Source organism: Micromonospora psammae, from assembly GCF_036902725.1.
Classification (GTDB): domain Bacteria; phylum Actinomycetota; class Actinomycetes; order Mycobacteriales; family Micromonosporaceae; genus Micromonospora.
In genome coordinates this window covers 1-57671 of the sequence record NZ_JBAKHM010000004.1, presented here as the reverse complement: position 1 = coordinate 57671, position 57671 = coordinate 1, and the positions used below count along the sequence as shown (strand labels likewise).

Below are 57671 nucleotides of genomic sequence, written 5' to 3'. Positions count from 1 at the left end.
GGCCACGGGCGGCGACCCGGTCGTCGCCGTACTGGACGTCGTAGAAGCCGTCCTCGTCGGCCTCCCAGACCTCGATCCGCGCATGCGGCACCGGGTTGCCGTCGGTGTCGGTGACCGTGCCCTCGACCCAGCACGGCTGCCCGGACGCCCCGGCCGCGATGTCACCGCCGAGCTCGATCTTCGGCGAGCCGTCGACGAAGAACGGGCCGAACACCGTCGCCTCGGTGGCGTCGCGGTACGCCTCGTTGTTGACGGTGACGGTCTGCATCGAGGCGCCCAGGACGTCGGAGAGCAGGATGAACTCCTGACGCCGGTCGTCGGTGATGTGACCGACGGCGGTGAGGAACCCGATGGCGCGCTGCCACTCCTGCTCGGTCGGCCGCACCTCCCGCAGGAAGGCGTGCAGGTGCCGGGTGAGCGCCTGCATCAGCTCCCTGACCCGCGGATCCGGCGCGTTGTCGAACGACGCGACCACCCGCTCGACCAGCTGTGACTCACGGTCCTGCTGCTCGGGGCTCATGCCAGCTCCCCTCCGTCCCATGCTCGGTGTAGCAGGTCCGCGAGGTTCTCGCGGGTGACCGGCGTCGGGTTGCTCGGCGGCACGACCGCCAGGACCGCGTCGACTGCGGCCGGGATGTCGGTCTCGCGCAGCCCGTAGTCGCGCAGGGCGCGCGGTGCGTCCACCTGCTCGCGCAGGCGCCGCAACCCGTCCAGGGCGGACGCCGCACCGAAGGCCGCCGCCATCCGCTGCGCGCTGTCGGGGACCGACGGTGCGTTGAACGCGAGGACGTACGGCAGCACCACGGCGTGGGTCTGGGCGTGCGGGAGGTTGTACATCCCGCCGAGCACGTGGCAGATCTTGTGGTGCAGCCCGGAGCCGGCCGAGGCGAACGCCACGGCGGCCAGGTAGGCCCCGTACAGCGTCTGCTCACGCCCCTCGATGCCCTGCGGATCACGCACGACCAGGGGGAGTCCCTGGCGAAGGGCGCGGATGCCCTCCAGCGCGAGCGCCTGGTCGATCGGGTCGACCCGCGGCGCCCACATCGAGTCGACGCAGTGCGCCAGCGCGTTCAATCCGGAGGCCACGCTCAGTGGCACCGGCAGGGACAGCATCAGGCTGGCGTCGTAGACGACGGACCGCGGCAGCACGCGGGGATCGACCCCGGTGGTCTTGCGGCCGCCCTCGGTCAGTCCCCAGACGTTGGTGGCCTCGGAGCCCGCGTACGTGGTCGGGACGGCGACGATGGGCAGCCCGGTGGTCAGCGCCACCGCCTTGGCCAGGCCGGTGGTGGAGCCGCCACCGATGCTCACGATGGCATCGACGTCGTGCTTCTCGGCGGCCGTACGGGCCCGCTCGGCGACCTCGGTGGGCACGTGCATCACCACCTCGGTGTGGCGCACCGCGTTCGGCAGGTCGGCCACCAACGGGTCGGCCAACGCGCTGTCGGCCTCCGCGGCGATCACCATCGGGCGGGCGGCGCCGAGTCGGGCCACCTCGTCGGCGAGGTGACCCGCCGCCTGGTAGGAGGCGAACACCACCCGCTGCGGCAGCGTCTCGTGCGTGAAGCTGACTCTCACGCCGCATCACCCCGGCCGAGGATCGCCGACATCGCCTCGCGCAGCGCCCGCTCCGGATCAGCGGCCAACCGCATCGACCGCCAGCCGATGTGCTTGTCCGGGCGTACCAGGAGCACGCCGTCCTCCTCGACCTCCCGCACCCGCGCCCAGTCGTAGTACAGGTCGGTCACCTCGCGCCCAGGGCCGATCACCACGGCCTCCAGCGGCACACCGAGCTCCTGGCCGACCTTCTCGGCGGCCGCCACCCACGGCTCCCCCGCGATGCCGGTCAACACGGTGAACCGGGTCATCGGCGCCAGGTCGAGCGTGGAGACCTTGTGCCGGGCATCGCCCACCCAGGCGTGCGGCAGCCGGGATCCGGGGACCGTGGAAGGCTCGTAGTACAGCTCCGGGTCCCGGCTCGGTTCCGGCCGGCGGGTGGCGTCGGAGACCACCGCCTCGGACTCGTAGAACTGCCCCAGCTCGACACCGTGGGCGTTGAACTCGTAGTGCTTGAGCTCCATGGCCGACATCAACGCGGCCCGCTTGGCCGCCCCCTCGGGAGTGTTGGCCTTGCGCTCCTCGATCCGCGCGGCCATCTCGGCCTCGTCCTTGGCGTCGAGCAGGCCCAGCGCCTCGAAGAACTGGACGAACTCGCGGCTGGACCTGTTCGCCCGCTGGACAATCTGCCTGGCCACCGGCGCCCGCTCCACCGAGTAGGTCTCCAGCAGCGAAGGCGCGGCCTGCTGACGGAGGACGGCCGCCAGCTTCCAGGCGAGGTTGTAGGAGTCCTGGATCGAGGTGTTCGACCCCAGACCGTTGCTCGGCGGGTGGCGGTGGACCGCGTCCCCGACACAGAACACCCGCCCCGACTGCAGATGGGTCGCGTACATCTCGTTGTTGCCCCACAGCGACGTGCCGGTGATCTCCACCTCGATGTCGGGCAGCCCCAGCAGGTTGCGCACGATCTGGACGGCGGCGGCCTCGTCCACGACCGGTGGGGGTTGGCTGATGTCGTAGCCCCAGACGATGAGCCACTCGTTCCAGGGCCGCACCATCCGCACCAGCCCGGCCCCGATGCCGCCGACGTTCGACCCGGGCTGGATCACCCAGTAGAGCACCGACGGCCGGTGGTCGCAGTATGCCGCGATGTCGGCTTTGAACGTGATGTTCATCGAACCGGCGATGTCCATCGCGCCTTCCATCGGAAGGCCGAGGTCGGCGGCGACCTTGGAGCGGGCGCCGTCGGCCCCGATGAGGTACTTGGCCCGGATCGTGTACACCTGGCCGGTGAGGCGGTCCCGCACCTCGACGCTGACGCCGTCGGCGTCCTGCCGGTGCCCCAGGTACTCGGTGGAGAACCGGGCCTGGGTACCTCGCGTCACGGCGTTGCGCAGCAGGATCGGTTCCAGGTGGGTCTGGGGAATGTCGACCGGCAGGCACGGTGACGCGAGGCGGTAGTCGGCCTGCCGGGCGGGATGCGTACCCCAGGTGAGGATCCGCCCGATCTCCTCGCCGGCGATCGAGGTGCAGAAGACGGTGTCGCCCATCAGCTCGTGCGGAGTGGCGTCGGCGAGCACCTGGTCCTCGATGCCCAGGTCCCGGAAGACCTCCATCGAGCGCTGGTTGGTGATGTGCGCCCGCGGCGTGTTGGCCGTCCACCGGTACTTCGTGATCATGATGTTCGGGATTCCCAGCGTGGACAGGAACAACGCTGCTCCCGCGCCCGCCGGGCCCGAGCCGATGACGACGACGTCGGTCGTCACCGTCGATCCCTGAGGTAGCGGCGTCTCGGCCATCCCGTCGCTGAACACTGCCATCAGATCCCCCACTCCACTGCTCGGCGTGTGGTCCTGGCCACTCGCTCGACAAGTGTGCGGCGGTGCTCCGCCGCCCCAGCAAGGGCTGAAGCCGTAATACGGCGGAAAGACGAAGGTGTGGCGGAATCCGAGAACTAACCGAGCCGGCCCGCGCGGGCCTGCCGACGCAGGTCGGTGGCCCGCATGCCGAAGCGCGCCCGGAACGCCTGCGAGAAGTGGGTGGCCGAACCGAAGCCGCAGCGCGCCGCGACCTCACCGACCGGCAACTGCGGCGAGGACCCGAGCAGCGCGCGGGCGCGTTCCAGCCGCCGCGCCAGCACGAACTGCGGGACAGTGGTGCCGGCGGCGGCGAACGCCCGGGACAGGTGGCGTTCGCTGATGCCGATCCCGGCTGCGACGCGGGCGGCGGTCAGGCGGCTGTCGGTCAGGTGATCCTCGATGAACGTCCGCGCGTTGGCCAGATGCACCGTGCCGAGCTGGGCCGGACGGCTGCCGGCCATGCTCGCGAGCAGGTCGAGGGCGATCCGTTCGTCGACGGGCTCGCCTCCCTCGGGGCGCAGGGCACGGTCGATCAGCCTCGCGAACGTCCGTGCCGGAACGTCACCCTTGGCGAAATCGCGCACCAGCGGGGTGCTGAGCGATGTGAGGCCGGTCAACTCGCGGAAGAGCGGACGCGGCACCTTGATCGCGAGTTCCTCCAGGCCGCGCGAGAAGCCGCGCATGAACGGACGATCGGCATCACAGATGAGGGCCTGCCCCGGGCGCAGGGTGAGCACTCCGTCGTCGTGGTAGAAGAACGCCTCCCCGACGAGGGTCAGATAGACCGCGACCGCGTCCGCCGGATGCTTGCGGATCACCTCGGCCGGACGTTCCACGACGTGCGCGTTACTGCGGACGCGAGCCAGATGCAACTGCTCGAGCTCGAGGTTGAGCTCGGTTGCGTCGAACGGCGCCCCGCCCAACGTGTGACACCGCAGGCCGATCAGCGCGTGCGCGTTGTGGTCCTCCCACAGCGCGATCCGCTGGGCCTCCGGGAGCCCCCCGGTGCTGAAGCTCACCGGCCGCCGGGCCGTCGCCGAACCCGTCGTCACGGTCACCCCCACTGTCTTCGGCCCGATCCTGAAGCCATCCTAGCGCGATGAATGACACATCATTCACTTTGCGGAATGCGCCGCTTACACACATTCCCTAACGCCGATGGATGCGTTGTCGCTTTCTGGGCCAGCACAATCCGCCAGCGGATCTCTCAATTGCAACTGAAGGCCGACGGGCGTTTGCGACCGGTGTCTCTCGCCGACCGCCCGGGTCGGTGGGCGCGGTGGTCGTGCCGTACGGCACTGGTCCCGCGCCCCAGGGTTAGAGCCGGCCGGGTGGGGTAGATCCGCCTTCCACCCGGCCGGCGGGACCATCCTCAGCCCGCCACCTGCGGTGGGGCTGCCGAGATGTCTCGGAGGGTCGATGCCAGCTGGACCAGCGGGAGTGAACGGGCCGGCGATGCCGGACGACGTGGTGGAGTTGCGGGTGCACGGGATCGCCGCCGCAGGTGCCGCCCAGGTGTTGGACCGACCGAACGTGCAGCAGGTCGCGGGGGATGGCAGCGCGGGCTTCTACCGGCCCCAGTCCCGGCCCTGCTGCCCGGACGCCGACGGCGCGGGTGGGGTGACCCTGGAGGCGTACCGGTGGAGTGACCTGCCCTCCGGCACCGCGGTTCGGACCCTCTCGCTGCTGTTCCTGCTGCCGTTCATGCTGCTCAACCTCGCGGTCTGGATGCGCCCGGGGAACCCGGCTTCCGACACGGTGGTCAAATCTCTGTGTCGGGTGCTGGGCCTCACCCTGACCGTGCTGTACGTGCTCGCCGTCGTCGGTGTCACGCTGGACCTGGTCGCCTGGCAGTGCATGTCCTCCCCGGCCTGCATGTCCGGTCGTAACTGGCTGTCCTGGCTGGGTGGACGTCCCACCGGGTTGCGGCTGGCCGTGCTCGCGCTGGTCCCGACCGCCGCCATCGGCCTGATCTGGTGGGTCAGCACGCGCCCGGGACGGTCGTTCACGGCGTTCCGCCCGCCGGAGAGCAGGGTGTCCGGGCATCCGCTCAGCGCGGTCGGCCAGTGGGACGCCGAGCCGCTGGTGGGACGGCTCCGCTCGATCCATGTCGCTGCGGCGTTCGCGACACTGGACGCCAGCCTGCTGTTCGCCCGGGCCGCTCAGGGCGGCTCCGCCACCACCATCGGCTTGGCCGCGGCAGCGGGAGGCGTCCTGGCCACCTGTGTGGCCCTGCTCTGCACCCCCCCGCTGATCGACCGGGCCCCCACGAACCGGCGGCTCGACGACGCCGCCCGCCTGCTGCGGACGATCGCCATCGGTCTCACCGTCGCGGTCTGCGCCCACGTCCTGGCCAGTCCCACGCGTTGGCAGGAAGGGGGTGGCCTGCCCGGCTACGGCTCGACCCTGACCTGGCTGTTCGTCGCTCATGCCGGGCTGCTGGCCGCCCTGGCCGCCGCGCTGCTGTGGCGCCCGAACCGACAGTCGGGTCGCCCGCCGCTACTCGGGCTGGGCGCGCTGATCACCGCGACCGCGGCCGCAAGTATCGCGGTGGCGTTCTCCGCCGAACTCGTCCACCGGGTGGCCGACTACCTGGACCGCACCGCATCAGCCCCAGTCCCACAAGACCTGGTCCCCCGCCCAGCAGCCGCGTACACCTGGGCGATCTACGGCTTCTTCCGGGCGGCGCTGATCACGCTGGTCGTCGCCGGTGTGGTGGTCGTGATCTCCCGACGCGACCGCTCCCGCGCGGCGGCCGCGATCGTCGCACGCGACTTCCCGGACCCGCCGAGGGAGGCCGCGCCCCGGCTGCGGCAGGTGCAGCAGGCGATCGTCCGGGCCCGGTTCAGCGAATGGCTGATACCGCTGGCCGTGGTCTACGCCTGCCTCGCCGGACTCAGCGCGGCAAACGCCGCAGTAGACCTACTGGGGCTGTATCCAGGCGAAACAATCGAGCGGTATGCAGGGGTGCCGGCCGGCCTGGTCGACTTCGGCATCGGGATGGGCAGCTACCTGATCGCGGCGACCATGCTCAGTCTGGTCATCGGCGGAATCTTCGCCTATCGGACCGCCGGGTTCCGGCGCCACGTCGGCGTGCTCTGGGACCTGGCCACCTTCTGGCCTCGCGCCGCCCACCCCTTCGCGCCGCCCTGCTACGCCGAGCGGGCCGTGCCGGAGCTGGCACGACGCATCACCTACCTGGTCGAGAGCGGCAACGCCGTCCTGATCGCCGGGTACAGCCACGGCTCCGTACTGGTCACCGCCACCGTCCTCCAACTGCCGCCCCACGTCAGCGGCCGGGTCGCCCTACTCACCTATAACTCACCACTGCGCCGGTTCTACGCCCGACTCTTCCCCGCCTACATCGACGACGACCTGCTGCACGACGTGGGTGATCGAGTCGGCTGGCGATGGTTGAACCTGTGGCGCGACACCGACCCGATCGGCGGATGGATCTTCTCCGCCCACCGGCCGGACGAGCCGCTCACCGTCACCGGTCCGGCGGCAACCGTGGACCGCCGCCTCCGAGACCCGAGCGACGTGGTCGTCCCACCCGACGACAGCGTCCCACCACCGATCAGGGGACACGGGCCGCTCGAGTCCGACGAGCCGTACATCGAGGCGGCGCGCGAGCTGGTCGGGCGCCTCGGCGCACCGATGGGTCCAGGGCCTCATCCGGCCGACCCACCGGCCGGACGATGAATTCGCCCGCCCCGGCCCTCCCCGATCAGGCCCGGCTCCCCTGACGCCAGGGCCTTGAGGTCTCGATCAGAGCCGCCGGGCCGACGCGTCCGGCGTCACCTGCGGATGATCGCCGGTGGCCTCGCTCTGCCGGGCTCGTGGCGACGGATCCGGCAGCCTGCCGAAGGCGCACCGGACCTGGCTGTTGGCTTCCGCCTGGGACAAGCCGGACGCGACGAGCAGGTCGCTGGCCGCGGTGCGTATCTGGGCGAGGACGACGGTTCCGGAGAAACCAATGTCCTCCCCGTACGCCGTGCCGGCATGTTGAACGGCTTGCAGGGCTTTCGCCCGCGCGTCGCGGGGCTCCCGTCGAGCCGCGAACTCGTCCCGAAGTATCCGTACCGTCTCGGCAAGAGCGAGAACCGCGTCGATCATCCTTGCCGAGACCGGCTCCTCGTCCTCGATGACAGTGACGGCTCGCCGGATCAGTGCCCCGCTGCTGCCCATCGCTCTCTCCAACGGTTCGGCGGTTCGGGCGTAGTGACTGAGCACACCGTGCCGGTGCCGCCATGAGAACGGAGACAGCCGGGTCACCTCCCGTGCGCCCGCGACCGCCTCCCGCAGGACCCGAAGTTCCTCCTGGTTACCGCGCAATCGGTCCCGGGCACGGATCGCCCGCTCGATATCGCGCTCGCACAACGCCTCTGCCGTTTCCGTCAGTTGCTCGACCAGCGTTCGCAGCGCCGGTCCGGCGGCACGCCGGACCACTCTCAACGGGTTCACCGGCAGGAGGATCGCCGTGATCAGTGCGACCCCACCGCCGAGCAGCGCGTCGATGAACCGGGAAAACTCCACGTTCGGGGCCTGCGGGCTCAAGGTGGTGATCAGCACTGCCGTGCTCGCCGTCTGGATCACCACCGCCGCCCGGCTGCTGAGTGCGAAGGCTACGAGGATCGACATGACGACAACCAGGCCGAGCTGCCAGGGCCCGGTGCCGATGAGAGACAGCAGCACATCACCAACGAGCACCCCCAGCGCCACACCCACGACCAGCTCGACGAACCGCCGTACCCGCTGGCCCACCGACACGGCCAGAGCCCCGACGGCAGCGAGCGGGGCGAACACGGGACTGGGATTGCCGGTCAGTTCGTGCGACAGCAGCCAAGCGGCCACCGCAGCGATGCCCGCCTGCAGGGCCACGATGCCTCCGCCGTACACCCGGACCGCCCGCTCTCGCACCTTGAGCCGTTGGACGAGCCGGTCCTCGGCGGCACCCCCTCCACCCGCCCGCACGAACCGCTCCCAGCGCGAGCCGGGACTCCGCTTCAGGTCTCGGCGCCGTGGCACCTGTTGACGCATGCTGCGCTTTACCCGTGACTGCGCGCCACACACGGCCAATGGCGATCTGCGAGCGGAATACCGCGACCGTACGAATAACGGGTGATCGACCGATCAAGGGAGAGACGCCAGATGACGACCCTTCAGGTCACCGGCCTCGTCCGTTCAAGACAGCGGGTCGTCGGTTCTCGCAGTCGCGCTGAGGCGATCCCGGATCAGCGCGATCACGGTGTCGGCTGTGCGGTCGAGGTAACTGCGGCCATCGGGTAGCCGAGCCTCCGGGCTGATGTAGCTGCGCGGACCGACGTGGGTGGCCGGGTCGAGCCAGTGCACCGTGATCTTCCCTGCCCGGTCAGCCCGGTTCCAACCGCTCCACCGGAACAGCCGCCACCGCTGCGGGAACATCCAGTTGCTGACTCGCTCGATCCGGTCGCCGGCACTGGTGAGCCGGTCGAGGTGCTGGGCGTGGCTGATGTCGTTGGCGCCGTTGTGGAACCCGCCCAGAGTGATCAGCCAGAGCGGGGAGCGCAGCTGGGACCACAATTCGTCCACCGCGCCGGTGGCGACCTGGGCGCCGCCGCTGTAACTGAGCATCACCACGGGGATCCCGCTGTCACGCCGGTAACCGGCGAGCCGGAGCTGAGTGGCGATCTGCGAGCCGACGGCGCGGTTGTACAGGGGACGGTACCGGCGGTCGGCGGCGACGAAGATCTGCATCACGTTGTGCAGGAACAGCACCAGCCCGATGTGGCGGCGCAGCCATACCCACACCGGCCGGTCGGCGAGCGGAAGGGCCAGCGGCGAGTAGGGCTGCACCTGGCCCAGCACCCTGAGCTCCGGCGCCCCGTCGATCAGGGACTTGACCAGTCGGCCGCCGTCGCGGGTGTCGTGGAAGCGGCGTTTCCCGATACCGTCCAGATAGACCAGGTATGCGTCCGGGGGGCGGTCCGGGTCCGCGCCCCGGGCGGGGGGCATGCCCTTGGGGCGTGCGATGGTGGGAGTCCGCCAGCCCGCGGCATAGACCAGCACCTCGTAGCGGGCGAGCAGAGCTTCGGCGAGCAGGACCAGTCCGATCCCGCCGAGCAGCAGCAGGAGCGCAAGCTCGATCATGTTTGCGGCTCCGGTGCTCTTGGCCTGTTGAGCCTCACGACCAGGCGGCGGATGCCCTCGACGGCGACGCCGAGCCCGACTCCCGCGATGGCTAGGCAGCCGGCGGCATCCCACCAGCCGACCCCGGCCACCGTGGCGAGCGCACCAGCGAGGCCGGCCCCCACTCCCACCATGAGCAGCAGGTGCAGCAGCGGCCCGAGCAGCGGGAACGCGAGGACTGCGGCAAGCAGCAGCGGGGCAACCAGGCCTGGTGTCCAGACCAGCGCGGCCTCGTCGGACGGTGCGGTGGGCAGCACCAGCTCGGCAAGGGTCCACGCGGACAGTGGCCAGAGCGCGAATACCGCGCCGTCGACCACGGCGCCGGCCAGCATCAACCCGACCACCCTGGTGCGCGACACGCCAGACAGGCGTGCCACCACGGGCACGAGACGCCCGGCGGCTTCGGACAGCCCGGCGAACAGCAGCAGGATGGCGACGAGGGGGGACATCGGTCAGCCCTGCGGTGGCAGATCGGCAGAGACCGGCTGAGTGACCCGGCCGGTCTGCTGCACATAGCGCTCGAGTTCGTCGGCGGCGCGCGAATAGCCGCCTGCCTCGCGCTGGGCGACCCGCAGGGTGCTCGCAGCGGCCCGGAATCGGGGCTCGTCGAGCAGGCGCCGGGCGAGGGCGCGCACGACCTCCGCGTTGACGTCCTCGGTGCGGATCGCGAGGCCGGCATCGAGCTCGACGATGCGGGAAGCCACCAACGACTGGTCAGCGCCCTGCGGGACCACCAGCATCGGGACGCCGGCGTCCAGAGCCTCGTTGACGCTGTTCACCCCGCCATGGGTGATGAACAGCGCTGCGCGGGACAGCACCTCCAGCTGCGGTACGGAGCGGTGGGCGATCACGTTCGCCGGCAGCGGACCGAGCGCGGCGGGATCGGTGGGTCCGGTGGCGACGATCACGGTGCCACCCAGCGGGGCGAGCGCGTCGGCAAAGCTGCGCAGCAGCCGGGGGTCGGCGCCGAACACCGTGCCCAGCGAGGCGTACAGCACCGGGTCCCGCAGCCGGTCGACCGGGAACGACGAGTCGGCTGGGCGGGCGCCGGTGCTCGGTCCGACGAACCGGTAGGACTGGTCGAAGCTGTCGGCCTCGGGGTGGAACGCCCGCGAGGTGTAGACCAGGTTGAGCGGCTGACGGATGTTCGCCAGGTCGACCAGGGGTATCCCACGGGTGTCGTACCGGCGGCGCAGCTCCCAGCGCGACCTCAGGTATCCCCCGGCGGGGCGGGGCAGGGCCGCCGCCGCGGCGAGCAACTCCCAGGAGCCGCGGGTGGGGCTGGGCACGTGCCGGTTGAACGCGAACGTGGTGAACGACGCCGCCGCCGGCACGTCGAGTTCCCGGGCGGCCACCGGCCCCCACAGGCAGGCGGAGTCGTGCACGATCAGATCGGGCCGGGCGCCGCGCAAATCGGTGAGGACGGCGGGCAGCACGCGTACGGCGGTGCGCGCAAGCTGCTCCATCAGCGTGACCGGCGTTGGCGGGCCGGAAAGCGGTATGTCATCCCCGGAGTAGAGGAGCACTCGCGCGCCGGTGGCCGCGATCTTTTCTGAATAGGCGGGCGTCGTGTGGTAGGTGACGGAGTGGCCACGACGAACAAGCTCGGCCACGATCGGCAGCGTCGGGTTGATGTGCCCGTGCATGGCGATGTTGAGGAATGCGACTGCGCTCATCGGCCGACCCCGGACAAGGAAGGCGTCAGTGCCCGGCACCATGTAACGATCATGATCCGCCCTTCTCGGTAACAGCGTAGACGCCACCGGACGGGACAGGGCGCGGACAAGGTACTCGCCTCGTTTCGCGGGCAGGTTCGAGCGGGTCGAGCCGCACCACAAGGCCATCGATCTTGAGGTCACGACGTTTCGGCAGCTCACTCACCAGGCCGGACATGCCGCCCGGATGCGATGCGACGCCTGTTGTAACGGGCGGTGCGGGACGCCGACGCGGTCCGCGACGACCTGCGAGCCCTGATGGCCGAACGGCTCGGCGACCCGGGGTGCGGTACTGGTCCCGGACGAGACCTTTCGAGCGTGACGTGCGTCAGCAGTTCCGGATTGCTCGCCTGACGGGCCGCGCCTGCCCTCACCTTTTTCGGCAAGGGCCAGTCGGTAGCGGGTAATGGGCGAAGGGCCAATGCCATGAGCTAAACAACCGCGCGAAGAATACGGTCGGGTTGGTGACGCAGCCGCTCCATGGCCCGCGCCGTCGCGTCATCAGCGGGCAGGAGAACGACCAGCTCCTGTGCGTCGTTTTTCGGCAACTCGAGCTTCTCTCGCTGCCACCGAAGCTCGTGCGCAATGGGGTGGTTGACCCGAAGCGGGACGTGCGGTGGGGGCAGGTGGCGGTTGAGTCGTCGGGTGAACTCCTTGCCGGCCAACGGGGCGAGCTCGGCCCTGAACCATTCGGAGGTCTCCGCAGACGGCCCGAGCCACAGTTCGAACGCTCGTTCGTCGGCCACCTGGTCCCAGTCCGGGAAGAAGATCCGGGCGTGCGGATTGGTGAACACGTAGCGCGTCAGGTTCGGCGTCCCGCTCTCGAGCAGCCCGATCCCACGCATCAGCAGCTCGAACTCGCGCGTGTATGCGAGCACGTCTCCCAGGCGGTTCGTGACGAATGCGATGCCGGGCTCAAGGAGTCGGAGGGTCTCCAACACGGTGGGCCGGACCTGGCGGTTGGGCGGGGCCGGCCGCCCGCGCCCTGCGCACCCTCCACCGGTGATCTTGGCGAGGTGGCGCAGGTGATTGCGTTCGGCGGCATCGAGGCTCAAGGCGTCCGCAAGAGCATTGACCACCGCAGGGGACGGGTTACGGTCTCGTCCCTGCTCGATGCGGGTGAGGTATTCGACGCTGATCCTGGCGCGCGCGGCGAGGTCTGAGCGTCGTAGCCCAGGAGACCGACGGCGGCCACGATCAGGCAGTCCGAACGATTCCGGCTGGATGGTGTCGCGCTTGGCGCGGATGAAGTCGCCCAGCGGCGTGCTCATGTTCGGGAGCCTAGCGCGGTCTCCCCGGCGCATCGAACCCCGCAGGGTGGCCCCACGAGGGCCAGCCTGCGCCCGGTCTGGTTGCCGACGTCCGGACGATGGACCGTGGAGCCCATGAGCGAGAAGCACAAGTTGGTCATCATCATCGGGAGCGTTCGAGAGGGCCGGTTCGGGCCTGTCGTCGCCTCCTGGGTCGCCGACCAAGCGCGCGAGCACGGCGGGTTCGACATCGACGTCGTCGATCTCGCCGACGCCGAGATCCCGCTGTCGTTGCCCGCAGCCTCACCGAAGTTCGCCGGCGACTCGTACCCGCGCCCCGACGAAATGGCGTCCTTGACGTCCCACCTCACGGACGCGGACGCATTCATCATGGTCACGCCGGAGTACAACCACAGCTACCCCGCGTCCCTGAAGGCCGCCATCGACTGGCACTTCACCCAGTGGACGGCCAAGCCCGTCGCTTTCGTCAGCTACGGGGGTGCGGCTGGCGGGCGCCACGCTGTCCTCCACCTGGAGAACGTGCTCACCGAACTGCACGCCGTGACAATCCGCGATGGTCTGGCGTTCCCGAACTACCGCACAGCGTGGGAAGACGGTCGGCCGCTGGACCCCCAGGCGCCCGGATATGCCAAAACCCTGCTGGACCAGCTCGCCTGGTGGGCCGCCGCCCTGGGTGCGGCACGCAACTCGGCGCCATACCCGGCCTGAAGGGATCACTCAAGGAGCAGGCCAGACTCGCCCGGCCAGCGGTGATGCCCGCCCCAGATGACCGAATCCCATCGCAGGCGAGCCCCGGTCGATCGCTGGTGGATCGACCGGGGCTCGTCGGCTGGAGCCGGGTCAGGCGAGGTCGAACCGGTCGAGTTCCATGACCTTGGTCCAGGCTGCGACGAAGTCGCGAACGAACTTGTCGCGCGCGTCCTGGCTGGCGTAGACCTCCGCGAGGGCCCGTAGCTGGGAGTTGGAGCCGAAGATGAGGTCCACCGCGGTGGCGGTCCACTTCACCTCATCGGTGGCCAGGTCCCGGATCTCGTACACGTGCTCGTCGGACTCCGAGGCCTTCCACCGGGTGCCCGGGGAGAGCAGGTTGGCGAAGAAGTCGTTGGTGAGCACGCCGGGCCGGTCGGTGAGGACGCCGTGCCGCGTGCCGCCGACGTTGGCCCCGAGGGCGCGCAGGCCGCCGACGAGGACGGTCATCTCGGGCGCGGACAGGTTGAGCAGGTAGGCACGGTCGACGAGCAGCACCTCCGGCTGGGTCTTCTCGCCGGGACGCAGGTAGTTGCGGAACCCGTCGGCGCGCGGCTCGAGGACCCGGAAGGACTCGACGTCGGTCTGCTCCTGGGTGGCGTCGGTGCGGCCCGGCCGGAACGGCACGGTCACCTCGACGCCGGCGTCGCGCGCCGCCTTCTCGACAGCGGCCGAACCGGCCAGCACGATCAGGTCCGCGAGTGAGATCTGCGCGCCGCCGCCGGAGTTGAACTCCCGCTGGATGCCCTCGAGGGTCTCCAGGACCGTCGCGAGCTGCTCCGGCTGGTTGACCTCCCAGCTGCGCTGCGGCTCGAGCCGGATCCGGGCGCCGTTGGCGCCGCCGCGCTTGTCGGTGGACCGGTAGCTGGCGGCGGAGGCCCAGGCGGTGGAGACCAGCTGGGCGGTCGTGAGGCCGGCCTGGAGGACCTTCGCCTTGAGAGCGGCCACGTCGGCGTCAGTTACCAGCTCGTGGTCGACGGCCGGCACCGGGTCCTGCCACAGCTGGGGCTCCGCCACCCACGGCCCGAGGAAGCGGCTGACCGGGCCCATGTCGCGGTGCAGCAGCTTGTACCAGGCCTTGGCGAACGCCAGCGCGAACTCGTCCGGGTTCTCCAGGAAGCGGCGCGAGATCTTCTCGTACGCCGGGTCGACGCGCAGCGCCAGGTCGGTCGTGAGCATCGTCGGCTTGTGCTTCCTGGCCGGGTCGTGGGCGTCCGGGATGATCGCCTCGGCATCCTTGGCGACCCACTGCTTCGCGCCGCCGGGGCTGGTGGTGAGTTCCCACTCGTGGCCGAAGAGGATCTCGAAGAAGCGGTTGCTCCACTGCGTCGGCCGGTCGGTCCACGTCACCTCGAGACCGCTGGTGATCGTGTCCGGGCCCTTGCCGCTGCCGTAGGTGCTCAGCCAGCCCAGGCCCTGCGCCTCCAGCGGGGCGGCCTCGGGCTCGGGGCCCACGTGGTCGTCGGCGATGCCGGCGCCGTGGGTCTTGCCGAAGGTGTGTCCACCGGCGATGAGGGCGACGGTTTCCTCGTCGTTCATCGCCATCCGGGCGAAGGTCTCGCGGATGAAGTGCGCCGCCGCGGCCGGGTCCGCGTTGCCGCGGGGACCCTCCGGGTTGACGTAGATGAGTCCCATCTCGGTCGCCCCGACGTCAACCGCCATCTCCTTCTCGGAGACGTAGCGCTCGTCGCCGAGCCAGGTGTCCTCCGGACCCCAGAAGATCTCCTCGGGCTCCCAGACGTCCTCCCGGCCGAACCCGAAGCCGAAGGTCTTGAAGCCCATCGACTCCAGGGAGACGTTGCCGGCGAGCACGAGCAGGTCGGCCCAGGAGATCTGCTGGCCGTACTTCTGCTTGACCGGCCACAGCAGCCGGCGGGCCTTGTCGAGGTTGGCGTTGTCCGGCCAGCTGTTGAGCGGGGCGAACCGCTGACCACCGTCGCCGGCGCCGCCGCGGCCGTCGTGGATGCGGTAGGTGCCCGCCGCGTGCCAGCTCATCCGGATCATCAGGCCGCCGTAGTGGCCGAAGTCGGCCGGCCACCAGTCCTGCGAGGTGGTGAGGACCTCGGTGATGTCCCGCTTGAGGGCCTCGACGTCGAGCTTGGCGAACTCCCTGGCGTAGCTGAAGCTCTCCCCCAGCGGGTTGCTCTTGGAGGAGCGGGCGTGCAGCACCGAGAGGTCGAGCTGGTTGGGCCACCAGTCCCGGTTGGTGCGCGGACGACCCCCGGTCTTCGGGGTCGGCGAGTCGATCGCCGGGTTCTCGCTCTCGCTGCCGTGCGCGGTCACGGAGTCGTGGGCGACCGGGCAGCCGGCCGCCTCCTTCTTGTCCACGCCCTGCGCGCTGGAGGGGGTGTGGTCCTGGGTGTCGCTCATCTGCTTCCTTCCGAGCTGCGGATCACTGGGAGGTACGTTCGGCCGCACAGTCGGGGCAGGTACCCCAGTAGACGACCTCCGCCTCGTCGACCACGAACCCGTGGTCGTCCGAGGCGGTGAGACATGGAGCATCGCCCACGGCGCAGTCGACGTCGGCGATCGCGCCGCAGGAGCGGCACACGACATGGTGGTGGTTGTCCCCCACCCGCGACTCGTACCGGGCGGTCGCACCGGCGGGCTGGATGCGTCGCACCAGACCGGCGTCGGTGAGCGCACGAAGCACGTCGTAGACCGCCTGGTGGGAGACCGTGGGCTGAGCCGTCCGTACCAGCGCGATCACCGTGTCGGTGTCGACGTGCGGATGGTCGCGCAGCGCTGCGAGCACCGCCAGCCGGGGACGGGTGACGCGCAACGAGACAGCCCGTAGCTGAGCCTCGAAGTCGGACGTCATGTGATGACCCTAGCCCACTCTTCTGGAACAAATCCAGATTAGATTCGGCTTCAACCCCCACATTTTCGACGCAACCCTGGTCGCCCGGCTGATGACCAGGCCCCAGCTACCGGGGCAGCACCGGCACCGCCGAGGGGTGTCCCCTCATGAAGCAGTGGTCACCGATCCCGTTCAGGCGGGTTGTTGCCGTGATGGTCGAGTTTGTCGTGCAGCGTCCCGGCGAAGCCTTCAGCCATGGCGAGTTGGTCGCGTAGGGCGCTGACCCGGGTGGCGGCGGCGGTGTGGAACATGGCGAGCCGGTCGAGCAGGGCCGCGCGGTCGGCGCCGGCGGCGGTCTCGAGGGCGTCGAGGACGACGAGCAGATCCCGCATCTCGTCGAGGGTGAAGCCGAGGGGTTTCATCCGTTTGACCACGGCGAGGCGATCGAGGTCGGACTCGGTGTAGAGGCGGAAGCCGCCGTCGCTGCGCGCGGAGGGGACGATCAGGCCGACCTCCTCGTAGTGGCGGATGGTGCGGATGCTGAGCCCGACCCGTTCGGCGGCCTCTCCGATCTGCATCAGGCGACCGGTGGCCGGGCCGGAGGCGTGCCGCTCCGGCCCGGCGTCGCGACGGGGGATGGCCATCAGTGGCCGACGCCGAGTTGGCCGGCGAGGGTGTCGTGCATGCGTGCGCTGGGCTTGTTCAATTCGATGATCTCGACGGACTTGCCGCGAGCGGCGTACTTCTGCGTGATCGCGTCGAGGGCGGCGACGGAGGAGGCGTCCCAGACGTGGGCGTGGGACATGTCGATGACCACGGTGCCGGGGTCGCCCGCGTAGTCGAACCGGCTGACGAGGTCGTTGCTGGAGGCAAAGAACAGCTCACCGTGTACGGAGTAGATCCGGGTGGTGCCGTCGGGGTCGAGCACGCTGGTGACCTCGACGAGGTGGGCGACCCGCCGGGCGAAGATCACCATGGCGGTGAGCACGCCGACGATGACGCCGATCGCGAGGTTGTGAGTGGCCAGGGTGGTGGCGACGGTGGCGAGCATGACGAGGGTCTCGCCGTACGGCATCCGCTTGAGCGTTTTCGGGGCGACCGAGTGCCAGTCGAACGTCGACACCGCCACGATGATCATCACCGCGACCAGCGCGGCCATCGGGATCACCGCGACCACGTCCCCGAGCGCGACGACCAGGACCAGGAGGAACACACCGGCCAGGAAGGTCGACAGCCGGGTCCGGGCACCGGACGCCTTCACGTTGATCATCGTCTGGCCGATCATGGCGCAGCCGCCCATCCCGCCGAAGAACCCGGTGACGATGTTGGCCACGCCCTGTCCCCACGACTCGCGGGTCTTGCTGGAGGGGGTGTCGGTGATGTCGTCGACCAGCTTCGCGGTCATCAACGACTCCATCAGTCCGACCAGCGCGATTCCCAGGGCATAGGGGGCGATCAGGGTGAGGGTGTCCATGGTCCAGGGGATCTGCGGCAGCCCGAGGGTGGGCAGGCTGTCCGGCAGGGCCCCCTCGTCACCGACGGTCGGCACCGCCAGGTGCGCGGCCACCGTGACCACGGTCAGCACCACGATGGCGACCAGCGGCGCCGGGACGGCCCTGGTGAGCCGGGGCAGCCCGACCATGATCACCAGGGCCGCCGCGACGAGCGGGTAGACCAGCCACGACACACCGAGCAGGTGCGGAACCTGGGCGGCGAAGATCAGGATCGCGAGGGCGTTGACGAAACCGACCATGACGCTGCGCGGGATGAACCGCATCAGCTTCGCCACGCCGAGCGCCGCGAGCAGGATCTGGATCGCGCCGCCGAGGATCACCGCCGCGATCAGGTGGTCCAGACCGTGTTCCTTCGCCAACGGGGCGACCACGAGGGCGATCGCTCCCGTGGCGGCGGAGATCATCGCCGGCCGGCCCCCGCAGATCGCGATGGTTACCGCCATGGTGAACGAGGCGAACAGCCCGACCCGGGGGTCGACCCCGGCCAGGATCGAGAAGGAGATCGCCTCCGGAATCAACGCCAGGGCGACGACCAGGCCGGCGAGGACCTCGGTGCGGAACACCTTCGGCGACAGCCAGGACGGACGGGACAGGCGCGGCCGGTTGACCGCGGACAGCACAGAAGACATAGAGCCATTTCCACTCGGGCGCCCCTCGGACGCGCACAGTTCCAGCCCCGCGGCACAGCTGTTCGCAGACCGGCGACAACCGGCTCCTTCTGCTTCGACTCCTGGGGCCTGCTCGCCAGAGCAGCGACGGTGTCGCCCGGCACGAGGCGTCGGGCTCGCTCCGGTGACCACCCCGAAACCCTACCCTCGCGTCAGGGTAGGGTTCGCCAGACGTGATGATCATCATGCGTTCGGTGCCCGGGTTCCGAAGGGCGGAAGCAGGCCGGGCCCGCCGGTGAGCACCCGCAGCTCACACCCGATCCGCGACGGCGCTCGAGCGTCCCCCGTCCCCCGTCCCCGGCTGCCTGGGCCGGGTTGCCGTTCGGGTTCGTGGCCGCCGGTGAATCCTCACCGTCCACGGGGTGTGGCCCCCGCTGGGCCGCCCTGCCGGTGGGAGCCCGGCGGCCCGGTCACCCGGTGCGATCCACGAGGACGCCGGGGTTGAGGATCCAGGACGGGTCGAGCGCGCTCTTGGCGGCGCGCAGGGCGAGCGCGACCGGGTCCGGACGCTGCCGGTCGTACCACGGTCGGTGGTCCCGGCCGACGGCGTGGTGGTGGGTGATGGTGCCGCCGGCCGCGAGCAGCGCGTCGGAGACGGCCTGCTTGATCTGGTCCCACTGGTCGACGGTGGCGCCCCAGCGGCCGGTGGCGTACACGCCGAAGTAGGGGGCGGGGCCGTCCGGGTAGACGTGGGTGAAGCGGCAGGTGACCACGCCGGTCGCGCCGACCGCGCGGAGGGCGTCGCCGGCCGCGTCGAGCACGGCGGCGCGTAAGGCGGGGAATCGGTCCCAGGTGCAGGCGGTCTCGAACGTCTCCACGATCATCGACCGGGCGGCGAGCGCGTCGCGCTGGTACGGCATCCGCAGGAACGCCGCCCGCCAGGCGTCGGCGGCGCTCCGCTGCCTGGGGCCGGACGAGTCGTCGGCGCGGGGCGGCGCCGCCAGGATGCCCCCGTGATCTCGGCACAGCTCGACGGCGCGGTCCAGCCACGGGGTGACCGGATGGTCGGCGGACTCGAATCCCAGCACGAGCACGCCGCCGGTGGTGGCGGCACCGGCGTTGAGGAGCGCCTCGGCGGGGTCGAGCAGCCGGCAGTTGCTCGGGTGCAGCCCGGACTGGGCGATGGCCCGGGTGGCTTCGACCGCCTCGTCGTATTCGGTGAAGTGCACCGAGGCGCCCGCCCGCCAGCGCGGCCGGTCCTGCAGCCGCAGCCATGCCTCGGTGATGACGCCGAGCGCGCCCTCCGAGCCGAGGAAGAGCCGATCGGGGGACGGCCCGGCGCCGGAGCCGGGCAGCCGGCGGGACTGGCTGGTGCCCGCCGGCGTGACCACCCGCAGCGACTCCACCAGGTCGTCGACATGGGTCAGGACAGTGGCGTAGTGACCGCCGGCGCGCGTGGCCAACCACCCGCCCAGGGTGGAGAACTCGAACGACTGCGGGAAGTGCCGCAACGTGAGGTCGTGCCGCCGGAGCTGGTCCTCCAGCGCCGGGCCGAACACGCCGGCCTGGATGCGGGCCGCCCGGCTGGTCGGGTCCACCTCCAGCACCCGGTCGAGGCGCCCGAGGTCGAGACTGACCGCCCCGGGATACGCGTCGTCCAGCCGCGGCTCCACGCCGCCGACCACCGACGAGCCGCCGCCGTAGGGGATCACCGCGACGTCCCGGCCCGCGCACCAGTCCAGCACGTCGACGACGTCCTGCTCGGTCGTCGGCCGGACCACCAGGTCCGGTGGGTCGTGGACCTCCCCGTGCAGGTTGCGGACGACGTCCCGGAACGCCTTGCCGTGGGTGTGCGCCGCCCGGTCGGCCGGGTCCGTCGAGCACAGCCGGGACAGTGACGCCGGCGGATCGACCCGCGGCGGGCGCAGGCCGAGTTCGGCCACCGGCGGCGCGAGGTGCTCGGTCAGGTCGGCGCCGGGCAGCAGGGTACGCACCCGATCGACCAACGCCGAGGCCTCCGCGCCGGTCACCGCGTCCTCGACGTGCCCCCAGCCCCACCACGAACGCTGTTTTCCGGGCATGCGGCCTCCCCGCCGTCCACCATCGCCAGATCGACTCGCCGGTAACGTACTCGACGGCCGGCACCCCGTCGATGCCGTCGTGGTCGGACGTTGCTGGCGCCTCGGATGATGCGACGGCTGGGTGCTGGCCAGGATGCGCCATGGCATCGACGTGCCGGTCGCCAGCCATTGCTCAGGTCCGAGGTGACCAGTTCCCTTCACGCATGACCGTGTCCCTCACCGAGTCGATCTACAAGGTTGGAGAAGGCGTGAAACGCTCCACCGTCGCTGGCACAGCGACGAACAGCAGGTCGTGGTACTCCCGGTTGTCGGCGTCCGTCGGCGTGGCAACGGCCCTCGCCGCGCTGGTGGCGCCCTCCGTCGCCTCGGCGAGCACGACCGGCAGCGCGCCGGCGGCCGCAGCGGCCACCACCGGCGTACCGGTCGGCTTCGCTCCCACGTCCACCTCGTGGACCAGTCCCTCCGACGGCTGGGTGCTGGGCTTCGCGCCATGCCGGGCCGGCTCGTGCCCGACCCTGGTCAGCACCTCGGACGACGCGCGGACCTGGCAGCAGAACACCGCCCCACGGGTGTCGTCCACGCCTGACCAGACGAAGATCCACTTCGCCGGCAAGCTCCACGGGTGGGCCACCGACGGCCAGGTCCTGATGGCCACCCACAACGGTGCCGGCACGTGGGGGCGCGTGCGGCTGCCCGGTGCCGTCGGCTCGGTCAGCATCTCCAAGCTGGCGTCGACCGACCGGTACGCCTACGCGATCGTCACCTACGGGGTCGGCAGCACCAGGACCACGCAGCTCTACTCCTCGCCCGTCGGCGAGGACAGCTGGCGGCCGGTGGCCGGCGTCGCGGTACCTGGCGGCGGCGGATGGGACATCACCACCCACGGTTCGGCCGCCCACGTCGCTCTCGGCGTGATCCACACGTCGCTCCGGATGTGGTCGACAGCCGACGGCAGTGGCTGGAGCGAGGTCCAGCCGGTCTGCTCGATGCACGACGCGGTGCGGCTGAGCAGCACTTCCCCCGCAGACGTCGAGGGCATGTGCAGCTTCAACGCGGAGCGCGGCTTCATGGAGAAGCAGTTGGTCGAGTCGGCAGGCGGCGCGGCGCCCGTCGTGCTGGGGCAGGCGCCCAACACGGGAATCACCACCGGGTTCGCGACGGCCTCGGACGGTACCGCGGTCGTGGCCGGGGTCGGCGCGGGCGCGAGCTGGCTGCACGCCAGCTTCGACAAGGGCGCGACCTGGGAGACGCCGCTGGTGATCCCCGACGTGCAGCTCCCGATGCTCGACCTGGACTTCCAGGACGCCACGCACGGCGTGGTGGTCTGGGGTGGGCCCGCGTGGTCGGGTGCCGCGGTGTACCGCACCACCGATGGCGGTCACACCTGGAGCCAGCTCACGCTCTGACGTCACGTCGAGGCGGTCCGGGGATCGTTTCGGCCCCGGACCGCCTCGCTGCGCAGCATCATGGGGACGGGCTCGCCGGCCCCCGGGTTCGCGGCACGCACCGGCGCCGGCTATCTGACCTTTCGGGTCGATCGGACCACGATGTCGTCGTATTCGGGGTGCTTGCCCAGCCACTCGCCGATGAACGGACAGATCGGCACCACCGTGCGGCCCTTGCCTCGAGCGTCGTCCATCACCGCACGAGCGAGGGTCGATCCGACACCCCTGCCTTCGAACTCCGAATCAACCTCGGTGTGCGTGTAGGCGATGATGCTGCCGGTCAACTGGTAGGTGACGAGCCCGGCCAGCGCACCCGACTCGTCCCGCGCCTCGAACCGCTCCCGCTCCGGCGTGTCAGTAACAGTCAATTCCACCCGATTATGGAAGCACAGCCGCCATCAGTGGGCCGCCACGACCACCGCTTCCGGCTCGAGGCCCGCGAGCTGGGCCGGTCGCACGACGACGAGCAGAACGACCATCGACGCCACCATGCCGCCCGCGACCACGAGGGCCATGGCCACCGCGCCGGTGCCCAGCACGCCCACCAGGGGCGCGGCCAGCGCGCCGACACCGAACTGCACGGCGCCGAGCAGAGCGGAGGCGGTGCCGGCCGCCTCCCCGTGCCGGGACAGGGCCAGGGCCGGCGCGTTCGGCATCGCGAGGCCGGCCGCCGCGAGCACCACCCACAACGACACCAGCAGGCTCGGCAACCCGCCCAGACCGGTCGCGGCGAAGGCGAGCAGCGCCAGACCGGCCCCGGTCCCCACGCCCAGGGAGACGAGGAGGATTCGCTGCGGAGAGTAGCGACGCAGCAGCCGCACGTTGAACTGGGTCGCCGCGATCAGCCCGACCGCGCCCGCGCCGAAGGCCAGCCCGAACTGCTGCTCGTCCAGCCCGTACTGCTGCTGCAGGACGAACGACGACCCGGCCACGTAGGCGAACAACGCCGCCATGGCCAGCCCGGCGACCAGGACCAGGCCCACGAACGTACGGTCCCGCAGCAGCGAGCCGTACACGGCCACCGTCGCGACCACCCCGCCGCGCTGGCGCCGATCGGCCGGCAACGTCTCGCGGAGGCCGAGCGCGGCGAGCGCGACGAGCAGCACACCCAGGGCGGCCAGGGCCACGAACACGCCACGCCAGTCCGTCCAGCGCAGCAGCCCGGCACCGAGGGTCGGAGCGAGGATCGGGGCCGCCCCCATGACCAGCAGCAGCCGGGAGAGCAGCTTGGCGAACGCCGCGCCGCTGAACAGGTCGCGGACGATGGCCATGGCGACCACCGCGGCCGCGGCGACACCGAGGCCCTGCACCACCCGCAACGCGCCGAGAACCGTGATGTTCGGTGCGACGACGCAGAGCAACGACGCCACGACGTGCAGCGCGATTCCGGCGATCAGCGGCGCGCGCCGGCCGACGGCGTCGGACAGCGGGCCGATCAGCAACTGGCCGACGGCGAGGCCGGCCAGCGTGCCGGTGAGGGTGAGTTGGACCGCCGCCGACGTGGTCTGGAAGTCGGCGGCGATCGCGGGAAGCGCGGGCAGGTACATGTCGATGGTCAGCGGACCCACCGCGATCAGCGACCCGAGCACGAGGACGAGCTGCAGGCGCTGCCGGCGACTCATCAGGTCTCCGGGCATCGGCGGGACCGACCGGCCCTCAGGGGTGTCGACGGCGGCGGTCATCGGGTCGGCTCCGACAGGTCGTCGCGCAGCCGGGCCGAGAAGGGGGCAGAAGTCACCTTGACTCCAAATCCAGATCCGATCATTTGATTCCCCGGTCGACGGGGAGGTAACGGAGGTAACAGTCGAGCGGCACCCCCCGCGCTCCCCCGAGCACCGTCGGTCGAGCAGGAGTGGCTGCGGGTTCGGCATCGGCCGGCGACGGGCGCCGGCCGTCAGTGACGACTATGCCGGGTCGTCCCTGCGTAGCCCCCGCAAAACCGCCGGGCGGCATCGGCGTCACGGCGGCCGGGCCATCCGCCCGGCGGACGCTTATTGTTGACCGTCGATGTGCAGTTCTGGTAGAACGTGTTCATCCGTGTGGCAGAACTCCCCGGTCGGCGTCCGAGGTGCTGCCCCTCTCCCCTAGGAGATGGCAATGCATCGACCCCACCGCCGGCGCCTGCTGGCGTCCGCGCTGGCCGTCCTGACCACCGCGGCGCTCGCCGTCGCCCTGCCCGCCGCGCCCGCCCCGGCGGCGCCCGGCAGCCCCGCCCAGACCCCGCCGATGGGCTGGAACTCCTGGAACACCTTCGGCTGCGACATCGACGAGGGCCTCATCCGCGGCATGGCCGACGCCATCGTCTCGTCCGGCATGCGCGACGCCGGCTACTCGTACGTCGTGATCGACGACTGCTGGTTCGACCCGCAGCGCGACGCCCAGGGCAACCTCCGGGCGAACCCCGACCGCTTCCCCAGCGGGATGAAGGCGCTCGGTGACTACCTGCACGGCAAGGGCCTCAAGTTCGGCATCTACCAGGTGCCCACCGCCCGTACCTGCGCCCAGCGCGGGGGCAGCTATCCCGGTTCCACGGGCAGCCTCGGCCACGAGCGCCAGGACGCCGCCACGTTCGCCGCGTGGGGCGTCGACTACCTGAAGTACGACTGGTGCTCTCCCGACGGCAGCCGCGACGAGCAGGTGGCCGCCTTCACCCTGATGCGGGACGCGCTGCGGGCCACCGGGCGCGACATCGTCTACAGCATCAATCCCAACAGCTACCACGCGGTGACCGGCACCACCTACAACTGGGGTGCGGTCGCCGACCTGTGGCGCACGACGGAGGACATCAAGCCGTACTGGGACACCGGCAACGTCAACTCGTACCCCATGGGGGTCGTCAACATCGTCGACGAGACGCTGCCGCTGGCCAGCCAGGCCGGCCCCGGCCACTGGAACGACCCGGACATGCTCGAGGTCGGCGTCGGTGGCCTCACCGCCACCGAGTACCGGGCCCACTTCGCGCTCTGGGCGATCATGGCCGCGCCACTGATGGCCGGCAACGACATCCGGTCGATGTCGGCCGACGTCAGCGCCGTCCTGCGCAACACCGACCTGATCGCCGTCAACCAGGACCCGGCCGGCAACGGCGGCCGGCGGGTACGCGACGACGGCGCGACGGAGGTGATCGCCAAGGCGCTGGCCGACGGGTCGGTCGCCGTGGCCCTGCTCAACCGGGGCGGTGCGAGCACCCGGATCACCACCCGGACCACCGAGGTCGGCCTGCTCGGCGCCGGCCCGTTCACCGTCCGGGACCTGTGGACCGGCGCGACGTCGTCGAGCACCGGGACGCTCGCCGCCGACGTGCCCGCGCACGGCGTGGCGGTCTTCCGGGTCCGGGGTGGGACCCCGGCCACCCTGACCACCTCGACCATCGTGGGCGCCGGCTCGGCACGCTGCCTCGACGTCAACGGGGCCGCGCGGACCAACGGCACCGCCACGATCATCTACGACTGCCAGCGGTCGGCCAACCAGCTGTGGACCAGCACTCCCGCCGGGGAGCTGCGGGTCTACGGCGACAAGTGCCTCGACGCGTACGACCAGGGGGTCACGGCCGGCACGGCGGTCATCATCTGGCCGTGCAACGGGCAGCCCAACCAGCGGTGGACCTGGCGGGCCGACGGCACGGTGGTCGGCGAGCAGTCCGGGCTCTGCCTCGACGTCGCCGGGGCGGCGACGGCCAACACCACCCGGGTGCTGCTCTGGACCTGCCACGGCGCGGCCAACCAACGGTGGTCGCGCGGCTGACCCACGCCGGGGGCGTCCCGTTCGCCGTGGTCACGGCGAGCGGGACGTCCACCCTCGGCGCGCGGCGGACCCCTACGGCAGCTTCGTCGGGATCGACAGTTGTCAACGCGGTTGGTAGCTTGACCGCAAGAATCCTGCATCGGGACGGGAGGTGGGCATGCCCCGCCGGATCCTCACAAGTATCGCCGCCGTGGCCGTCGGCGCGTCGGCCGCGAGCCTCGGCGCCGCGCCGGCGCACGCCGATCCCGTGGTGCCCCGCCACGCCGTGATCGTCTGTCAGAGCGCCAGCTTCTACGCCAACTACGACTCGGCGAGCGGCCCGCACGGCTTCAAACGCACGCTGCCCTACGGCAACAAGATCGGTCACACGCCCGGGGCTCACCCGGTCTACAACGGCTGGGCCGCGACGTTCGACTTCGGCCCCAACGACTGGGGCTACGTCCGTATCGAGTGCATCGGCGGGTACGACTCATGGTGAACCGATCCATCATCCGCGCGAGCGCGGTCCTGCTGGTGGGAGCCATCGCCGCGGCCACCGTGCCGGCCGCGGCGCACGCCGCCAACGGCACGATCGGCCAGCGGGAGACGGTGTGCGCCAACGACCTGTTCGTCCGCACCGATCCCAACGGCGCCTGGATGGGCACCCTCTACCGCGGCCAGACCTTCCTCGTCGAAGGCCCCCGCAGCGGCGGCTACGTCTACGGATTCGCCTACGGGCACATCAACCGCCGCGGCTGGGTCCAGGACGGCTGGTTCTGCTGATCACGTGCCCGCTCGTCCCGGGTGTGCGGAGCGCCCGGGATGAGCCCGGGGGCTGACCACCGCTCGTCGGCGAGCGCGGGAACCGGCCGATCACCCCGCGACGGACGGCCGACCGCCGATCGTGCTGCCCCGGACGACGAGGTGGAAGGGCAGATCGAGGTCGGCCGGGGGCGCCAGGGGCTGACCCTCGATCAGGGCGACCAGCCGCCGCACGGCGAGCCGCCCGATGTGCTCCTTGTCCGGGGAGACGCTGGTCAGGCCGGGGTGGCTGAACCGCCCCTCCTCGATGTCGTCGATGCCGACGACGGCGATGTCGTCCGGGATACGGCGTCCGGCCTCCCTGACTGCCCGCATCGCACCGATCGCGACGAGGTCGTTGTAGCCGAACACCGCGTCCGGCGGCTCGTCGAGGGCCAGCAGCTGCGACATGGCGGACAGACCGTCGCGGCGGCCGAACTGGTCGGTCGGGGCGACGAGCCGCGGCTGCACCGCGAGCCCCGCTCCGGCGAGCGCCTCGCGATAGCCGCGCAGCCGCAGGTGCGCCGACTGCCGGTCCTGGCCGTTGCCGGAACCGATGAACGCGATGCGACGGCGTCCCAGATCGAGCAGGTGGCGCACCGCAGTCCGGGCGGCGGCGACGTTGTCGATGGCGATGTGATCGTGCGGTACGTCGTAGACACCCTCGCCGATCAGCACCAGCGGGGTCGTGTCGGTGCGGGCCAGGACGTCCTCGCGGGTGACCCGGACCGGGCTGAGTATCAACCCGTCGATGATGTGACGACGCGATCCCAGCAGCATGAGCTCGGTCTCGCGGTCCGCCGCGGTGCTCTCCATCACCAGCGTGTACCCGAGACCGGCGGCCTCCCGGATGGCGGCGTCGGCGAGTTCGGCGAAGTACGGGTTGTTCAACTCCGGGATGGCGAGCGCGATGAGACCGGTTCGGCCCCGACGCAGGTGGCGGGCGCTGAGGTTCGGGGTGTAGCCGAGTTCGTCGATGGCCTGCTGCACGCGCCGCCGGGTCTGCTCGCCGACCGGGCGGTAGCCGTTCACCACGTTGGACACGGTGGCCAGGGACACGCCGGCGCGGTGGGCGATGTCCTTCAGACTGACGCCCACATCGCACCCTCCCGGAAGCCATCGACCCCTGTCACCGTAGCCGCCGGGCCCGGCTGAGGTAGGTCTGCGTGACCACCACGACCGCCAGGAACGCCCCGCTGACCACGGACTGCACGGACGAGGTGAGGTTCCCGATCTGGTTGATGACGTTCTGGATGACCCCCAGCAGGAGCACGCCACAGAACGTGCCGCCGACGCTGCCGGCGCCTCCGGTCAGCAGGGTGCCGCCGATGACGACCGCGGCGATGGCGTCCAACTCCATGCCGACGCCCAGGATGGTGACCCCGGAGCCCAGGCGGGCCGCGTTCAGCACTCCCGCGGCGCCCGCTAGGAGACCGCTGATCAGGTAGGTGGTGACCTTCACCCGCGCGACCGGCAGACCCATCAGCGCCGCGGCCTCCTCGTTGCCGCCGATGGCGAAGACCGCCTGCCCGTAGCGGCTCCGTTGCAACAGCAGCGCGGCACCCGCGCCGAGCAGCACGGCCAGGTAGACCGGCCAGCCGAGCCCGAACAGGGTTCCCCGCCCGAGGTCGAGCAGGGCCGACTCTCCGGGCACGAGGTAGGTCGCCGCACCCTCGTCCGTCACCGCCAGCAGCAGACCGCGGGCGCCGAGCAGGCTGGCCAGGGTGACGATGAACGGGGCCAGCCCGGCGTACGCGATGACCAGACCGTTCAGCAGGCCGATCCCGCCGCAGACGACCAGGGGCAGGAGTACGGCCGGCAGCACACCCCACTGGCTGGCCCAGGCGGCGAGCACACCGCCCAGGGCGAACACGGAGCCGACCGACAGGTCGATGCCGCCGGTGATGATGACGAAGGTCATCCCGACGGCGACGATCATCAACGTGGACGACTGGATCGCGATGCCGGCGAGGTTGTCGGCGGTGGCGAACGCCGGAAAGGCCATGGCCGCGACGGCGCTGCCGAGCAGCAGGACAGCCAGCGCACCGTGCCGCTGGGCCGCGACGGCGAAGCGTTCCATCCCGGCGACGCGCGACACGGGCAGCTGCGGCGTGTCGCCCGCCGCCGCGACGTGGGCGGTGGTGTCGGCGCTCATCGCGACCTCCGTTCCCGGGCCAGGTACACGGCGACCAGGATGATGACGGCCTGTGCCATCTGCGCCGTGGAGTCGGGCACGTCGTGCTTGATCAGGGTGGCGCGGAGCAACTGGATGAGCAGTGCCCCCGCCACGGTGCCGAGCACCCGGACCCGGCCGCCGGTGAGCGGGGTGCCCCCGACCACGACCGCGGTGATCGCGGAGAGTTCGATCAGGTTCCCGATGGCCGAGGGGTCGCTGGCGGTGAGCCGGGCCGTGGCCAGCACACCGGCCAGCGCGGCGAACAACCCGCTGAGGACGTACGTGACGATCAGGACCCGGCGGACCGGCAGTCCGGCCAGCTGGGCGGCGGGGCGGTTGCCACCGATGGCGACGAGCTGCCGGCCGTAGGTGGTGCGGTGGACGGCGAAGCCCACGAGGCCGGCGAGCACCACGGCGACGGCGACGACCACCGGCACGCCGAGCACGTCGTCGGTGCCCCACCCGAGCACCTGCGGGTTGCGGAGCTGTTTGAGCTGCCCGTCGGCGAGCACCAGAGCGATCCCCCGCCCGGCGACCAGGAGGGCCAGGGTGGCGACGATCGGTTGCAGACCGACGACGGCGACCAACGTGCCGTTGAGCGCGCCCGCCGCCACGCCGGCCAGTAGCGCCATGGCGGCCGCCGGCCATGCCCCGAACCCCAGGTAGAGCGGGAGAACGGCGGCGGCGAGGGCCATCACCGACCCCACCGACAGGTCCACTCCCTCGGTGCCGATCACCAGGGCCATGCCGAGAGCGACGATCACGACCGGCGCGACCTGGACCAGTTGGGTACGCAGGTTCGCCAGGTCGAGGAAGTGGTCGGTGAACAGGGCGTTGAAGACCACGAGCGCGAGCACCGCCGCGTACACCCCGTAGTGCTGGAGGTGACGGATGAGGGTCGCACGGCCGGGACCGGCCGGGGTGATGGTCGCGGGCTCAGCGGTCATCGTCGGGGCCCTCCCCCGTGGCGAGGGCGGACATGATGGCGTGCTCCGACACGTCGTCGCCCACCAACTCCCCGACCACCGCGCCGGCCCGGAGCACGACGACCCGTTCGGCCCCCTCGACGAGCTCCTCCAGGTCGGAGGAGATCAGGACCACGCCCAGGCCGTCGCGGGCCAGCTCGCCGATCAGCTCCTGCACCTCCGCCTTGGCGCCGACGTCGATGCCGCGGGTCGGCTCGTCGAGCAGGAGCAGCTTCGGGTTCAGGCACAGCCAGCGGGCCAGCAGCAGCTTCTGCTGGTTGCCCCCGGAGAGGTCACCCGCCCGTTGTTCCGGGCTGGAGGCGCGGATCCGCAGGCGCTTCATGAACGTCTCGACCAGCCGGTCCTGCCGGTCCCGGGTCACGATCCCGGCGCGGGCCAGCCGGGGCATGGCGGCCAGCACGATGTTCTCCCGGACCGAGAGGTCGGGGACGATGCCCTCCGCCTTGCGGTCCTCGGGCAGCAGGGCCACCCCGGCGCGGATGGCCCGACGGGGCGTGGGACGGCGCAGCCGACGCCCGGCGACGGTGATCTCACCACCGTCGAGCGGGAGCGCCCCGACGATTGCCTTGGCGGTCTCGGACCGACCCGAGCCGAGCAGGCCGCCCAGCCCGGTGACCTCGCCCGGGCGCACCGTGAAGGAGACGTCGCGCAGGACGTGCCGCTTGCGGAGGCGGTCGACGGTGAGCACCGGTGGGGCGTCCCGGGGAGGAGGCGCAGCCCTGAACCGGGTGAGACCTTCCTGACGCACCTGAGCCAGGTCACGGCCGAGCATGGTCGAGACGAGGCGGAGCCGGTCCAGGTCGGCCATCGGCCCGGTGTGCACCACCCGGCCGTCGCGCAGCACGGTCACCCGGTCGCAGAGCTGGTAGAGCTCGTCGAGGCGGTGACTGACGTAGACGACCGCGACGCCGCCGGCGTTGAGCTGTCGGACCAGCCGGAACAGCGTCTCCACCTCGCGCGGTTCCAGGGACGAGGTCGGCTCGTCCATGATCAGCACCCGTGCGTCGACCGCGACGGCACGGGCGAGCGCGACCATCTGCTGGGCACCGAGGCTCAGCGACCGGAGCGGTCGGGTCACGTCGACGTCGACGCCGTACCGACTGAGCGTCTGTCCCGCCTCGCGGTTCATCCGCCGCACGTCGACCAGTCCGAAGCGGCGGGGCTCCCGTCCGAGAAAGAGGTTCCGGGCGACGCTCAGCAGAGGTATGAGGTTCACCTCCTGGTAGATGGTGGAGATGCCCGCGCGCTGGGCGTCGAGCGGGCGGCGGAACGTCACGGGCCGGCCCTGGTACCGGACCTCACCGGCGTCCGCCCGGTGCACACCGGTGAGCACCTTGATCAGGGTGGACTTGCCCGCGCCGTTCTCACCGACCAGGGCGTGGACCTCGCCCGGTGCCACCGTGAGGTTCACCGCCTCCAGGGCGCGTACGCCGGGGAAACGTTTGGAAAGGTCGCGCACCTCGAGCACGGGCTCGGCGCTGTCGGTCATGGTGCTGCCCCCTCGGGTGGGACGACGGAGGGCCGCCCGGTCCGGCCGGATCGGACCGGACCGGGCGGGACGTCAGTAGGCACTGGCCAGGGACTCCCGGGCGTTGCCCGAGTCGTACTCGCGGTCGCTGATGATGACGTTCTCGCCGATGGGGGTCCCGGCGTAGAAGTCCTGGGCGGTCTTGAACGCCAGCGGGCCGAACCGCGGGTTGGACTCGATCACGGCGTTGAGGGTGCCGTCCACGATGGCCTGGACGGCGTTGCGCGTGCCGTCGATGGAAACGATCTTGACGTCCTTGCCGGGATTCTTGCCGGCCGACCGCAGGGCGGTGACGGCGCCGAGGGCCATTTCGTCGTTCTCGGCGTAGACCGCGGTGATGTCGGGGTTGCTCGAGATGAGCTGCTCCATCACGGCCTGGCCCTTGTCGCGGGCGAACTCGCCGGTCTGCTGCGCGACGATCTGCAGCCCGGGCGCCTTCGCCCTGACCTGGTCGACGAAGCCGTTGGTGCGGTCGGTGGTGACGTTGTTGCCGGAGGAGCCGAGGAGGATGGCGACCTTCCCCGACCCGCCGGTCACCTTGATCATGGCGTCGGCCGCCCGCTTGCCCTGCTCGACGAAGTTCGAGCCGAGGAACGCCAGGTAGTCGCGGCACGGCTTCGCGTTGATCTTCCGGTCGATGGTCAGGACCGGCACCTTCTTCGCCGCGGCCGCCTGCAACGCCGGCTCGAGGCCGTCGCTGTTGAGCGGGGCGACGATCAGAAACTGCGCACCCTGGGCGAGCATGTCCTGGATGTCGCTGATCTGCTTGGACAGCTGAGACTGGGCGTTGGTGACCAGCAGCTTCTTGACACCGATCTTCGCAGCCTCGTCGCGGATCGACTGCGTCTCGGCGATCCGGAAGGGGTTGGCCTCCTTCTCCGACTGGGAGAAGCCGACGACGGCGTTCGTGAGATCGAGTTTCTCGGCCCCGTACTGCTGCAGGGTGCAGCCGGCACCGCCCGGCGTGCTGCTGGCGACGACCTGCTGGCCGGCAGTGCCCTCGGGTGCGGGGGTCCCCTCGCTTTCGCTCTTCGTGCAACCGGCGAGCAGTGCGGCGCCGGCCACCAGGACGGCGGTCGCGCTCGCCAGACGGCGGATCCTCATGGTCATTCCGGTGCTCCTCGTGCGCGGTGGTGGCAGGTGAGCCGGCGTCGACAGGGCGCGTCGGCGCGGAAGGTCCACCCGGGGACGGGACGCGGTCTCGGCGACGACCGCGACCGGAGACATTGACGAAGGGCCATTGACGTGTTGCCCGCGGGAGGCCTATAACGTTATACACGCAACGACGAATGTCAATAAGATCCCGAACGCCGTCAGTCTCGATCGAACCGACATCCGTCGCGCCGCCCGGGCACCGTCCACCGTCCCCCGCCCCCCTGAGACGGAACCGCCATGAGACAGCCCGTCCGCACCCGCCTGTCCGCCCTCGCCGCCGCCGCCCTCGCCGCCGGTCTCCTGCTCCCGCCGCCGGCCGCCGAGGCCGCTCCCGCCAAGCCACCACCGCTGACCACGCCGTGGACCAGTCAGGCCCTCGCCGGCACTCCCCTGCCCGAGTACCCACGGCCACAGATGACCCGCGCCGACTGGCTCAACCTCAACGGTGAGTGGCAGCTACGCCAGTCGACCACCGACGACGCGCCCCCGATCGGCGTCACCCTCCCGGAGCGGGTCAACGTCCCGTTCCCGGTGGAGTCCGCGCTGTCCGGCATCGGCCGGTCGGCCGGCGACGACCGCCACTACCTGTTCTACCGGCGAACCTTCACCGTCCCGGCCGGGTGGAGCGGCCGGCGGGTGCAGCTCCATTTCGGAGCGGTCGACTGGCAGACCACGGTCTGGGTCAACGGCGCCCGGGTCGGCGGGCACACCGGCGGCTACGACGCCTTCACCTTCGACATCACCCCGTATCTGACCGGCGGCAGCAACGAACTGCTGGTCAAGGTGTGGGACCCCAGCGACAGCCGGCAGGCCGGCAGCCTGCCGCCCATCGGCAAGCAGACCAAGACCCCCGGCGGGATCTTCTACACTCCCACCTCCGGCATTTGGCAGACCGTCTGGCTGGAGCCCACCCCCGCCACCTCGATCAGCAGCGTCGACCTCTACCCGAACCTCGCCACCAACAGCCTGCGAATCCGGGTCTTCACCCGCGGCGACACCACCGGGCACAGCGTCCTCGCCCAGGCGCTCGACGGCGGCACCGTCGTCGGCTCCGCCACCGGCGGGTTCACCGAATTCTCCGTCCCCGTGCCCAACGCCCGCCGGTGGTCACCGGACGACCCGTTCCTCTACCACCTGCGGGTCACACTCCGCAACGCCGCCGGGGCGCAGGCCGACCAGACCGTGCACTACTTCGGCATGCGCGAGATCAGCACCGGCCTGGTCAACGGGGTGCTCCGCCCCAAGCTCAACGGCCAGTTCGTCTTCCAGGTGGGAACGCTCGACCAGGGTTACTGGCCGGACGGTCTCTACACGGCACCGACCGACGCCGCCCTCGCGTTCGACCTGCAGAAGCACAAGGATCTGGGATTCAACATGGTCCGCAAGCACATCAAGGTCGAGCCCCAACGCTGGTTCTACCACGCAGACCGCCTCGGCCTGCTCGTGTGGCAGGACGTGCCGTCGCTGACCGCCCAGGACATCAACCCCACCGACGCCCAGCAGGCACAGCTCGAGGCCGAAGCCCGGGAGATCGTCGACGAGCACCGCAGCTCACCAGCGGTGGTCGCCTACACGGTCTACAACGAGGGCTGGGGCGAGCGGGCCCTGGCCGACACCCGGCGGGTGGGCCAGAACGTCAAGAACCAGGACCCGACCCGGCTGGTCAACACCCACAGCGGCCACAACTGCTGCCAGTCCCTGGGCGACCCGGGCAACGGTGACATCAACGACTGGCACGTCTACGTCGGCCCGGACTCCCCCGTACCGTCGAGCAGCCGCATCGCGGTGCTGGGCGAGTTCGGCGGCCTGGGACTGCGCTCACCCGGCCACGAGTACAGCCCCAACGGCAACTTCCTGGCGTACGAGTGGCAGCCCACCTCCGGCGCCCTCACCGACCGGTACGTCGGACTGGTCGAGGGCAGCCGGAACCTGATGCTCGGCAAGGGACTCAGCGCCTCCGTGTACACCGAGATCACCGACGTGGAGGGCGAACTGAACGGATTCCTCACCTACGACCGCCAGGTCGTCAAGATGGACCAGGCCCGGGTCCGGGCGGCCAACCAGGGCCTGATCGAGGCGTCGAAGGCCCTCAACAATTCCGCGCCGGTCACGCTGCCCGTCGACACCCGCCTGTCGCTGCGGGTCACCACGCCCGGTCACACCGACCGGTACCTGCGGCACCGGGACAGCCTCGCCTACACGGAGGTGGTGACGGCCGGCAGTCCCGCCGTGCTCAAGAACGACGCGACCTACACCGTGCGGCGAGGGCTCGCCGACGCCGCCTGCTACTCCTTCGAGTCGGTCAACTACCCCGGCCAGTACCTCCGCCACGCGTTCTCCCGGGTACGCAACTCACCCGACGACGGCTCGGCGCTGATGCGGGCCGACGCCACCTGGTGCGCCCGGACCGGGCTGACCGGCACCGGAGTGTCGCTGGAGTCGTACAACTACCGCGGCTCGTACCTGCGCCACCACGACTCGGAGGTGTGGCTCAGCAACGGCGCCGGCGGCGCCGCGTACAACACTCCGAACCTCTGGGCGGCCGACAGCACCTGGGCCGTCGCCGCCCCGTGGGCCCCGTGACCCAGGGACGCCCCGAGTGCCGGTGGGCCGCTCGGCCCACCGGCCCCCCCACCGCCATGATCAGGGGCGGCTGTGGCGGTCGGCACGGGCAGCAGGTCCGGTCCGGCCGGGCGTACCGCCGCCCCTGACCTGATTCGAGCGGCAGCCCCGGAGCACGTGCTCCGGGGCTGCCGCTCGAATCACTGAATCCGCCGCCCACACCGAGGGGGCGCTGTCGTGGGTGAGGCGCGCAGTCGCGACTGTCACCCACCCAGCAGGTCGTTCAGGCTCAGACCGCAGCGGGCTCGGACGCCGGGCGGCCCACGCCGTGGGACAGCCGTGGCGCGATGATCCGGTCCAGGCTGAAACGTCCCGCGCCGACCGCGGCGAGCAGGAGAGCCATGGTGCCGAGCGTGAGCACCAGCTCGAACCCGTTGGTGCTCACGAAGACCCCGTTGCCGAGGTGGACGATGAGGAAGGCACCGAGCATGTTGAGCGCGAGGAGCAGTCCAGCCACGGGCACCGCGAGCCCGGCCACCAGGGCGACACCACCGACGAGTTCGACAAGCGCCGCGAACCAGGCGCTCGCCGTCGGCAGCGGGACACCCATCTGGCCGAATGCGGCAGCAGTGCCGTCGAGGCCCCATTCGGTGAGCTTCTGCCATCCGTGCGCGATGAAGATGACACCAACGGCGACGCGCGCGAAGAGCACGGCCAGGTCACGGAGCGGGACGGTGTTCATGAAGGACCCCTTCTCGGCGGGAACGGTTTCGTATCGGGCCCAGCTCACCGCCACCGGCGAGCCAGCTGGCGCTTCGGGGGTCAGACCTGCCCCGGGCCTGCGGCGGCCGGCATCTCACCAGGCCCCGCTGACCCGAAGTTACCAGGGAGGAGTTTGACCCATCAAATATTGAGTCCTCAATTACTTTGCCTCGTTCTCCAGTGAGTGCGCCCGGCACCGCTCAGCGACGAGCGCCGGGCAAGACCGGACAGGAACGGCTCTGCGGCGCGACCGGAGGCAGCGGGTGTGACGGGCTTGACCAGCGCCCGGCCGGGTAACCGTGGGTTCGGAATCGTCGGGCCCGACAGCGGCGACGGCGGCCTTCCGCTGTCCGCTACGCCCGACGCGGGCGAACCGCGTCAGGGATACAGGGGAGGTTCGAGTGACCGCCGCAGCACGGCGACCAACCCCCGCAGATCCGATGCCGGAAGCGCCAGAACGGCTGGGGGTGTCCAGCGGCGCCGGCCGAGACCTGCCGCCGGAGCTCGGGCCGGACGCGATCGGTGTGCTGGAGGGGCGCACCTTCATGTTCTCCGACGCCCGTGGGGACGTGCCGAGAGGCTCCATCGGTGGCTTGGTGCACGACGACACACGGTTCCTCGACCAGTGGGAGCTGTCGATCGACGACGCACCGCTGCTGGTACTTTCGGCGGGAACCGTCGATGCCTACTCGGCGGCGTTCTTCCTGGCCAACTCCGAACTGGCCCACCTGCCCGCCAATCGGGTGGGCGTGCGACGGCAGCGCTTCGTCGGCGACGGCCTCTACGAACGCGTCGAGCTGCGATACTTCGGCATCGAGCCGGTGTCGATCCGGCTGCGCCTGGCCGTCGGAACGGATTTCGCGGATCTGTTCGAGATCAAGGAGTCGGGCCGCGACCGCACCCCGGACATCACCCGCCAGCACGAACCGGACGGCGTCGCGCTCGAGTTCGGCTACCGCAACGGCACCTGGGCGGCGTCGGTACGCGTCGAGGCCGACCCGCCCGCCGACGTGATCGACGGCGACGCCCTCGTGTGGGATGTGCACCTCGAGCGGGGACAGCAGTGGAGCTGTGAGTTCAGCGTTCCGCTGCGCTGCGGCGACGAACGTTTCCGGCCCACGGTGCGCGGGTTCGACGAGGCCTTCGATCACGGGCCGGAGGACCCGTCGACCCGCTGGGCGGCGGAGAAGCCGCATCTGCACGCGGACGTGGATCTGCTCCGCGACGTCTACCACCAGTCCGCAGTCGACCTCGTGTCCATGCGCCTCGAGAAGACCATCGCGGGCGAACCGGTGGCGCTCCTCGCCGCGGGCCTGCCGTGGTTCCTCACCATCTTCGGTCGCGACACGGTGATCACCGGCTACCAGTGCATGACCTGCGGTCCCGATGTCGCCCGCGGCGCCCTGATCGTGCTGGCGACTCATCAGGCGACGACGTTCGACGACTTCACCGATCGGGAACCGGGCAAGATCTTCCACGAGTACCGCACGGGTGAGCTGACCCAACTCGGCCTCAAGCCCTACAGCCCCTACTACGGCGGCGCGGACACCACGGCGCTGTGGCTGATCCTGCTGTCCGAGTACTGGCGGTGGACCGGTGACGACGAGCTCGTGTGCCGGTTGCGTGGCAACGCCGAAGCCGCGCTGCGCTGGATCGACCGGTACGGCGATCGCGACGGCGACGGATACGTCGAATATGCCACCCGCTCCGCCCAGGGTCTCGGCAACCAGTGCTGGCGGGACTCGCCCGACGGCGTGCAGTTCGCCGACAGCACCATCCCGGTGCTTCCCATCGCGACCTGCGAGACGCAGGGCTACACCTACGACGCGAAACTGCGCCTGGCCGAGCTCGCCGACGGCCCGTGGCGGGACCCGGACATGGCCCAGCGCCTGCGCGGTGAGGCGGCCCGACTGCGCGAGCAGTTCAACCAGGACTACTGGATGCCGGAGCGGGGCGGCTACTACGCCGTCGGCCTCGACGGCGACAAACGCCCCATCGACTCGATGACCTCCAACATGGGCCACCTGCTCTGGAGCGGGATCGTCCCCGACGACCGCGCCGCGCACGTCGCGCGGCACCTGATGTCCGACGAGATGTTCTCGGGCTGGGGGGTACGAACTCTTTCCACAGCCGATGTCGGTTACAACCCCATCGGCTACCACGTCGGCACTGTCTGGCCGCACGACAACTCGATCATCGCTGCCGGGCTGGCCCGGTACGGCTACCGCGAGGAGGCCAACCGGATCGCGATGGCGATGCTGGAGGCTTCCCGCCACTCCCGACACCGGCTGCCCGAGGCGTTCTCCGGCTATGACCGGTCATTCGGCCGAGAGCCTGTGCCGTACCCGACCGCCTGCAACCCCCAGGCGTGGGCCAGCGGCGCGCCCCTGCTGCTCCTGCGCACGATGCTCGGCCTCGAACCGCGGGAGGGCAGGCTCGTCGCCGACGCTCACGTCCCCGACGTACTCGGACGGATCCGCCTGCACAACGTAGCGGCGCTCGGGCGACGGTGGAACGTCGAAGCGGCCGGCGCCGAATGCACGATCTCGGCCGCCGACTGAACCTGTGTCGAAGTCGGTCACCGCCACTCGTCGACGGCGGCGAGGTGTGGTGCAGGCCGACGAGGACCTCCGTGCCGCCGGCGATCCACCGGTTCAACCAGCCCGGACAGTCCCCACTACTTCCAGGTGCGGTCGAGGAAGTCGGCGATGAGCGGCGCGATCTCCGGCAGATGATCTTCGAGGGCGAAGTGGCCGGTGTCGAAGATGTGGAGTTCGGCGTCGGGCAGGTCGCGCGTATAGGCACGGGCGCCGGGCTCGGGAAAGATCGGGTCGTTGCTTCCCCAGGTGATGAGAGTGGGCGGGGTGTGGCTGCGCAGCCAGGCCTGCCAGCGCCCGTAGCGCTCGAGGTTGGTGTGGTAATCGAACGCCAGCGCCGTCTGCGCCTCCTTGCGGCCCGGCAGGTCCAGGAAGTGCTGGTCGAGGGTCCAGTTGTCCGGGGCGAGCAGCTCGCGGTCGGCGACGCCGGTCTCGTACTGGCGGCGGGTGCCGGGCAGGGTGAGCAGGTCGCGGATGGTGTCCTCGGCGCCGGGTGTCTCGGGACGCAGGGAGAGCAGGCCTTGGGCGTCGTCCGACAGCCCCTCGGTGTAGGCGTTGCCGTTCTGCACGACCAGCCCCGCGATCCACTCGGGGTGCCGCTCGGCGAGCCGGAAGCCGACCGGCGCTCCGAAGTCGAAGACGTACATCACGAACCGCCGCAGTCCGAGCTGCTGGACGAAGCCCTCGGCGACGTCGGCGAGCCGGTCGAAGGAGTAGGTGAAGCCGTCCGGGGTCTGCGTGTAGCCGAAGCCGGGGTAGTCCGGAGCGATCAGCCGGTATCGGGAGCCGAGGGCGTCGATGAGGCGGCGAAACTGGTGCGAGGCCGAGGGAAAGCCGTGCAGGAGCAGCAGGATCGGCGCGTTGGGGCTCTCGGGGAGCGACTCGCGGTAGAAGACGCTGACGCCGTCGACGTCGACGTGGCGGTGGGCGGTGCGCCTGACCGCGGGGATGGACATCTCTGATGCCTCTTCTCGGATAGGCGTTGCGGCCAGTCAAGCGAAGCGAGGGGCCCACGGTGGCCGGCGGCGGCCAGATCCACACCGTCGTGTACGCCAATGGCGCCACCCGTTAGGAACAGCCCTGGAACCACCAGACCGACCGGCTGCCAGAGGCGCGGGAGTTCTACCGTGCTAGTCGGCGCGGGGAAGCGTGATGGTGAAGGTCGTCCCGACGCCGACCTCACTCGCGACCGTGATGGTGCCCTGGTGATCGGTGACGATCTGCCGGGCGATGGCGAGGCCGAGGCCACTGCCCCCGGTACGGCGGCCCCGCGCGGCGTCGGCCCGCCAGAACCGGTCGAACACGTGCGGCAGCGCGTCCGCTTCGATCCCCGAACCGGTGTCGACGACCTGGACGATCGCCTGCGTGTCGGTGCGGCTCGCCACCAGCCGGACGCTGCCACCCGCTGCGGTGGCCCGCAGTGCGTTGGTGACGAGGTTGCCCACCACCTGGCGGAGCCGGTCGGGATCGGCGTTCACCTCGACCGGCTCGGCCGCCACGCGCAACGACACCTCGGCTGACTCCGCCCGGGCGTGGTGGGCGGTGCGGCAGGTCTCCAGGAGTTCGGCCAGATCCACCGTGACCCGGTGGTACGCCAGGTTGCCGGCCTCAGCCAGGGCCAGGTCCTGCAGGTCGTCGACGATGCGCTGTTGCAGCACCGCCTCTTCGTGCAGCGACGCGAAGAGATCCTGGTCCGGCGTGATCACGCCGTCGGAGAGCGCCTCGAGATAGCCGCGCAGGTTGGCCAGCGGGGTGCGCAGCTCATGGGCGACGTCGGCGACCAGCCGGCGTTGCCGCTCCTCCCCGCGCTGCAGGGAGTCGGCCATCCGGTTGAACGACCGGGCCAGCTCCGCCAGCTCGTCGTTGCCCCGCACGGGAACCCGTCCGGTGAGGTCACCCCGGCCGAGCCGCTGAGCGGCCGTGGTGAGCGTGTCGATGGGGCGCAGCACCTGTCGGCTCAGCAGCACGGTGCCGATGACCGCGACCGTCGCGACGCCCGCTGCCGCGGCGAGCAGTGGACCGGCGGTCAACACGGCCGCCGGATCGCCGCGAGCGCCGAGATAGACCCGGGCGGGTGCCGGCGCGACGTCACGGATGTCGTTGGTGAAGGCCTGGGTCAGGCAGGAATCCAGTGATTCCACCGTCGAGGTGCCGCACACCTGCACCGAGGCAGTGTCCGCCAGGCCCCGGTCCGGCTCTTGCGCGACGTCGGCGCAGTTGTCGACGATCTCAGCGACACCAGGGCGATCGCGCACGTCGACGGCGTGCAGGTCGGCGTCGAACTGCGGAACTCCCGTGCTGGTGGGTGCAGCGACAACAGGGACGGATTCCCGTGTCAGGCAGGCCGCGAACCGCACGCCGGTGCGGTAGCCGGCGATCGCACCGGCCACACCTTTCTGCCGGCTCGCCGGCTCCGCCGGCAGTGCGGCCAGGTTCAGAACCGGCCGCGGATCGACGACCCCGACCATCGTGCCGAGCGGCCGGGCGGTGCGGTCCTCCTGGGTGTCCGTGTCGACGATCACCTGGCCCGTGTCGGCGACCAGGTGGATCCGCTGACCGGTCTGGGCGCGCAGGTCCCGCACCAGGTCGGGCACGCCCTCCCAGGTGCCGTGCCGGCTGCCGTACGTCGTGAGTCGGCCGACGACCTCGTCGAGTTGCGCCCGGTCGGTGGTGGCCGAGTCGTTGATCTGTTGCGAGGCCTGCCGCAGGGTCAACCAGGCGGTCGCCGCGGTCGCGCTCACCGCGACGAGGATGACCAGCCAGAGCACCCGGAGCCGAAAACTCACCGGCGGGCTCCGGGCGTGCCCTCGGGCGTCGGCGTGGCCGCCGGCTCCGGTTCGGCGAGCCGGTAGCCGCGGCCGTAGACGGTCTGCACGTACCGCGGCTCCGCGACGTCGTCCTCGATCTTGCGGCGGAGGTTCATCACGTGCGCGTCGACGGTGCGTTCGAGCACGAAACGGTCGAATCCGAAGGCCCGGTCGATGATCTGCGCCCGGGTGAACGCCCGTCCGGGCTCGCCGGCGAGCACCTCGAGGATGCCGAACTCCTTGGCCGTCAGGGCGACCGGCCGGCCGCCGACGCGTACCTCGAACCGGCCGGCGTCCACCTCGAGGTCGCCGACGCGCAGCACCGCCCGGTTGTCGGCGGTCACCACCCGGGCCCGGCGCAGCAGCGCCCGTACCCGGGCGGTCAGCTCCCGGGGGCTGTACGGCTTGGTGAGGTAGTCGTCGGCACCGAGGTCGAGGCCCAGCAGGACGTCGTCCTCGGTGGTGCGGGCGGTCAGCAGCAGGATCGGAACCTCCGATTCGGCGCGCAGGATCCGGCACACGTCGAGGCCGTCGAGGACCGGCATCATCACGTCGAGGACCACCAGGTCCGGCCGGCGGGAGCGGCACTGGTCCAGCGCGGCCCGCCCGTCGCCGACCAGCAGCACGCTGTGCCCCTCGCGTTCGAGATAGACCCGTACCAGGTTCGCCTGCTTGGGGTCGTCCTCGGCGACCAGGATCCGCGCGCTCATGTTTCCCCATTCTGCCTGGTGGTGGCGGGGGTCAAGTAAACCCGAAACCCGTGAAGAACTGATGTGGGCGGGCTTCGGAGAGCGGCGAGCGGGATATCCGCACAGCCGGCCCACGGCTTCTTCAAGGGTTCTTCACCACCGGCTGCCTACGGTGCTCGTCGTGTCAGTCAGGAGCCGGACATGATCTTCGAACCAGCACAACCGGGCCGCCGCGACGAGCAACAGCGGCGGGCGGCCCGGCGGCGGATCCGGGAAACGCTCGCGGTGCGCCGGGCCGCCACGGTCGGCGGGCACGGGGCCGCCGAACCGCCGGACGAACCGCGCGTCGAGCCCAGGGCTGCCGGGGTGACGCCGGGCACGGGTGGCCGGCGCGCGGGGACCGGTGTGAGCAACGAGACCGTCCCGCTGGCCGAGGCCGTGATCGATCTCGCGGCGATCGCGGAGAACATCCGGACGATCGCGGCGATCGCACGCACCGGGCTGATGGCCGTGGTGAAGGCCGACGCGTTCGGGCACGGCGCGGTGCCGGTGGCGCGGGCGGCGTTGGGCGCCGGCGCCGCCTGGCTGGGTGTGACCTCGGCGACGGAGGCGGTGGCGCTGCGCTCGGCGGGCATCGACGCGCCCGTCCTGAGCTGGCTGCACCGGCCGGACGAGGACTTCACCCGCCTGATCGCCGCGGACGTCGACATCGCGGTGTCGACCGTGACCCACCTGCGCGCGATCGCCGACGCGGCCACGGACCTCGGGGTGCCGGCCGTGGTCCACCTCAAGGCGGACGTCGGTCTGTCACGCAACGGTGCCAGCGGCGACGAATGGCCCGAGCTGGTCGCGTGGGCCCGCAAGCACGAGGCGGAGGGCAGCCTCCGGGTACGCGGGGTGTGGTCCCACCTGACGAATGCCGACGTGCCCGGCTGCCCGAGCATCGCCCGGCAGCTGTCGACGTTCCAGGAGGCGCTGCGGATCGCTCGGAAGGCCGGGCTCGACCCCGACGTGGTGCATCTGGCCAACTCGGCGGCGGCACTGGCCGCCCCGCAGACCCGGTTCGACCTCTGCCGGATCGGGCTGGCCATGTACGGCGTCGACCCGTTCGGCGCGAGCGGTACCCGCCGCTACGGCCTGCGGCCCGCCATGACTCTGCGGTCAAGGGTGATCAACCTGAAGCGCGTGCCCGCCGGTACCGGCGTGTCCTACGGCCCCGATCGGGTGACCGATCGGCCGACCACGCTCGCCCTGCTGCCGCTCGGGTACGCCGACGGCCTGTCGCGCACCGCCGAGGGCCGCGCGTCGGTCTGGCTCGCCGGTCGGCGCTGCCCGATCGTCGGCCGCATCGCCATGGATCAGTGCGTCGTCGATGTCGGCGACCTGCCGGTGGCGCTCGGCGATCCGGTGGTCGTCTTCGGCCCCGGCGCCGAGCCCGGCTCGCCCGACCCGGCCGAGCCGTCGGCCGCCGAGTGGGCGCGGTGGGCCGGCACCAACCCGCACGAGGTCTTGACCGGAATCGGCGCGCGAGTGGCGCGCGTACACCTACACGGGGAAGCGGCAACATCATGACTGTTCGTCTGGCGGTGCTGTTCGGTGGGCGCAGCGGGGAGCACGACGTCTCCCGGCGCTCGGCGGAGAGCATCCTGGCTCACCTCGACCCCGCCGCCTACCAGGTGACCGAGGTGCTGATCGAGCGGGACGGCCGATGGCGGGTGGACGGCGACCGGGCCACCTTCGCGGAGGCGCTGCGGATCCTCGGCGACCAGGACGTGGTGTTCCCGGCGCTGCACGGCCCGTACGGTGAGGACGGCACCGTCCAGTCGATGCTCGAGTGGCTCGGCGTCGCGTTCGTCGGCAACGGTGTCTTCGCCAGCGCCGCGGGGATGGACAAGCCGGTCACGAAGAAGCTCCTCGCCGCCGACGGCCTGCGGGTGGCCGACGGGGTGACGCTGCGGCCCGACGAGGAGCTGTCGTCGCGGGATCAGGAGCGGCTGGGGCTGCCCGTCTTCGTCAAGCCGGCCCGGGCCGGCTCCAGCCTGGGAGTCTCCAAGGTCGAACAATGGGCGCAGCTGCCCGCCGCCCTGCGGCTCGCGCGTGAGAGCGACGCGAAGATTCTCGTCGAACGCGCCGTGCCCGGGCGCGAGATCGACGTCGGCGTCCTCCAGCACCCCGACGGTCGCGTCGAGGCCGGGCCGCCGCTGGAGATACAGGTGGCGAACGCCGCCTTCTTCGACTACGACGCCAAGTACGACGGCGGTGCCGTCTTCCACATTCCGGCCCGACTCGACCCCGGCACCACCCGACTCCTGCAGGACCGGGCCGTGCGGGCGTTCCACGCGCTCGGGTGCCGCGGGCTGCTCCGCGTCGACTTCTTCCTCCCGGATCCGGACGCCGATCATGGCACGGGGTGGACCGGAGACCGCCGGGAGCCGGTGATCAACGAGGTCAACACCTTCCCCGGATTCACCGCCGCCTCCCAGTACCCGCAGATCTGGCAGCGGGCCGGCGTCGGCTACTCCGCACTGCTCGACATCCTCATTCAGGGCGCAGTGCAGCGACGCGACACCGCCCTTGCCTGCCCGAGTCCCTGCTGATGGCCGTCTACACCGCGGAACATCTCCGTGGCCTCCGCATGATCGTCACCGGCGGGGGGACGGGCGGGCACACCTACCCGGCGCTGACCACGATCCGAGCGCTCCGCGACCGGCTGGCGTCAGCCGGCACCGCACCGGAGGTCCGCTGGGTGGGCGTCGCCCACGGACTGGAGGCCAGGATCGCCCGGCAGGAGGGCATCGCCTTCACGGCGATCACCACCGGCAAACTGCGCCGCTCGCCGAATTTGCACGAGTGGGGCCGCAACGTCGCCGACGCCTTCCGCGTGCCGCTGGGCATCTTCCAGGCCATCATGATCGTGGCTCGCACCCGCCCCGAGGTGGTCTTCTCCACCGGCGGGTACGTCTGCGTCCCGATCGGGATCGCCGCCTGGATGACCCGCCGCCCGCTGGTCATGCACGAGCAGACCCTCACGGTCGGACTGGCGAACCGGATCCTCGCCCTCCTCGCCGATCGGGTCCTGCTGAGTCACGAGTCCTCCATCGACCATCTGCCCGCCCGAGCGAGAACCCGCGCGGTGGTCACCGGCAACCCGATCCGGCCCGAGATCCTCATGGGCAATCGCGACCGGGCGCTCGCCGCGTACCACCTGGATCCGCGCCTGCCGCTGGTGTACGTCACCGGCGGCGCCCAGGGCGCCGTCCAGGTCAACAACCTGATCGCCGACATCCTCCCCGGGCTCCTGCCGAAATGTCAGGTGCTGCACCAGTGCGGCGACTACTCCCTCGACCGGATGCGGCAGGTCGCGGCCGCCCTCCCGGAACACCTGCGCAGCAGGTACCGGGTCGTCGACTACGTCCACGGCGAGCTGCCCGACGTCCTGAGCGCCGCCGACATCGTCGTCGCGCGCAGCGGCGCCGGCACCGTCGCCGAACTCACCGCCCTGGGCAAGGCATGCGTCTTCATCCCGCTCATCCCCACCGGCGGCGACGAACAGCGGCGGACCGCACGGCACCTCGCCGACGCCGGTGCCTCCCGCATGCTCGCCGGCCCCGACGCCTCCGCCAACCGCCTCTACGAGGAGATCATGGTGCTGCTCGACCATCCGGAACGACGCCGCGAGCTGGCCGACGCCGCCCGTCGACACGGCCGGCCCGACGCGGCCACGGCCGTGGCCAGCGCGATCATCGACGCCGCTGCGCGATACCGGTCATGATCCTGCTGTCCGATCGGCGAAGCTCGGCGATCCCGCTGAGCGAGAACGGGGAAGTCGTGGCCTGCGTGCGGCCAGGTTGCGGAACACGCAGCCCAGGAGCCAGCGTGGGAACACCCTGCCCCACCTGCACACCAGCCCGGAGGTCAGCACGGCGCCACCTATTGCGAATGACGCGAGGGTCGGTTCGATGTACACGTTCTCCGGCTGGTTGCGGAGCAGGGGCACGACGAACGGCTCCGGTGCTCCAACGGCCCAGCCCCGGGACCACGCCAGCCGGATCAGCGCGTAGGGCAGCGGGCACGCCATCGCGACGTAGGTGGCGATCCTGCCCGCCCGGATCCAGACGGCGGCGGTCCGGTGTCGGCTGGATTCGGGCCGGTCGTGGTCGCGGGTGCCGTCGGCGAAAGCGATGGCCACCAGGAGGAAACGGCACTCCCCCAGCAGCGGGAGTGCATTCCCCTCCAGCGGGGATGAGCTGTTGTCCGTCGCCGCAGAGCATTGGTTCGTGACGGTCGGTGTGTGGTAGGAGCAATCGTGAGTTTCACCGACCCTGACCGCACCTTGGCCGCTGCCCCGTCACCCTGGGCCGTCTGGGCCGCCTACGCCGTCCCGCTCTGCGTCCTGCCGTCCGCGGTCTGGCGACTGTCCCTCGTGTTCACCGACGATGCCGTCACCACCTGGTACATGATCTTCCTCTCCGCCCTGTCGATGGGCTGGCCCTGTCGACACTCGGGCTGGTGCACCGCTGGGGACAACAGGTTCCGCACTGGGTACCGCTGCTCGGAGGCCGGTCGATCCCGGCGCGGCCAGTCGTGATCGTCGCGCTGGCCGGCGGCTCGTTGCTCGTCGCCATCAGCGTGTACTTCGTCCTGAACCAGACGTTCCACTTCGTGCCGCCCGGATGGTCCGGAAGTGGAGGCGACGAACCCGCACGTCCGGTGCCCGGCTGGGAAGTGCTGCGCTACTACGCCCCATTGATCTTGTGGGGCCCCTCGTCACAGCCGTGGCCGCTGACTAGCGCCGGCGCGTCACCCTGGTGCGAGCACCGGCACGATAGCGTCATGGACCACTCGCTGGGGCTCTCGTTGCCCTGGATGCCACGATCCTGCTGGCAACGAGCCGGTTCAACTCCGCGGTCGGGTGACCACCATCTCTCGGTGATGGCCCGCGCCTCGCTCGCCCTCCACCGGGCGCTGCCGACAGCGCCGCGACAGCGCTCGATGGGGAGGCTCAACGGGAAGAGGGAGTACCGTGAAGAACCTGTAGTCCACACCGCGGCAGCGGTTGTGGCGAACCGGCGTCAAGCAACGGACGTAGGTCCCGGCTCCGCCCCGGTGGGTCCGTGCAGCGGTCCGCGGCGCGCGGGCCGCCATCCGCACGCCCACCCCTTTCTGGTTCTGGCGGCGTGCCGGCCGTGAGGACCTGATGCCATGACCCGCCCGCCGACGGACCCCACCGACGCCTTCGCCGAACTCGGCCGCATCAAGCTCGGCGAAGTCGGCCTCGACGACGTCCTGCAACGCGTCGCGGAACTGACCAAACGCGTGCTGCCCACACCGGTGGAGGCGTCGGTCACGCTGGTGCGCGGCGGCACCGCGCACACCGCGGCGTTCACCGACGACCTGGCCCGCGACATGGACGAGCGGCAGTACGCCCAGGGACGCGGCCCGTGCCTCGACGCCTCCACCAGCGGCGACGTCCTGTCCGTACCCGACCTCGACACCGAGGAGCGGTGGCCCGACTGGGCCGAACGCGGCCGCAAGGCGGGACTGGCCAGTTCCGTGTCGATCGGCCTGCCCATCCAGGACGCGGTCGTCGGAGCGCTCAACGTCTACGCCCGCATCCCCCACGCCTTCGACGACGACACGGTCGAGGTCCTGCAGACCTTCGCCGCGTACGCCGCGGTGGCCCTGGCCAATGCGCAGCTCTACGACAGCACCGCCACCCTCGCCCGGCAGATGCAGGAGGCGATGGCCAACCGCGCGGTCATCGAGCAGGCCAAGGGCATCATCATGGGCGAGCGCCGCTGCACCCCGGCCCAGGCGTTCGCGATCCTGGCGAAGGTGTCGCAGGACTCCAACCGCAAGGTCCGCGACGTGGCCCAGGCCCTCGTCGACCGGGCCGCCAGAGCATCCGGGGATGACCGCGCCGGCTGACCACCGCTGGGGCGAGCATGATCGTCACGGTGAGCGGCACAGGGCTGCGCGCCGACCATTCACAGGTGTGGGGCCGGCACACAGGGGTAGGGACACGTCACGGGTCAAGACATGCGCCCCTCCAGGGCCTTTCCGGCCGCAGCTCGTGCGGCACGGGCGGGCCGCCGGTGGACAGCGGAGGCGGCATGTCAGCAAACGAAACATCTCGTACGCGCGCTGGCCGTCGGTCTGCTCGGGGGCTCGATCGGCTCGGTGAACCGATCACGTCGTTGACCCTGACGAGTGACGGTTCGGCGAAGCTGGTCACCGTCTCGGGTGAGATCGACATGAGCAACGCGCACCTGCTCACCGAGTTGGTGGAGTGCGTCTGCCGCCCGCCGGCACCGATGATCGCGAGGGACCTCTTCGCGGTGCGGTTCTTCAGCGCGCACGCTGTGAGCGCGCTGCTTCAGGCCCAGCACATTGCGGCGACCGCTGGAGCCGCGTTCCTCCTGCGCGATCCCGCGCCGTGTGTCACCTACATCCTCGCCACAACCGGTGCCCTGGCGAGCTTCCGGATCAGCCGGGCAGACGGAGCGCCTCCCCGCCCACGATCGACGACCGTTGCCCTGGTGACGCCGGTGCGGCGCACCCCTGACGATGGGCAACCTTCATGGTCGCCACACCACTGGCCCGCGACGACGACGCCACGTGCGCCGGGCTTCTCCCGCTGACACTGGGCGTGGAGGAGGAGCCCTCGATCGCCTGTCGTCAATCAGTCATTGTCTCTCACTGGCACTCTCCGTAGCGTCGCGGCTACATATCGATGGTCTACGCGGAAGGGGCTCCCCTCATGACCGAACTCGTCGCTGCGCAGCTCGTCGTGAACAGCAGGATGATCTACTTCGGCTGGACACCGGCCGACCCCGACGCCGTGGCCGCCCTGGTGCCCGCCGGGCTCAAGCCGACGCCAAACCGCCAGGTATTCATGAACCAGTACGTCGTCGACGACCCCGGGCAGACCTCCGGCTTCGGCGCCTACTCGCTCACCTATCTCGGACCGGACCTGTCCGGAGTCGACGCCCCGGACGGGATCACGCCTGGTCGCTGGTGGACGCACTACTTCAACTCCAGCCCCGTGGTCCGCGATTACGCCGCCGCCCGAGGCGTCCCGGCCACGGCGGGGACCACCAGCATTGAGGTGAGGGGGCACCGGCTGGTCGCCACCACCGAGGCGGACGGCGTACCCGTGATCAGGACGACAGCCCGCGTCGGCCGCACCGGCGATGCGGTGAACCGGGGCCAACTCCGCTACCTCACCAAACTGGACGGCAAGCTGATCAGCGGGAACTACCCTTTCGTGGCTGCCCCGGTCGACCCCTTCGAGGTGGAGTCACTGGAGTTCCTGGATCGCGACCACCCGGTCTACGCGCTGCGTCCGGCCGATCCACTGGAGGTCGTATGGGGCTTCTACTCGCCGCGTTCGTCATTCGCTTATCCAGGGGGCGAGTCGGTGCTCGACTGAGCTGTTTCTCAAGGCTTCGCCGAGCTCAGGTGGACTGCCGAACAGCACCGGCGCGATAGGAGTGGCAAGCGGCGGTACTGGGTCGCGCACGTCCCCCTGAGTGCGCAACCGGGGGCGGGGATCTCGCCGCCGGGTTGTCCCCGGTTCTCCCATTGCCGCGCCGCTGCGCGGCGGTGGATCCTCCCCTCCGCTGGCGGAACGTCTGGGTCCGGCACCGACTGGAGCCGCCGGCGCTGTCACCCGAGACGACGCGGTTCCCACCTGCCGCCCGGGCGGGTGGGAACCGCGTCGTGCGGTCAGGGGCAGCTGACGACCGGGTCGAAGGTGTCGGAGGTGCAGGTGTCGAAGCCCACGTTCCCGTCGAGGGAGTCGTTGGCCGCCACGCCGTCGAGCCCGTCGAGGGTGTCGTTGCCGGTTCCGCCGTCGAGGGTGTCGTTGCCCGTACCGGCGTTGAGGGTGTCGTTGCCGCTCTCCCCGTGCAGGGTGTCGTTCCCGGTGTTGCCGAGCAGCGTGTCGTTGCCTGGGCCGCCCGAGATGGTGTCGTTGCCGCCGAGGCCGTCGAGGGTGTCGTTGCCCGGCCCGCCGATGATCGTGTCGTTGCCGGGGGTGGCCAGGAGCTGGCCACCGGCCGTGGCCACGGCGGGGTCGCCGACAATGCGGTCGTCCTTCGGTCCACCCTCGATGACGTCTCCGCCGCTACCGCCGTCCAGCGTGCCGGCGATGTCCACGTTCGCCGCGACCCGGATGTCGTCGTCCAGGTCTCCGCTCTCCACCGAGATGCGCGCGACCGGCAGCGGACAGCGGACGGCCCTGTTCCCATCGGCCACGCAGGGCGCCACCGCCAGCACCTGGTCCCCCTGGTCGGACACGACGAGGCTCTGCCCCTGTCGGCGGATGCGGATCTCGTTGACGACGCCGGGCCGGGCGTCGATGAGGACGGCATCGCCCACCTGCCGCACCACGGTGCCCTCCACAGCGGCGATCGTCGGGGCGTCCGCCGAGACGGTTGGCTGCCCGTGGTCGCGGTCGACGGCGCCGGCCGGGCCGCCGGCCGCCACCGCCTGGCCGAGGCCGAGGAGAGCCGTTGCCGTCACGACGAGCGTCTTGTTCCTGGCATTCATGGCGTGAACTCCCTGTCGATCGGTGTGACGGTTGTCGGGCGGGCTCCCGGCCGGGTGCGGCGCCGGCTGGTCACCGGTCCGGCACCCCGGCCGGGTCAGGGGCACTCGTTGGCCGGATCACCCGGGTCCGCGAAGCAGGTGTCGGTGCCCGCTCCGCCGAAGAGCCGGTCGTTGCCGCCGAGCCCGTCGATCCCGTCGAGGACATCGTCGCCGCCACCGCCGAGGAGCGTGTCCCGGCCGACGCCGCCGGCCACCCGGTCCCTGCCGACCCCACCGTCGAGCAGATCGTCTCCGCCGTCGCCGGCGATCTGGTCGGCTCCCCCGCCGCCCTCGACCACGTCGTTGCCGTCGCCGCCCTGCAGCGAATCGGCTCCCTCCTGGCCGCCGACGCTGTCGTTGCCCGCACCGCCGAACGCCGAGTCGCCGCCCGTGCCGCCGTTGAGGGTGTCGTTCCCGCCGGCGCCGAGCAGCGTGTCGACGCCCTCCTCTCCGTCGAGGGTGTCGTTGCCGGCGCCGGCGACCAGCCGGTCGTTGCCCGATCCCCCCTGCAGGGACGCGCCGACCGGGGCGGACGTGCCGGGGTCGACAGTGACGCGATCGTCGAGGTTGCCGGCGTTGACGACGAGTTCGGTGGTCCCGGCGGCGGGGCAGCGGGCCTCCGCGCCGACCTGGGTGCAGGCCCCGCCGGCGCTCACCCCTTCGACCTGGTCCGTGACCACGTACGTGGCACCGACCAGCCGGACCGTGATGTCGTTGGCCCGGTTGATCCCCGCGGTCACGGTGAGCACGGAACCCGTGCGGTTGACGAGCGTGCTGCCGTCGGCGAGGGCGTCCGCGGCCTGGGCCGATGCGGCGGGCATCCCCAGAACGGCCGCGCTGAACGCCGCGCCGAACAGCGCGCACCGGCGTTTCGGAAACATCGTGTTTCCCTCCTGGAACATCGAGGACACCGGTGGAAAGCGAAGGTGTCACCGACGATGCTCGGGGCACGGGACCACGGAAACAAGGGCCCGGAAACAATTATCCGATGACGCCATTGTTGCCTTCATGAATTCCATGGCAATTAATAACCGGCGCTTTGCGGATACGCTGCGACTATATTCACCTGCGTATTGACGAATGGTGTTGGACTGCGTATCGCTTCTGCTCGCCGAGGCCGTGGGTCCACACGTGGCCGGATTCGACGAGGATCAGGCCGTCGCACCCGAGCATGTCGAGTACGTCCTTGACCTCCTGCTCGGGGTGCACCGTGTCGGGCGGCGGTACGAAGACGTTTCTCAGACGGTCGCGACGCGCTCCTTCGGTACCGGCGGCCCTTCCTGGTCGAACTGGGTGCGGTACAACTCCTGGTACCGGCCGCCAGCGGCGAGCAGGTCGCTGTGTCGCCCGCGTTCGACGACGCGTCCGTCCTCGATGACGAGGATCTGGTCGGCCGCGCGGATGGTGGAGAGCCGGTGCGCGATGACCACGCTCGTCCGACCGGCCAGGGCCTCAGCGAGGGCGTCCTGCACCGCAGCTTCCGAGGTGGAGTCCAGATGCGCCGTGGCCTCGTCGAGGATGACCACACGGGGACCAGCCAGCAGGAGCCGCGCGATGGTGAGCCGTTGCCGTTCGCCGCCCGACAGGCGGTACCCGCGTTCACCGACGATGGTGTCGAGCCCATCCGGGAGTGAGCGGACCAGGGCGTCGAGTCGACTCCGCCGCAGTACGTCCCACATCTCGTCCTCGGTCGCGTCCGGCCGGGCGAACGCCAGGTTGGCGCGGATGCTCTCGTGGAACAGGTGCCCGTCCTGGGTCACCACGCCGAGTGCCGTCCGGATCGACTCGGCCGACAGGTCGCGTACGTCGATGTCGGCGAGCTTCACCGCGCCATCCTCGACGTCGTACAGGCGCGGCACGAGCTGGGCGATGGTGGACTTACCCGCTCCGGAGGACCCGACCAGGGCGACCATCTGCCCCGCCTCGGCGCGGAACGACACGCCGCGCAGCACCTCTTCGCCGCCGCGCGTATCGAGCTTCGCGACATCCTCCAGGGACGCGAGCGACACCTTGTCAGCCGACGGGTAGCCGAACCGAACCGCGTCGAACTCCACGGCGAGCGGCCCGTCGGGAAGCGGGCGCGCGTCGGGCTTGTCGAGGATCAGCGGCTTGAGGTCGAGGATCTCGAACACCCGCTCGAAGCTCACCAGGGCGCTCATCACCTCGACCCGGGCGCTGGCCAGCGACGTCAACGGCGCGTAGAGGCGCGACAGCAGCAGCGCGAGCGCGACCACGGTGCCGGCGTCGAGGCTGCCCCGCAGGGCGTAGAGACCACCAAGCCCGTAGACCAGAGCCAACGCCAGCGAGCCGACGACGGTGAGCGCGGTGATGAAGACCCACTGGAGCATGGCGGCGCGGATGCCGATGTCGCGCACACGCCGCGCGCGGGCCGCGAACTCGGCCGACTCCTCGGCCGGACGCCCGTACAGCTTGACCAGTGTCGCTCCGGGCGCGGAGAAGCGTTCGGTCATCCGGGTGCTCATGGCCGCGTTGTGTTCGGCCGCTTCGCGCTGCAACTGGGCGAGCCTCGAACCCATCCGGCGGGCCGGGAGGACGAAGATCGGCAGCAGCACCAGCGCCAGCAGCGTGATCTGCCACGAGAAGCTCAGCATGACCGCCAGGGTCAGGATCAGTGTGACGGCGTTGCCGACCACGCTCGACAGGGTGTCGCTGAAGGCCCGCTGCGCGCCGATCACGTCGTTGTTCAAGCGGCTGACCAGCGCTCCCGTGCGGGTCCGGGTGAAGAACGCCACGGGCATGCGCTGGACATGGTCGAAGACGGCCGTGCGCAGCTGGACGATCAGTCCCTCACCGATGCTTGCCGACAGGAACCGCGTCACCAGACCCAGGCCGGCCTCGGCCAGAGCGATCACGGCGATCAGCACCGCCAACCGGATCACGATGTCGCTGTCGGCGCCGTCGACGATGGCGTCGACCACCCGACCGGCGAGGACCGGCGCCGCCACCGTGAGGACCGCCGTCACCACGCTCAACAGCAGGAACCTCATGATCATGGTGCGGTGCGGCCGTGCGAACCGCGCGATGCGCTTCAACGTCGCCCGCGACAGTGGTCGTTCGTCCTGCGCGTTCATCGCGTGGTGCAGAGACATCCACGCGGTCACTTCCATGCTCATGCCGTACCTCCGGAAAGCAGGCTAGAACCTCGAGTGAGGTTGAGGTCAAGCCGGCGTGCGGGAGGCATAGGCGGTGCGGTCCCGGGTAGCTCCCGTTCCTGGTGCGGTACATGAAGCCCGAGCTGGCAGCAGGCCGAGCAGGCCGCGGCGCCCGTCGCCATCAAATCCGCCGGAACCTAGCCGATGCGGTACTGATCGCCGTAGACAGCGAACGCCAACGGCGTGATCAGGTCGAAGTTGCCGTTGTTCAGGAAGACCCGCTGGGCCGTGTCCACGCGGGACGTGTCCGAGTGGGCCGCCTCCTTCTTCATCTCGATGCCCCGCTCGTCCAGGAAGGCGTGAAGCCAGGCCCGCTCGTCGCCGCCCTGAGCCGGAGGCTTCGCCCGGGCGAGAGCGCGGTTACGGATTGCCCGCATGCCCTCGTACCCGTGCATCACCGCGGCGTCGTAGTAGGCGAACTGGCCGAGCGCGCGGACCTGATCGGACTTGCCGTCACGTACGGACGGGTCGAAGTAGACCCGGTCCCGCTCGGCCTCCTGGACGGCCCGGAACGCCGGGTCGGTGGCCGCGGCCCGCCAGTCGCGGGGGAAGTTGGGATCGAGGCCGGCGTGCGAGTCGGTGCCGTTGACGGCGCGCAGCGCCGGCAGGTACGCCGCCAGCACGTTGCCAGGCTTGGCGCGCGTGTACGCCTCGACCAGTTCGAGCATGTCGCCGGTGCCGGAGCAGAAGCCGATGATGCCGGCGGTGTAGCCGCGCCCGTCGCCGATGTCCTCGATGTAGGAGAACTGCGCGCGCCAGTCGAGCGAGGAGTTCTCCGCCGCCGAGACGAGCTGCATGGCGACGTCCTTCTTCGCCGGGTCGTCGAGGTTGACCCCGGCCGGGTTGGTGGGGGTGGGCGCACTCCCACCGGGCAGGGTCCACTGCTGGTTGGGGGTGCCCGCGCAGCTCCAGATCTGCAACCGGGCGCCGTTGGCCGTGCTCCGGTCGGTGACGTCGAGGCACTTGCCGGAGCCGGAGTTGACGAGCGCACCGTTGCTGGCCGTCCACTTCTGGGCGCCGGTGTTGTTGCAGTCGTACAGCTGCACCTTGGCGCCGTTGGCGGTCGACGCGGCGGTGACGTCCAGGCACTTGCCGAGGGCCCGGACCGAGCTGTCGGCATTGCCGACCGTCCACGTCTGGGCGGCGGTGCCGTTGCAGTCGTAGAGCTGAACCGGCGTGCCGTTGGCCGGGTTGGCCCCGGCGACGTCGACGCACTTGCCGGCGAGGCCGGTGATCGGGCCCGCAGTCGCGGCGCTGGCCGACGGAAGGCCGTAGCCGACCGCCCCGACGCCGATCAGCAGGGCGCCCACGATGTAGGCAGCTCTTCTCGTGCGAACCATGGCGCTCCTCGGGAAGGGGCGGCGTGCTGCCGGCCGGTCGGTGGCCCGGTGCGGCGGATCCGCACCGGTGGGTGCCGCAAGCATCAGGAAACTGTGTTAACAGATAGCAGTGCGTCGATCAACTGTCAAATCGACCGGAGGTCCAAGCGGGTCTGATGTCGGCCCAACGGGTCTCGCGGGGCACTGCCCGGCGGCCATCTTCACCCGACGACGCCTCGGCGGAGATGATGGCATCTCCTCTTGGAGCGTTGGAACTCCAAGGACGGGCGCGCCCGCCACGTGAGGTCCCTCGCCGCACCCCTTGTCGCGCGTGGACGTAGGGCGCGGCGAGGAAGCACGCCGCGCAACCGGTGGTCAACCGCGCCGGCACCATGGCAGCGGCACGCTGGTTACCGCGACGGCCAGGCCGAGCCCGGCCGCCGCGAGGAAGACCAGGTCGTAGCCGTCGGCAAGGGCCGCCGGGGAACTCACACCGGCCTTCATCGCGGTTCTGGCGCTGGCGGCGGTCGCGAGCACCGCCAGGCCCACCGACCCGCGCACCGACGGCCCCCAGCGACGCGGCAGGCCGGGACCGCGGCAGCCCACTGGCCGACCGCGCCGACCAGTTCGCCAAAGGGCTGTTCTGGGACGCCGCCGCGGAGGCCGATCCGGGTGGCGGCACGGACAAGGCTGCGCTTCCCGCTGTGCCGGCCGGACCCGCTCGCCGCCCTGTGGCGCGACGCCGGCCTGGAGCAGGTCACGGTACGGGCCATCGAGATCCCCATGGTGCGAATCCCCACGAGTACTGGTGTCCGAGGGGCGACACGGACTCACGCCTGTATAGCCGCCCTGGTGATCTCTTCGGGCCCGCCGAAGAGATCACCAAGGCGAAATGCCTGGTCGATACCTTGCACGTGGGACGCGCTGCACCACCGGACAACCCAGCCCACTGTCACGATCGGATCGCATCGGCTCCCGGCGCCGGATGCGCCGTCGAATAGCAGGTTGCGCAGACTCCCACCCCATCACCTGAGACCGGAGCACTAGACTCGCGATGACGGTAGGTAACGATAGAAGCACTTTGAGTGACAACCTTAGGTCATTGAGGGCAGACGTTCTCACAGCAGGCACAGAGGGGAAGAACGACGTGACCCATAACGTTCACGCGGGAGAAGTTGACGAACTGAAGTTCATCAACCCAAGCGGTCTCTACGATCCCCGGCCGAACGCCTACTCACATCTTGCGGTATTCCCGGCCGGCTGGCGGATGATCCTTCCGGCGGGACAAGGCGGCGAGACTGAGGACGGCCTTCTGGCGGAGGACTTCGGGACGCAGCTCAGGCAAGCGCTGGCGAACACGGCAACTGTGCTTGCAGCCGCCGGCGCCACGATGTCGGACGTAGCGAAGTTCAACCTCCTGGTCGTTGACCACAACGAGGAGAAGTTCGGGGTGGTGAGACAGGAGTTCGATCGCGTATGGGGTGACCGGAAGCCGGCATGGACACTGATCCCGGTGCCCGCCCTGGCGTTGCACGGAATGCTGATTGAGATCGACGTTATCGCTGTAGTGCCGCAGTGAGGCCGTGGACCGGGCGGCCGAGTACCCCCTGTGACCGCTTCTGGTCCCGGAACGGCCTCGCCGGGTCCGGGCACTTGAGTCGACGGACCCAACCGTCATCGTCGCCGGCAGCGAGTTGGTGTTGGCCGTGAAGAATGGGTCTTTCTACGTGATCATGCTGGTCACGGTTGGTGCGGGCGACCCGGAGATCGATGAGGGCGAGGCTCCAACGTCGACGTCGAGCAGCTCCCGCCGTACTCGACCCACAGCCAGTTCTGGTCGATTGTCTCGGGCGGCAGCCCGGTGTCGTTGACGGGCACCCGTAGGTTCCGGCCGTCGACGGGGCCCCCGACGGCCGGCACGTCGACCCGCTTTCACATGCCCCGATCATCAAGTCGCGCGGCTGATGGCGACGCGGTGTCACCGATTGACCGCAGCTGGTCAACGAGCCAGCGCGTCGTGGCGGCGAGGCAGCCGAAACCTTCGACCGGCACCAGCCCGAGCGGCTTGGCTCCCCTATGCGCCCTCGTGGCCGGCCAGCGGTGGATCCGAGTGCGGCTACGGGTCAGCACGATTCTGCCGTAGCGCTGGGTCCGCATCAGCGGCCACACCGCCGAGCAAAGCCACCATGCCGCATCGGCGTTGATCGCCATGGTCGTGTCGTACTCGTCGGCAGTCGCTTCGCTGATGCCGTGGTAACGAACAATGCCTGCGTTGTGGACCAGTGCGTCGATGCGTCCGTGCTCGGTGAGGACCTCAGCGATCAGCTCCTCGCAGCCGCGGCGCGTCGCCAGGTTCTGCACGTGCACGGAGGCGCGCCCCCGCCGTCGGTTATCGCACCGGCCACAGCATGGGCGGGAGCAGAATCATTGCCGCTGCCGTCGCGGTCAACTCCCGCATCGTGCACGGCGACGTGCGCGCCTCTGGCCGCCAGCAGCCGAACGTAAGACTCGCCCAGGCCACGTCCCCCGCCAGTAACGACGACCACTTGTCCAGCAAGGTCAATCACGCACCCAGCATGCCAAAACCACCAAGCGTCCAGATGCCCCGACGATCGGAATCAGACAGCATCCGCTCATCGGCCAGATCCGGATGCCGACGCTAACCCGCTTCAGCTACGGTCCGTGACGCCATCCGGCGGCGGCGCTCCCCGCCCGAGACGCAGGAGATGGTCGCCGCGCTCGAGGTACCTATCCGAGTGATCGAGCCCTTGTGGATGGACCTCGTGACCGCTCGTCCTGACGGCGCCCGACTAGAATTCACGCCGCATCAGGCGCGACCTGCCGATTCTCGGTGTCGCTGCGACTTCCCAGTCTTGCGACCAGCCCATCGTGGACCCGGTCAACGTGCCGTTCACGCGGCGTGGGCAAGCAGACGAGTGACCAGGTCCACTCACCTCCTTGGGATCAACGACGGATCATGTGCTACGGTAGCCGAGTTGCAGTTTTGATTTCCGTAGACGTTTTCCGGCGCCTGAT

The 57671-nt window shown here is 70.6% G+C and carries 48 protein-coding genes (1 of these 48 running past the window's edge); 16 read left to right on the top strand and 32 right to left on the bottom strand.

Features of this window, described 5'->3' with window-relative positions:
* The 4 genes from V6U79_RS08795 to V6U79_RS08780 form a co-directional block, all read right to left on the bottom strand.
* Positions 1-520 carry the 5' portion of a hydroxyquinol 1,2-dioxygenase gene (locus tag V6U79_RS08795; RefSeq protein ID WP_334521848.1) on the bottom strand. Its footprint begins 374 nt before the window's first position, so only the first 520 of its 894 coding nucleotides appear in the window; its start codon is at positions 518-520; its stop codon lies beyond the left edge, outside the window.
* Entirely contained in the window at positions 517-1578 is a 1062-nt protein-coding gene (locus V6U79_RS08790) for a maleylacetate reductase (RefSeq protein WP_334521845.1), read from the bottom strand. Before V6U79_RS08790 ends, V6U79_RS08795 begins: the two co-directional genes overlap by 4 nt.
* Complete coding sequence (locus V6U79_RS08785; protein WP_334521842.1) at positions 1575-3323, bottom strand: FAD-dependent oxidoreductase; 1749 nt, start codon at positions 3321-3323, stop codon at positions 1575-1577. Before V6U79_RS08785 ends, V6U79_RS08790 begins: the two co-directional genes overlap by 4 nt.
* 188 nt (positions 3324-3511) lie before the next feature.
* On the bottom strand, positions 3512-4474 hold the full coding sequence (locus V6U79_RS08780; protein WP_334521839.1) for a helix-turn-helix domain-containing protein: 963 nt from the start codon (positions 4472-4474) through the stop codon (positions 3512-3514).
* A 361-nt stretch (positions 4475-4835) separates the two neighbouring features.
* Here V6U79_RS08780 and V6U79_RS08775 point away from each other — a divergent pair, with 361 nt between their 5' ends.
* The gene (locus V6U79_RS08775; RefSeq protein ID WP_334521836.1) at positions 4836-7118 is read left to right on the top strand and encodes a hypothetical protein; all 2283 of its coding nucleotides are present in this window, start codon (positions 4836-4838) and stop codon (positions 7116-7118) included.
* Between the two features lie 66 nt (positions 7119-7184).
* Here the strand turns inward: V6U79_RS08775 and V6U79_RS08770 are convergent, their stop codons facing one another.
* The 5 genes from V6U79_RS08770 to V6U79_RS08750 form a co-directional block, all read right to left on the bottom strand.
* Positions 7185-8297: an FUSC family protein gene (locus tag V6U79_RS08770; protein WP_334521833.1), complete on the bottom strand. Its 1113-nt coding sequence runs from the start codon at positions 8295-8297 to the stop codon at positions 7185-7187.
* 303 nt (positions 8298-8600) lie between these two features.
* On the bottom strand, positions 8601-9545 hold the full coding sequence (locus tag V6U79_RS08765; protein WP_334454927.1) for a hypothetical protein: 945 nt from the start codon (positions 9543-9545) through the stop codon (positions 8601-8603).
* Positions 9542-10033, bottom strand: coding sequence for a hypothetical protein (locus tag V6U79_RS08760; RefSeq protein ID WP_334521830.1), 492 nt, complete (start codon positions 10031-10033; stop codon positions 9542-9544). The genes V6U79_RS08765 and V6U79_RS08760 overlap by 4 nt, the downstream gene beginning before the upstream one ends.
* 3 nt (positions 10034-10036) lie before the next feature.
* Positions 10037-11260 (bottom strand): macrolide family glycosyltransferase, encoded by a 1224-nt coding sequence (locus V6U79_RS08755; RefSeq protein ID WP_334521827.1) that lies wholly within the window; start codon positions 11258-11260, stop codon positions 10037-10039.
* 470 nt (positions 11261-11730) lie between these two features.
* Entirely contained in the window at positions 11731-12570 is an 840-nt protein-coding gene (locus V6U79_RS08750) for a helix-turn-helix domain-containing protein (RefSeq protein WP_334454923.1), read from the bottom strand.
* A 114-nt stretch (positions 12571-12684) separates the two neighbouring features.
* Between V6U79_RS08750 and V6U79_RS08745 the strand changes: the two genes are divergently transcribed.
* Entirely contained in the window at positions 12685-13278 is a 594-nt protein-coding gene (locus V6U79_RS08745; protein ID WP_334454921.1) for an NADPH-dependent FMN reductase, read from the top strand.
* Positions 13279-13410: 132 nt separating this feature from the next.
* Here V6U79_RS08745 and katG read toward each other — a convergent pair whose 3' ends face one another.
* The 5 genes from katG to V6U79_RS08720 all read right to left on the bottom strand — a co-directional run bounded on the left by katG (position 13411) and on the right by V6U79_RS08720 (position 20320).
* Positions 13411-15687 (bottom strand): catalase/peroxidase HPI, encoded by a 2277-nt coding sequence (katG, locus tag V6U79_RS08740; protein WP_334521824.1) that lies wholly within the window; start codon positions 15685-15687, stop codon positions 13411-13413.
* A 22-nt stretch (positions 15688-15709) separates the two neighbouring features.
* Positions 15710-16138, bottom strand: coding sequence for a Fur family transcriptional regulator (locus V6U79_RS08735; protein WP_334521821.1), 429 nt, complete (start codon positions 16136-16138; stop codon positions 15710-15712).
* Between the two features lie 158 nt (positions 16139-16296).
* Positions 16297-16761 carry a MerR family transcriptional regulator gene (locus tag V6U79_RS08730; RefSeq protein WP_442933278.1) on the bottom strand — a complete coding sequence of 155 codons (465 nt, stop codon included), beginning with the start codon at positions 16759-16761 and terminating at the stop codon, positions 16297-16299.
* Positions 16761-18260 carry a SulP family inorganic anion transporter gene (locus V6U79_RS08725; protein ID WP_334521818.1) on the bottom strand — a complete coding sequence of 500 codons (1500 nt, stop codon included), beginning with the start codon at positions 18258-18260 and terminating at the stop codon, positions 16761-16763. Before V6U79_RS08725 ends, V6U79_RS08730 begins: the two co-directional genes overlap by 1 nt.
* Before the next feature lie 449 nt (positions 18261-18709).
* Complete coding sequence (locus V6U79_RS08720) at positions 18710-20320, bottom strand: FAD-binding oxidoreductase (protein WP_334521815.1); 1611 nt, start codon at positions 20318-20320, stop codon at positions 18710-18712.
* Positions 20321-20523: 203 nt separating this feature from the next.
* Between V6U79_RS08720 and V6U79_RS08715 the strand changes: the two genes are divergently transcribed.
* A complete protein-coding gene (locus V6U79_RS08715) occupies positions 20524-21726 on the top strand; it encodes a beta propeller repeat protein (RefSeq protein WP_334614190.1) in 1203 nt (400 codons plus the stop codon).
* A gap of 110 nt (positions 21727-21836) precedes the next feature.
* Here V6U79_RS08715 and V6U79_RS08710 read toward each other — a convergent pair whose 3' ends face one another.
* Positions 21837-22139 carry a GNAT family N-acetyltransferase gene (locus V6U79_RS08710; RefSeq protein WP_334521809.1) on the bottom strand — a complete coding sequence of 101 codons (303 nt, stop codon included), beginning with the start codon at positions 22137-22139 and terminating at the stop codon, positions 21837-21839.
* A 24-nt stretch (positions 22140-22163) separates the two neighbouring features.
* A complete protein-coding gene (locus V6U79_RS08705; protein WP_334521806.1) occupies positions 22164-23387 on the bottom strand; it encodes a multidrug effflux MFS transporter in 1224 nt (407 codons plus the stop codon).
* Positions 23388-23862: 475 nt separating this feature from the next.
* Between V6U79_RS08705 and V6U79_RS08700 the strand changes: the two genes are divergently transcribed.
* The 3 genes from V6U79_RS08700 (at position 23863) to V6U79_RS08690 (ending at position 26271) form a co-directional block, all read left to right on the top strand.
* Positions 23863-25509: a glycoside hydrolase family 27 protein gene (locus V6U79_RS08700; RefSeq protein ID WP_334614187.1), complete on the top strand. Its 1647-nt coding sequence runs from the start codon at positions 23863-23865 to the stop codon at positions 25507-25509.
* A gap of 157 nt (positions 25510-25666) precedes the next feature.
* On the top strand, positions 25667-25987 hold the full coding sequence (locus V6U79_RS08695) for a hypothetical protein (RefSeq protein ID WP_334521800.1): 321 nt from the start codon (positions 25667-25669) through the stop codon (positions 25985-25987).
* Entirely contained in the window at positions 25981-26271 is a 291-nt protein-coding gene (locus V6U79_RS08690; RefSeq protein WP_334521797.1) for a hypothetical protein, read from the top strand. The genes V6U79_RS08695 and V6U79_RS08690 overlap by 7 nt, the downstream gene beginning before the upstream one ends.
* A gap of 90 nt (positions 26272-26361) precedes the next feature.
* Here V6U79_RS08690 and V6U79_RS08685 read toward each other — a convergent pair whose 3' ends face one another.
* The 5 genes from V6U79_RS08685 to V6U79_RS08665 form a co-directional block, all read right to left on the bottom strand.
* Positions 26362-27387, bottom strand: coding sequence for a LacI family DNA-binding transcriptional regulator (locus V6U79_RS08685; RefSeq protein WP_334614186.1), 1026 nt, complete (start codon positions 27385-27387; stop codon positions 26362-26364).
* Positions 27388-27418: 31 nt separating this feature from the next.
* Positions 27419-28444, bottom strand: coding sequence for an ABC transporter permease (locus tag V6U79_RS08680; RefSeq protein WP_334521791.1), 1026 nt, complete (start codon positions 28442-28444; stop codon positions 27419-27421).
* On the bottom strand, positions 28441-29412 hold the full coding sequence (locus V6U79_RS08675) for an ABC transporter permease (RefSeq protein ID WP_334521788.1): 972 nt from the start codon (positions 29410-29412) through the stop codon (positions 28441-28443). Before V6U79_RS08675 ends, V6U79_RS08680 begins: the two co-directional genes overlap by 4 nt.
* Positions 29402-30940 (bottom strand): sugar ABC transporter ATP-binding protein, encoded by a 1539-nt coding sequence (locus tag V6U79_RS08670; RefSeq protein WP_334521786.1) that lies wholly within the window; start codon positions 30938-30940, stop codon positions 29402-29404. The genes V6U79_RS08675 and V6U79_RS08670 overlap by 11 nt, the downstream gene beginning before the upstream one ends.
* A 72-nt stretch (positions 30941-31012) precedes the next feature.
* Positions 31013-32089 (bottom strand): ABC transporter substrate-binding protein, encoded by a 1077-nt coding sequence (locus V6U79_RS08665; protein ID WP_334521783.1) that lies wholly within the window; start codon positions 32087-32089, stop codon positions 31013-31015.
* 282 nt (positions 32090-32371) lie between these two features.
* Here V6U79_RS08665 and V6U79_RS08660 point away from each other — a divergent pair, with 282 nt between their 5' ends.
* On the top strand, positions 32372-34717 hold the full coding sequence (locus tag V6U79_RS08660) for an AbfB domain-containing protein (protein ID WP_334614185.1): 2346 nt from the start codon (positions 32372-32374) through the stop codon (positions 34715-34717).
* 268 nt (positions 34718-34985) lie between these two features.
* On the opposite strand, the gene V6U79_RS08655 is transcribed toward V6U79_RS08660, so the two are convergent.
* Positions 34986-35438, bottom strand: coding sequence for a DoxX family protein (locus V6U79_RS08655; protein WP_334614184.1), 453 nt, complete (start codon positions 35436-35438; stop codon positions 34986-34988).
* Between the two features lie 319 nt (positions 35439-35757).
* Here V6U79_RS08655 and V6U79_RS08650 point away from each other — a divergent pair, with 319 nt between their 5' ends.
* The gene (locus tag V6U79_RS08650; RefSeq protein WP_334614183.1) at positions 35758-38019 is read left to right on the top strand and encodes an amylo-alpha-1,6-glucosidase; all 2262 of its coding nucleotides are present in this window, start codon (positions 35758-35760) and stop codon (positions 38017-38019) included.
* Positions 38020-38135: 116 nt separating this feature from the next.
* Here V6U79_RS08650 and V6U79_RS08645 read toward each other — a convergent pair whose 3' ends face one another.
* From V6U79_RS08645 to V6U79_RS08635, 3 genes are all read right to left on the bottom strand, one after another.
* Positions 38136-39011 carry an alpha/beta fold hydrolase gene (locus V6U79_RS08645; RefSeq protein ID WP_334614182.1) on the bottom strand — a complete coding sequence of 292 codons (876 nt, stop codon included), beginning with the start codon at positions 39009-39011 and terminating at the stop codon, positions 38136-38138.
* A gap of 174 nt (positions 39012-39185) precedes the next feature.
* The gene (locus V6U79_RS08640) at positions 39186-40841 is read right to left on the bottom strand and encodes a sensor histidine kinase (protein ID WP_334521765.1); all 1656 of its coding nucleotides are present in this window, start codon (positions 40839-40841) and stop codon (positions 39186-39188) included.
* Positions 40838-41572 (bottom strand): response regulator transcription factor, encoded by a 735-nt coding sequence (locus V6U79_RS08635; protein WP_334521763.1) that lies wholly within the window; start codon positions 41570-41572, stop codon positions 40838-40840. The genes V6U79_RS08640 and V6U79_RS08635 overlap by 4 nt, the downstream gene beginning before the upstream one ends.
* A 180-nt stretch (positions 41573-41752) precedes the next feature.
* On the opposite strand from V6U79_RS08635, the gene alr reads away from it, so the two are divergent.
* From alr to V6U79_RS08600, 7 genes are all read left to right on the top strand, one after another.
* The gene (gene alr / locus V6U79_RS08630) at positions 41753-43123 is read left to right on the top strand and encodes an alanine racemase (RefSeq protein ID WP_334614181.1); all 1371 of its coding nucleotides are present in this window, start codon (positions 41753-41755) and stop codon (positions 43121-43123) included.
* Positions 43120-44148: a D-alanine--D-alanine ligase family protein gene (locus tag V6U79_RS08625; protein ID WP_334614180.1), complete on the top strand. Its 1029-nt coding sequence runs from the start codon at positions 43120-43122 to the stop codon at positions 44146-44148. The genes alr and V6U79_RS08625 overlap by 4 nt, the downstream gene beginning before the upstream one ends.
* Positions 44148-45323: a UDP-N-acetylglucosamine--N-acetylmuramyl-(pentapeptide) pyrophosphoryl-undecaprenol N-acetylglucosamine transferase gene (locus V6U79_RS08620; RefSeq protein WP_334614178.1), complete on the top strand. Its 1176-nt coding sequence runs from the start codon at positions 44148-44150 to the stop codon at positions 45321-45323. Before V6U79_RS08625 ends, V6U79_RS08620 begins: the two co-directional genes overlap by 1 nt.
* Positions 45324-45857: 534 nt before the next feature.
* A complete protein-coding gene (locus V6U79_RS08615) occupies positions 45858-46139 on the top strand; it encodes a hypothetical protein (protein WP_334614177.1) in 282 nt (93 codons plus the stop codon).
* A 614-nt stretch (positions 46140-46753) separates the two neighbouring features.
* Complete coding sequence (locus V6U79_RS08610) at positions 46754-47479, top strand: GAF and ANTAR domain-containing protein (RefSeq protein ID WP_334614175.1); 726 nt, start codon at positions 46754-46756, stop codon at positions 47477-47479.
* 185 nt (positions 47480-47664) lie between these two features.
* Positions 47665-48192 (top strand): STAS domain-containing protein, encoded by a 528-nt coding sequence (locus tag V6U79_RS08605; RefSeq protein WP_334521748.1) that lies wholly within the window; start codon positions 47665-47667, stop codon positions 48190-48192.
* Positions 48193-48311: 119 nt separating this feature from the next.
* A complete protein-coding gene (locus V6U79_RS08600; RefSeq protein WP_334521745.1) occupies positions 48312-48983 on the top strand; it encodes a hypothetical protein in 672 nt (223 codons plus the stop codon).
* Between the two features lie 296 nt (positions 48984-49279).
* Here V6U79_RS08600 and V6U79_RS08595 read toward each other — a convergent pair whose 3' ends face one another.
* The 5 genes from V6U79_RS08595 to V6U79_RS08575 form a co-directional block, all read right to left on the bottom strand.
* On the bottom strand, positions 49280-50104 hold the full coding sequence (locus V6U79_RS08595; RefSeq protein WP_334521742.1) for a calcium-binding protein: 825 nt from the start codon (positions 50102-50104) through the stop codon (positions 49280-49282).
* Between the two features lie 95 nt (positions 50105-50199).
* Positions 50200-51024: a calcium-binding protein gene (locus V6U79_RS08590; protein WP_334521739.1), complete on the bottom strand. Its 825-nt coding sequence runs from the start codon at positions 51022-51024 to the stop codon at positions 50200-50202.
* A 357-nt stretch (positions 51025-51381) separates the two neighbouring features.
* Positions 51382-53277: an ABC transporter ATP-binding protein gene (locus V6U79_RS08585; RefSeq protein WP_334521736.1), complete on the bottom strand. Its 1896-nt coding sequence runs from the start codon at positions 53275-53277 to the stop codon at positions 51382-51384.
* Positions 53278-53453: 176 nt separating this feature from the next.
* Positions 53454-54656, bottom strand: coding sequence for a chitosanase (locus V6U79_RS08580; protein ID WP_334521733.1), 1203 nt, complete (start codon positions 54654-54656; stop codon positions 53454-53456).
* Positions 54657-55010: 354 nt separating this feature from the next.
* Positions 55011-55184: a hypothetical protein gene (locus tag V6U79_RS08575; RefSeq protein WP_334521730.1), complete on the bottom strand. Its 174-nt coding sequence runs from the start codon at positions 55182-55184 to the stop codon at positions 55011-55013.
* 505 nt (positions 55185-55689) lie between these two features.
* Here V6U79_RS08575 and V6U79_RS08570 point away from each other — a divergent pair.
* Entirely contained in the window at positions 55690-56214 is a 525-nt protein-coding gene (locus V6U79_RS08570; protein ID WP_334521727.1) for a RidA family protein, read from the top strand.
* 161 nt (positions 56215-56375) lie between these two features.
* On the opposite strand, the gene V6U79_RS29955 is transcribed toward V6U79_RS08570, so the two are convergent.
* Both V6U79_RS29955 and V6U79_RS08565 read right to left on the bottom strand, forming a co-directional pair.
* A complete protein-coding gene (locus V6U79_RS29955) occupies positions 56376-56555 on the bottom strand; it encodes a hypothetical protein (protein WP_503629758.1) in 180 nt (59 codons plus the stop codon).
* Between the two features lie 12 nt (positions 56556-56567).
* Entirely contained in the window at positions 56568-57002 is a 435-nt protein-coding gene (locus V6U79_RS08565; RefSeq protein ID WP_334521724.1) for an SDR family NAD(P)-dependent oxidoreductase, read from the bottom strand.
* Between the last annotated feature and the right edge of the window lie 669 nt (positions 57003-57671).

Coding starts and splice junctions, on each gene's coding strand:
- V6U79_RS08670 (WP_334521786.1), bottom strand. CDS start 30,940: ATGACCGACAGCGCCGAGCCCGTGCTCGAGGTGCGCGACCTTTCCAAA.
- V6U79_RS08720 (WP_334521815.1), bottom strand. CDS start 20,320: ATGCCCGGAAAACAGCGTTCGTGGTGGGGCTGGGGGCACGTCGAGGAC.
- V6U79_RS08585 (WP_334521736.1), bottom strand. CDS start 53,277: ATGAGCATGGAAGTGACCGCGTGGATGTCTCTGCACCACGCGATGAAC.
- V6U79_RS08665 (WP_334521783.1), bottom strand. CDS start 32,089: ATGACCATGAGGATCCGCCGTCTGGCGAGCGCGACCGCCGTCCTGGTG.
- V6U79_RS08680 (WP_334521791.1), bottom strand. CDS start 28,444: ATGAGCGCCGACACCACCGCCCACGTCGCGGCGGCGGGCGACACGCCG.
- V6U79_RS08755 (WP_334521827.1), bottom strand. CDS start 11,260: ATGAGCGCAGTCGCATTCCTCAACATCGCCATGCACGGGCACATCAAC.
- V6U79_RS08765 (WP_334454927.1), bottom strand. CDS start 9,545: ATGATCGAGCTTGCGCTCCTGCTGCTGCTCGGCGGGATCGGACTGGTC.
- V6U79_RS08745 (WP_334454921.1), top strand. CDS start 12,685: ATGAGCGAGAAGCACAAGTTGGTCATCATCATCGGGAGCGTTCGAGAG.
- V6U79_RS08635 (WP_334521763.1), bottom strand. CDS start 41,572: ATGAGCGCGCGGATCCTGGTCGCCGAGGACGACCCCAAGCAGGCGAAC.
- V6U79_RS08690 (WP_334521797.1), top strand. CDS start 25,981: ATGGTGAACCGATCCATCATCCGCGCGAGCGCGGTCCTGCTGGTGGGA.
- V6U79_RS08705 (WP_334521806.1), bottom strand. CDS start 23,387: ATGAGTCGCCGGCAGCGCCTGCAGCTCGTCCTCGTGCTCGGGTCGCTG.
- V6U79_RS08750 (WP_334454923.1), bottom strand. CDS start 12,570: ATGAGCACGCCGCTGGGCGACTTCATCCGCGCCAAGCGCGACACCATC.
- V6U79_RS08605 (WP_334521748.1), top strand. CDS start 47,665: ATGTCAGCAAACGAAACATCTCGTACGCGCGCTGGCCGTCGGTCTGCT.
- V6U79_RS08600 (WP_334521745.1), top strand. CDS start 48,312: ATGACCGAACTCGTCGCTGCGCAGCTCGTCGTGAACAGCAGGATGATC.
- V6U79_RS08735 (WP_334521821.1), bottom strand. CDS start 16,138: ATGACGTCCGACTTCGAGGCTCAGCTACGGGCTGTCTCGTTGCGCGTC.
- alr (WP_334614181.1), top strand. CDS start 41,753: ATGATCTTCGAACCAGCACAACCGGGCCGCCGCGACGAGCAACAGCGG.
- V6U79_RS08695 (WP_334521800.1), top strand. CDS start 25,667: ATGCCCCGCCGGATCCTCACAAGTATCGCCGCCGTGGCCGTCGGCGCG.
- V6U79_RS08725 (WP_334521818.1), bottom strand. CDS start 18,260: ATGTCTTCTGTGCTGTCCGCGGTCAACCGGCCGCGCCTGTCCCGTCCG.
- V6U79_RS08660 (WP_334614185.1), top strand. CDS start 32,372: ATGAGACAGCCCGTCCGCACCCGCCTGTCCGCCCTCGCCGCCGCCGCC.
- V6U79_RS08595 (WP_334521742.1), bottom strand. CDS start 50,104: ATGAATGCCAGGAACAAGACGCTCGTCGTGACGGCAACGGCTCTCCTC.
- V6U79_RS08590 (WP_334521739.1), bottom strand. CDS start 51,024: ATGTTTCCGAAACGCCGGTGCGCGCTGTTCGGCGCGGCGTTCAGCGCG.
- V6U79_RS08655 (WP_334614184.1), bottom strand. CDS start 35,438: ATGAACACCGTCCCGCTCCGTGACCTGGCCGTGCTCTTCGCGCGCGTC.
- V6U79_RS08775 (WP_334521836.1), top strand. CDS start 4,836: ATGCCAGCTGGACCAGCGGGAGTGAACGGGCCGGCGATGCCGGACGAC.
- V6U79_RS08580 (WP_334521733.1), bottom strand. CDS start 54,656: ATGGTTCGCACGAGAAGAGCTGCCTACATCGTGGGCGCCCTGCTGATC.
- V6U79_RS08620 (WP_334614178.1), top strand. CDS start 44,148: ATGGCCGTCTACACCGCGGAACATCTCCGTGGCCTCCGCATGATCGTC.
- V6U79_RS08730 (WP_442933278.1), bottom strand. CDS start 16,761: ATGGCCATCCCCCGTCGCGACGCCGGGCCGGAGCGGCACGCCTCCGGC.
- V6U79_RS08570 (WP_334521727.1), top strand. CDS start 55,690: ATGACGGTAGGTAACGATAGAAGCACTTTGAGTGACAACCTTAGGTCA.
- V6U79_RS08675 (WP_334521788.1), bottom strand. CDS start 29,412: ATGACCGCTGAGCCCGCGACCATCACCCCGGCCGGTCCCGGCCGTGCG.
- V6U79_RS08645 (WP_334614182.1), bottom strand. CDS start 39,011: ATGTCCATCCCCGCGGTCAGGCGCACCGCCCACCGCCACGTCGACGTC.
- V6U79_RS08625 (WP_334614180.1), top strand. CDS start 43,120: ATGACTGTTCGTCTGGCGGTGCTGTTCGGTGGGCGCAGCGGGGAGCAC.
- V6U79_RS08760 (WP_334521830.1), bottom strand. CDS start 10,033: ATGTCCCCCCTCGTCGCCATCCTGCTGCTGTTCGCCGGGCTGTCCGAA.
- V6U79_RS08715 (WP_334614190.1), top strand. CDS start 20,524: ATGACCGTGTCCCTCACCGAGTCGATCTACAAGGTTGGAGAAGGCGTG.
- katG (WP_334521824.1), bottom strand. CDS start 15,687: ATGAGCGACACCCAGGACCACACCCCCTCCAGCGCGCAGGGCGTGGAC.
- V6U79_RS08610 (WP_334614175.1), top strand. CDS start 46,754: ATGACCCGCCCGCCGACGGACCCCACCGACGCCTTCGCCGAACTCGGC.
- V6U79_RS08700 (WP_334614187.1), top strand. CDS start 23,863: ATGCATCGACCCCACCGCCGGCGCCTGCTGGCGTCCGCGCTGGCCGTC.